The following is a 57,671-nucleotide window of genomic DNA, read 5'->3' on the forward strand; positions in this document are numbered from 1 at the left end:
CCCCCTTTTTTATGATTTTAATTATAGATGTAATACTCTGTCCGCAATCTCTTGAGTTCTACCCTGGTTCCAGAACTGTGTTCCTATATAACCGCAGGTTCTTCTTGCCACATTAAGCTTACTCTGATCCGTATTTCCGCATTTCGGGCACTTCCATACAAGCTTACCCGCATCTTTAACGATCTTTATCTCCCCGTCAAATCCACATTCCTGACAGTAATCGGACTTTGTATTAAGCTCGGCATACATTATATTGTCATAGATAAATCCAAGCAAACTCATTACAGCTTCAAGATTATCCTGCATATTCGGAACTTCTACATAACTGATGGCACCGCCCGGTGAAAGTTTTTGGAATTCACTCTCAAACTTAAGCTTTGTAAATGCATCAATATTCTCAGATACATGTACATGATAGCTGTTTGTAATATAGTTTTTATCTGTGATACCTTCTATAATACCGAATCTTTTTTGGAGTGCCTTGGCAAATTTATATGTTGTGGACTCAAGCGGTGTACCGTATAATGAATAATCAATATTCTCCGCCTGCTTCCATTCATTACATTTATCATTCATCTTCTGCATCACACTGAGTGCAAAAGGTTTTGCCACATCATCTGTATGGCTCTTTCCGGTCATATACTTTACACATTCATAAAGTCCGGCATATCCAAGGCTTATGGTTGAATATCCTCCATACAAAAGCTTGTCTATCGGCTCGCCCTTCTTTAATCTGGAAAGGGCCCCATGCTGCCAGAGTATAGGTGCAACATCTGAAGGTGTTCCCTTTAATCTCTCATGTCTTGCTCTGAGTGCACGATGGCAAAGTTCAAGTCTTTCCTCAAAGATATTCCAAAACTTTGTAGTATCTCCACCTGATGAAAGTGCCACATCTACAAGATTTATAGTAACAACACCTTGATTGAATCTGCCGTAGTATTTAGGCTTACCGTTCTCATCCACATAAGGTGTTAAGAAGCTTCTGCATCCCATAGGTGTGTAGCAATTTCCGTTGCCGTTTTTATCTATCTTGTACTCAAACATCTTCTTTTCCGAAACATAATCAGGTACAAGTCTCTTTGCGGTACATTTTGCCGCAAGCTTTGTAAGATGGTAATATCTGGTTCCCGGGCGAATATTGTCCTCTTCTAAAACATAGATAAGTTTTGGGAATGCAGGTGTTACCCATACACCATCCTCATTCTTCACACCCTGATATCTCTGCCTTATCATTTCTTCAACAATAAGTGCAAGATCTTCTTTTTCTCTTTCATTCTTTGCTTCATTTAAATACATAAATACTGTGATAAAAGGAGCCTGACCGTTTGTAGTCATCAAAGTCACTACCTGATACTGTATGGTCTGTACACCCTTTGTAATTTCTCTGCGAAGTCTTTTTTCAATAATCTCTTCTTTTCTTTCATTAGACACGTTTAATCCGTACATCTCAGCTTCCACTTCATCACGGATCTTCTGTCTGCTTATATCCACAAAAGGAGCAAGATGGGTAAGAGAAATACTCTGTCCGCCATACTGGCTTGAAGCAACCTGTGCAATTATCTGTGTGGCGATATTGCAGGCTGTTGAAAAACTATGTGGCTTCTCTATAAATGTGCCTGATATCACGGTTCCGTTTTGAAGCATATCCTCAAGATTTACAAGATCACAGTTGTGCATATGCTGTGCAAAATAATCCGCATCATGGAAGTGAAGAATACCTGTCTTATGAGCTTCCACTATCTCAGTATCAAGAAGTATTCTTTCTGTGAGATCCTTTGAAACCTCTCCGGCCATATAATCTCTTTGCACTGAGGCCACAGTAGGATTTTTATTGGAATTCTCCTGCTTTACTTCCTCATTGTCACATTCTATAAGTGCCAATATCTTATCATCTGTTGTATTTTGTTTTCTCTTTATGCTCTGGACATATCTGTATGTGATATATCTTCTGGCTACCTCATAAGCATTCTCTCTCATGATTCCGTCCTCTACCATGTCCTGTATCTCTTCCACGCTCATTGCACGGTTCATACTCATGCACTGATTCTCTACAGTATTGGCAATACGGTCAACCTGGGCTTTCTTTAATTTATCATCTTCACCTACTACAGCATTTGCTTTATAGATTGCAGCAATAATTTTTGAAATATCAAAATCAACTTCAGCGCCGCTTCTTTTAATGATCCTCATGTCGGTAACCTCTCTTTATTATTACATAGTATCTGCTTATTGTCGCAGTTCTTATAAGTACCTTTTTAAGAGTATATAACTCTCTTGAATTCATAGTATACACAATATATTGTGTTTGGTCAACGACTTTATTACCACATGGTGTAAGCAGCGGTATGAATATTAAACAGAAAAAATCAACGAAAATTTGCAAAAAAAATTTCAACTGTGGTATTATTGAGTTAAAAGCAATATAACTATTACATGATAATAATATATTTTTAGAAAGGATAATTATGTCGGAAAATGTAAAATGGCCGGGGCCTGCAGGACTTATTCCTGTAACAAGCGGTAAGGCTGAAGATGCAAATGTGCACAACAGAAACTATTTAAATAATATTCTTGTGGAGATGAGAATCATTGACGCAATACTTCCCGATAAACATAAAAAAATATTCGGGACTGAATTTGACTCTCCGATAATGATGCCTGCTTTTTCTCATTTGAATAAGGTCGGCAAGGACGGCAAAAAGCCTATGCTTGAATATGCAAAGGCTGCAAAGAGCTTAAATATACTCAATTGGGTAGGCATGGAGCCGGATGACGAATTTAAAGAAATAGCGGATATAGGAGCCAAAACTGTCAGAATTATAAAACCTTTTGCCGACCATGATATAATATTTGAGCAGATAGAGTTTGCAAAAAAATGCGGTGCCGTCGCTGTGGGTGTGGACATTGACCATGTTCCCGGAACGGACGGGAAATATGATATAGTTGACGGTATTGCAATGGGTCCGGTTACTCAAAGCGATTTGGAAGAATATGCAAAATTTGCAAAAATACCTTTTGTGGCTAAAGGAGTTTTATCGCTTCAAGATGCCGCAAAGGCAAAACAGGCGGGCTGCAGTGCTATAGTAGTATCTCACCACCACGGTCGCATTCCATTCGGTATACCTCCCGTTATGATACTTCCCGATATAAAAAATGAAATAAGCGGTATGGAGATATTTGTAGACTGTTCAATAGATACCGGCTATGATGCCTACAAGGCTTTGGCACTTGGTGCAGATTCCGTATCTGTCGGCAGGGGGATACTTTCTCCACTTTTAAAGGAGGGTGAAATCGGCGTCATTGAAAAAATAAACAAAATGAATGAAGAACTTTCAGAACTTATGATGTATACAGGCGTGAAAGATACAAACTCATTCGATCCTTCGGTTTTATATATAAGGTAAAAATACAGGCTTTATTTTTCAATATTTTATATTGTGAAATAAAGCCTTTTTAAATTTGAAACTCATTTTCATTTTCTCTTGACATATCCATTTCTCTTTTATATTCTATTATCATGTTTACAGCTTTGCTTAAACAAATAAATTTTACCTTTTCTTGGTGGAAAAATTGTTTAAATATATTTTAAAAAGATTATTATCATTAATTCCTATACTTATAGGTATAAGCTTTATATCATTTGCGCTTATCTATTTCACCGGTGGTGATGCGGTGGCGGTAAGATATGAAGCCATAGGTGGAGTACTTTCTCCGGAACTTATAAATCAAAAGAGAGAAGAACTTGGTTTAAACCGTCCTTTTATCGTTCAATATATCAGCTGGCTTTTGGGGGTGGTTCAAGGTGATATGGGTATCAGCTATGTATCGGGCAAGCCGGTATTTGGCTATATTTTCTCTAAATTATCGAATACTCTCTTACTGAGTATCAGCTCTTTACTTACTACCCTAATTATCTCCCTGCCGCTTGGTATATTTTCAGCGGTAAAGAAAAACTCAGTATTTGACAATATTATAAAAGCGCTGTCATTTGTAGGCAATTCTCTGCCCAACTTTTTTGTGGCGCTTGTGCTTTCATATATATTTGCATTACAGTTAAAGCTTCTTCCGGTAATCTCACAGGGAACAAGTATAAAAAGTCTGATACTTCCCACACTTACTCTTGCACTGGCAATGAGCGCAAAGTATATAAGACAGATTCGTGCACTTATTATATCGGAGCTCTCAAAACCTTATGTGACCGGAGCAAGAGCCAGAGGTATAAAAGAAAACACAATCATATTCTTTAATGTACTGAGGCTTACATCTCTCACTCTCATCACATTGATGTCACTGAGTTTCGGAAGTCTGCTTGGCGGAAGCTCCATTGTTGAGAGTATCTTCATGTGGGACGGAATCGGAAAGCTGGCTATTGAATCTATAAATTTACGTGACTATCCTGTAATTTTGGCTTATGTACTGTGGATGGCTTTTATATATGTATTTATAAATTTAATGTCGGATATTTCATATTATTTCTTGGATCCGAGACTTAGAATCGGAGGTGGAAAATATGCGAACTGAAAAATTAATCTTTCCGTCTTTTTTGGTGATTGCACTGCTTATATTTGCACTCTTTTCTCCAATGCTTACACCGTTTGATATCACAGCACAAAACCTGATGACGGCAAAATCTCCCCCGTCCTTTCCTCATATAATGGGAACGGATATATATGGCAGAGATATGTTTTCAAGAGTGATTGCCGCATCAAGAATCAGTATATTTTCAGCTTTGGCGGTAGTACTTTTGATGGCTGTTATCGGTGTGGTAATCGGAATCTTTTGCGGATATCTCGGAGGAATTGCAGATACTTTACTTATGCGTGTATCGGATATATTTTTGGCGTTTCCGGGACTTGTGCTTGCAATTGCCACTGCAGGACTTTTTAAAAACGGTGTATTCGGGGCGATAATAGCGCTTGCCTCCGTGGGATGGCCAAGATATGCAAGACTCTCAAGAGGTCTTGTACTGTCTACAAAAACCTCCACATATATAAATGCCGCAAAAATAAGCGGCAGTGATACTATACAAATAGTGTTTACGGAAATACTTCCAAATATTATCGGACCGATAGTAGTGACGGCAAGCCTTGATATAGGTACAAGCCTTATGGAAATGTCCGCCCTGTCATTTTTGGGACTTGGTGCCACCCCTCCCACTCCCGAATGGGGAAGCATGATAAGTGAAAGCAGGAGTTTGCTTCAGCTAACTCCATGGATCACACTTTCACCGGGAATTGCCATCTTTATCACAGTCTCTATATTCAATATATTCGGTGAATCACTTAGAGACTACTTCAACATATAAATTAATATACTTTTGAAATTATTAAACAGCAAATAAACGGTTAAACAGATGTTTATCCGTAAATATATAAAGGAGTTTTTACATACATGAAAAAACAAATAAAATTACTTTCTGTTGCCTTCAGTGCCGCTCTGCTTCTGGGTGCGTGCACCTCTTCTTCAAAGACTTTGTCTGAGAGCTCGGCAGGTTCCGAAACCTCGTCAGTTTCATCCGATACTTCCGATACTGCAAAGACTCTTGTATACGGCACCGGCAGTTACGGTGTAGGTATGTCCGATGCGGGTCTTAATCCACATGAGGACTACTCGGGATGGAGCTGTGTACGATATGGTGTCGGAGAGACATTGTTCAGATTAAATGAAGATATAGAGCTTGTACCATGGCTTGCGGATTCTTATAGGTTCGTAGATGATAATACTCTTGAAGTTGTGATCAAGGACGGAATCAATTTTTCATCAGGCAGAAAGCTTGATGCAACCGCCGCAAAAGAATGTTTTGAAGATTTGATAGCGGTACATGACAGAGCACCTAAGGATATGAAGATACAGGAAATAAAGGCTGACGGTCAAACACTCACATTTGTAACTACCGAACCGAATCCGGCTCTTTTAAACTTCCTTGCGGAGCCTTATACCGCAATTATAGATATGCAGGCAGGTGTGGATGCAAGTAAGAATGTTTCAGGTACAGGTCCTTACAAAGCAACCGCAGTGTCTGACAGTGAAATAAGCCTCGTATCAAGAGATGACTACTGGGGCGGTGAAGTATCAAAGAAAAACATCACCGTAAAGTCTATCACAGACGGTGACACATTGACTATGGGACTTCAGTCGGGAGAACTTGATGCAACCTCCGGACTTCCTTATGCAAGCTACCCGCTTTTTGAAAATGACAATTATAATATAAACTCTGTGGCTACAAGCAGAGCATTCTTCCTGCAGTTAAACTTTGACAATGCACTTCTCACAGATAAAAATATCAGATCTGCCATAGCTATGGCCATCGATAAGGAAGGCTTTGTAAATGTTTTGCTTGGCGGTCATGGAAAAGTTGCAAACGGACCGTTCCCTATGAAGGATAGCGAAAACCCGACATACAGTTTTTCTCCTGAAAAGTCAAAGGAGTTACTTGCAAACGCAGGATGGAGTGACAGTGATAATGACGGATATGTAGATAAGGACGGCAAAAATTTAGAACTTAACTACATCACATATCCTGGAAGAACCGAGCTTCCTATACTTGCACAAAGTATACAGGCAAACTTAAAGGATATCGGTATCAAGCTTAATATAAACAGTACGGAGAATTATCTTGAGGTGATGAAGGACAGTACTACATGGGATATATTCGGCAGTGCAATGGTTACAAATCCTACCGGAAACAAGGGATATTTCTTTGATATGACTTCTCTTACCGAGTCACCAAAGAACAGAGGACATTACTCAAATGCCGAACTTGACGAACTTGCCAAAACTCTTTCCACAACATTTGAAAATGAAAAACGTGAAGAGATTGCAAAAAAGATGAGCGATATTTTAGTGGATGATTGCGGTTTTATATTCGTTTCACACTTACAGATGAGTCTTGTAAGCAAGAAAAATATAAAAGGTCTTACTCCTATGCCAAGTGACTATTATGAATTCAGTAAGGATCTGGTAATCGAATAATGAAAGAACTTTTGAAATTTGAGAATATAAATATTTCATATGAAAAAAGACAAGTTTTATATGATCTGTCATTTTCTCTTAACTCCGGTGAAATTCTGGGTGTAGTCGGAAACAGCGGTTGTGGAAAATCCACATTGCTAAAGAGTATCTTGGGGCTTTCAGGCCCCAAAGTACTTTACGGTAATATTTTTTTTGAAAACGAAGATCTGTTATCACTTAATGCTTCTGAAATGAGGAGAATTCGCGGCAATCATATAAGTATGGTTTTTCAGGAATCCGGTATTCACACCAATCCTTTAAAAACTATAGGTGACACTGTTTTTGAAAGTATGAAAGCACATAAACAGATTTCAAAAGAAGAAGCTATTGATATTGCAACGGGCATCTTTGAAAACCTCTCATTACCTGACCCGAAAAGGATTCTAAGAGCTTACCCCTTTGAGCTTTCAGGAGGTATGAATCAAAGAGTGGGTATAGCGCTTGCCATGCTGAACAGACCTTCTTTAATTTTAGCCGATGAGCCTACAAGTGCACTTGACCCTATAGTTGCTGTGCAAATAGTAAATGAGCTGAAATCACTACGTGAAAAGTACAATACAGCTGTTATACTTGTAACCCATAATATAAAAATAGCAAAAAGTATCACAGATAGGATATTGGTATTAAATAACGGTAAAACGGTTGATTACGGAAAAACATGTGACGTACTCTCCTCTCCTAAAAATGATTTCACAAAGGAGCTGATACTTTCCGCCTTCGGTTAGGGTATCTCTTTATTTCGGAGTATATATGAATGATATTTTAATTATAAACAAACTTACAAAACAATTTGATGGCGAATCCAAGCCAAGTATTGAAAATATCGATCTTACATTAAAATCAGGACGATGCCTCGGTGTTGTAGGTGAAAGCGGTTCAGGGAAAAGCACACTTGCAAGAGCAATAACAGGTTTGATACCGGTAACATCCGGTGAAGTTATATTTGACGGCAAATGTATCAGTAAATTTTCAGCCTCACAGTACAGGAGAATATACAAAGATTTACAAATGATTTTTCAGCTTCCGAGGGAGAGCTTTAATCCTGTCAGAAGCCTTGGTGAGAGCATAGTTTTAAACCTAAAAAACTTCGGTTTTAGAGGTAATTATAAAAACAAAGCGATATCTCTTTTAAACCGCTGCGGTCTTGATTCTTCTTTCTATGGTAAATATCCCGGTGAAGTCAGCGGAGGTGAATGTCAAAGGGCTGCTATTGCCAGAGCCATTGCCTGCTCACCAAAACTTCTTATCTGTGATGAGGCTACATCAGCACTTGATATGATAGTTCAAAGAAAAATAATATCACTACTGGGTGAACTGAAGGATGAAATGGGAATGGCGATACTTTTTATCTGCCATGATATATCTTTGGTTCATTATATGTGTGATGATGTAGCCGTGATGAAGAACGGTCATATAGTGGAAAAAGATGTTACAAGCAGAATAATCCACCGCCCGCAAAATGAATATACCAAGGCACTTATAGAAGCATCCGATGTATACTGATTTATCGGATGCTGTTTTTATTAAACGTATGTAAAATCACCTTAATAAAAGTATAATATCGCTTAAAATATCCGGTATGAAACAGCTTGAATCCAAATAGAGCTTATGCTATAAATTACAAAGATTATTGAAAGGAGTGCAAGTATCATATGAATTTTTATACTCTGGATTATATTATAGAACACCAGTCTACCGATATGATTATCAGATCCGCCTCTATCATTTTTCTCTTAGCTATCGTTATAATTACAGGCTTTCGCTTTATGAAGGATAGAATGAAAACAAGGCTTAGAGACATTTCCATAGGTATTGCCGTTTTTACATTTATACTTTTGGGAATTCATGTGGAAAATTATACTAAAAACCACAAAGACTTTTCCCAGTCACATGTTCTGGTAAAATTTATAGAGAGTGTAGCTACGGATGCACATGTTTCACCTGAAGAAATACTGGTAAATTCCACCACTTTAAAAGACGGCATTATAGTCCGCTACAATGAAGAGGATTATACAGTACATCTGAACAATGACAATAATTCCTACACTTTGCAGCGTACACATGTAATAGATCATAATGTATATATAAACGGTGAGAGGTAATTTATGAATATATATTTATTAGTCGGTATCAAATTTATTCTCGGTATCATGGTAATGATTTTACAGATACATATACTTGGAAAGTATGAGTTCTCTATAAATACTCCGCTAAACCAGATACAAAACTATGTACTCGGTGGAATTATCGGAGGTGTGATTTATAATACTTCCATTTCCATCATAACATTCCTTATCTTTATATTGATCTGGTCTTTAGTTGTTATTATCGTAAAGCTACTGATCAATATAAAGGCCGTAAAGTCATTGGTAGTGGGAAATCCCGTTATCCTTATAAAAAACGGTAAGGTCAATGTTGCCAACTGTGCCAAGGTGGGTATATCTGCCGACCAACTTATGCTGCATATACGGATGGAAGGACTCTTTTCAACAAAAGAGGTAAAATCCGCAATTATGGAAACAAACGGTAAGCTTACCATAATTGATATGCAATCCGCCACACCTAAGTTCCCTATTATTTCAAACGGTAAAATAAACCGGGATATCCTTGAAGTTATAGGTCATGATGAAAAATGGTTACTTTCATCAATAAATGAACAGGGCATTGAAAACATACAGGATATTTTCTTAGGTGAATATGTAAACGGTGAATTAAATCTTACCACTTATCCGAAGATTGCATAAACTGTTATATAAAAAACGCATATCGGTACTGAGACGGCACAGATGCTTGTAGTTTTACTTCCGCCTTCACAAAACTGAATACTGAATTTAAAAGGACCCTCCGAAACTTGGAGGGTTCTTATTTTATCTGCCTGAAAACAAGGCTTTCAGATATCTTATACCGGTTTCCGTTTTGAAAACCTTTCTCATCATCTCTTCTATTGCTTCTTTTTTCAGCTTCATCTCATCTGCATTTACCAAAAAGTCGGCTTCCAATAAAATTTGTAAATCAATACCGTCAATGTCCGTATATGTATGATGATGTGCTATCATAAAGTCTACCCTGTCCAGCATAGATTTTGATATATCTGTATCTTCAAAAAATTTTCTAATCATCGGTGAAGATACCTCTTCCTGCTTTTTACCGTCCGCTTCACCATACTTTTCTCTGAGCGAAGGGCAGGAAATATCATGCACTATAGCGGCTATTTCAAGTGTTTTTTGAGTATTATCATCCAAATTCTCTCCCTTTCCTATATTTCTTGCATATCCCCATACCTTTAAAAAATGATTGATATCCCTAAAGCTGCCCTTGCTTTCCCTTATCATCTTCTCCATTACTTCACTGACAGTCATATAACACCTCTTACAAAAATATTTGCTTAATATTATATATTAATTTTTTACACTTATAAATAAAAAAACGGGCTTTTATCCAAAACCCGCTTTAATACTTATTCCGCTTTTCCGCCTTCTATTACAAGAGTATCTGCATATTCACTGCCATAAGTATCTGTAAGTGTCTCTGCATAATCCTTGTGGAAGAAGTTCTCTTTTCCAAGACTTTCAATCTCTGTATTGATCCATTCAAGTAATGTAGTATTTCCCTTTGTTACAGCCGGTGCGATGGTATCCTTAGCGCCAAGATTGTCAATACCTACAGTATATCCCGGATTGCTCTTTGCAAATGCGATAACCTCCGTATTGTCATTTACCCATGCCTTACCTGAACCGTTTAAAAGCGCATTCTTGGCATTTGCATATGTATCATACTTTTGAAGCTTAATATCAGGATAATTCTTAATCATATAAGTCTCGGCTGTTGTTCCTGAAATAACTATCATCTCATCCTCAGCCTTCCAATTGTCAAGGCTTGTTACAGGCTCTTTATCGGATGATATAACTCCAAGTCCTACATTCATATATGGAAGTGCAAAATCTACCGCCTCCGCTCTTTCAGGTGTTACTGTAAAGTTTGCAAGTATAATATCAACCTTACCTGTTTCAAGATATTCCACTCTGTTTGCGGCCTCTGTACTTACATAATTGATTTTAACACCAAGATCCTCTGCAAGTCTGTTTCCGAAGTAAATGTCATATCCCTGATACTCACCGTTCTCATCGACATATCCGAAAGGATGCTTATCTGAGAAAACACCTATATTTATAGTTCCCGCACTCTTTATCTCATCTAAAGTCCTGAATTTATTCTTAGCCGCACTCTTTGAAGATGAACCACATGCACTGAGTGCCAAAGCTCCTGCAGCAAAAATACCTAACAATCCTATTAATTTACCTTTTTTCATTTTATATTCCTCCTATATGAAAATCTATATATTATATTCTTCCTTATCATCCTTAATGGATTCAAATTCGAAAATATTCAAAAATTGTCTTGCTCTTTCAGTCTTCGGTGAAGTGAAAAAGCTCTTAGGTCTACCCGTTTCCACTATATTTCCTTTGTCAAGGAAATATACTCTGTCGGCAACCGCCTCCGCAAATTGCATCTCATGAGTTACAATAATCATCGTTGAACCCTGTTTAGCCAAATCAAGCATTACATCAAGCACTTCTCTTACCATCTCAGGGTCAAGAGCAGCTGTAACCTCATCAAATAATAAAATCTCAGGATGCATTGCCAAAGCTCTTACTATTGCCACTCTTTGCTTTTGTCCGCCTGAAAGCTCTCTAGGATAAGCATTTGATTTGTGTGCAAGACCTACTCTTTTAAGAAGCTCCATCGCTTCCTTCTTTGCACTCTCTTTATCTACTCCGGCTACCTTTGTAGGTGCCAGAATGATATTTTCAAGTATTGTCATATGTGGAAAAAGTTCATAGCTTTGAAAAACCATACCTATTTTTTGTCTGAGTTTTGTCAAATCATTTTGCTTATAGTCAATGACTTTTCCGTCAAGGCTTATACTTCCGCCCTGTATTTCTTCCAGACCGTTTATACATCGAAGTAATGTGGACTTACCGCAACCGCTTGGCCCTATAAGTACTATTACCTCTCCCTTGTTCAGTTCAAGGCTCACACCGTCAAGTACAGCATTTTTTCCGTCATAATTTTTTACAACATTGTTTATTTCCAATAATGCCGGCATATTCTCTCCTTCCTTTACACTAATTTCTTTTTTCCAGATATCTTGCAAGCATACTTATCGGGGTACAAGCGATAAAATACATCATAAACACCACCAGATATACTCCGAAAGCCGCATTTGGGCTTGAATTTCTGTTTGCCTCCGTTATCTGCTGTGCCACCTTTATTACCTCAACAACTCCTATCATAAGTACAAGTGATGTAGTCTTTATCATTCTGGTAATCAGGTTAATTGAAAGCGGAATAAGTCGCTTTATTGTCTGAGGTATAATGATGTAGATAAAAGTCTTTTTCTTATTCAGTCCCAGTGCCTCACTGCTCTCATACTGATGCTTTGGAATACTTGTAATAGCTCCCCTTACCAGATCTCCCATCTCCGCAGTTCCCCAAAGGCTGAATACTATGATTGCTGAAAGTTCGGCGGAGATATCTATTCCAAGTGCTCTTGTACTTCCGAAAAATACTATAAACAAAAGTACAAGCTGCGGCATTATTCTTATAATTTCAAGATATATCCTAAGCACCGCTTTTAATATCGGATTTTTAAAAGTCATCAAAATACCGACCAGGATACCCAGGGGGATACTGATAAGCACAGATATTAAACTGATTCTAAGTGCTATACCAAGTCCGCCAAGAAGTCTTATTGCATTCTTTCCTTTAAATATCACATCAAGACCCAAATCCGGCATATCGTACCCTCCTTTCTACATAGGAACCGAGTATTGATACCGGTAATAATATAATTAAATAGAAAAATACCAGCAGTACAAGGCTCTCAACAGTTTTATAATACAAGCCTATCAAATCTTTTGCGGTAAACATAAGATCCATTAAGCTGATAGCCGAGAACACAGATGTTTCTTTCAAAAGAAATATTATATTGGCTACAAATGCGGGTGTACTTATTGAAACAGCCTGTGGAAGTAAAATATAAAAGAGTGTCTGATTGTTGCTGAGTCCAAGACTTAATGCACTCTCTTCCTGTATCTTATCTATAGTTTCTATTCCGCTTCTGAAAGCCTCACACATATAGCTGCCTCCCAGAAATGCAAGTCCGAACACTCCGCATACAAAGGCGTCTACCTTTAACCCAAGCTTCGGCAAACCGTAGTATATAAAAAACAACTGTATGATAAGCGGTGTATTTCTGCTCATTTCAATATATACACTTACAAGTTGACTAAGTATCGGTATCTTCTTATGTAAAACAAGTGTACATAAGAGCCCTACAATTATTGCAAGTATGATTCCCAGTATACCTATTTTCAATGTCAGTATGGCTGCATGTATGTATAAAGGAAACACCTGTTTTATAAATTCAAAATCCATAATGTTACTCTCCAAGATACTCTTTGTATCTCTGCATTTATTTTATGGAGATGATAATATCACTATAAACCCTTTTTGTCTATAGGTTTATAGTATTTATTTTCATATCTGCATAATGCCAAAAAATCTTTACAAATATCGTACAGTCTTTAGCAAAAAAACCTATACCTCAAAGCAAAATAATGCTTTAAAGTATAGGTTTAATTTGGTACTTATAAAATATTTATCTTCTTGCACCGAAGTTTTGAACCCAATAAAGTGTGCTTCCGTCATTATAACAACCTACACCTATTAAGCTGAAATCGTCACTTAGTATATTTTCTCTATGCCCCTGTGAGTTCATCCATGAGTCCATAACACTTTCAGGGCTTCTTTGTCCCATTGCAACATTTTCTCCCCAGGTCATAAGTCCTGAAGGCATTAAAGTACGATAGCTTGAACCGTCAGGTCTTGTATGTGAGAACAATGTCACAAGTTCCTTTGCTCTTATATCCGCACTGTTCATAAGTGCACTGTCGGCTGAGAGTGGGGAAAGTCCGTATTTTGCTCTCTCCTCGTTTACAAGCTCAATAACTCTCTGTGCAAAGGCGGCTGTTGAAGTCTGATTTGAAGCCGATCCCGATGTTGTATTTGCACTGTTGTTTTGCCTGCCGTTTGTTTCGGTCATTCTTCCGTCCGGCTGATATGCTCCGCTTGCATCAACAAAGTATCCGTCAGGTGTATATGTGTTTGCATCCATTCTGCCGCCGTTGAAAGGATTCATATAATACCATGTATTATTTACATTGACCCAGCCTACTTTCATATCACCGTTGTTTGTATCCAGATAATACCAGTCTTTTCCGTCTTTTAACCAGCCTGTTTGCATATAGCCCGATCCGTTCATATAATACCGGACATTGTTTATACTAAGCCATGATGACCTTACATATGACCCGTCCGAAAACTGATACCACCATCCGTTATTATCTCTTTTCCAACCTCCTGTTGCCGCATATGTAGGTATAGCCATCAATAATGCACCTGCTAACAGTCCAAGAAAAACTTTTCTTTTCATACATTACTCCTTTCAGGTAATAAATATTACATATAGTTTAACCTAAATAGAAGTAAAATAAAATAACAATTTCCATACAAAAAAGCCGCGATTTTTCGCAGCTTCCAAAAAACATCTTATAAATTATATAAAACTTCCTTTACATTGTCAAAATGCAGGAATTCACCTCTTTTTGCTATCTCTTTTATCTTTGGAACACTTAATATCTTAAAATCCGATACTTCCTCTACCTGCATTTTTATATTTTGCACATCATCTTCCGATATAATATAAGAATACATATCCACAAAATAACTGTTGCTTTCAGTATTTATCCTCTTATAGGTATACAGCTTTTCATAGTCTCTGTCATAAAGATTTATACCTGTTTCTTCCAAAATTTCTCTACGTACGGCATCCTGTGAATTCTCTCCGGCTCTTACTCCACCTCCGGGTATCTCCCAGAGTCCTCCGGCATATCTCTTATCAGGTGAACGTTTTGTAATCAATACTTTTTTATCCTCTGTAAAGAGTATTCCTATTACAACCAAATGAAATTGTTTAGGGTTTAGAGAAAGATTATATCTGTCTACAGTCTCTCCTGTAGGCATCTTGTTTTCATCATATATGTCCCAAAGTTCTTTTTCTGCACTCATTCTTACTACCGTTGCTGCAAATTGTCAGCTCTTTCAAGGTCTATGCAACATCTCCCATTTCACTTAAAATTTTATTCAGCATGGTACGAAGCTGTGCCATCTCTTCATCATTTATATTCAAACAGCCTCTCATACCTACCGGTATGTCAAGCGCGCTTTCTCTAAGCTCTTCTCCGCTTTTTGTCAATGTAACTATAAGTGTTCTCTCATCTATCTTTGAACGCTCTCTTGTAACATAACCCTTTGATTCAAGCTTCTTTAATACAGGTGTAAGTGTACCTGAGTCAAGGAAGAGTTTATCTCCCAACTCTTTTACATTCAATTCCTTATCTTCCCACATTACCATCATTACAATATACTGTGTATATGTAAGATCAAGCTTATCAAGATATACTTTATATCTTCTTACTATTTCCTTTGAGCAGGCATACAGTGGAAAGCAAAGTTGATTTTCCAGTTTAAGTAAGTCGTACTTATCCGCCATTTTAATATTCCCTCTTTCTTTTAAAAGACTTCAAGGAGCCTTTATTTTCATAAACGCTCCCCTGTCTTTTCTATATTAGATTAATTTTTTTACAGCCTCTTCTACTACTTCAACACCTTCTGTAGGCTCAAATCTTCTTACAACATTTCCATTCTTGTCGATAAGGAATTTTGTAAAGTTCCACTTGATATCAGGCTTGCTTGCATAGTCAGGATCAGCCTCACCAAGCATCTTTGTAAGAAGCTTTGACATATCATTGTCTGCGCCCCAGCCTGCAAAACCTTTCTCGCTCTTAAGATACTTAAATACCTCACAAGCTCCGTCACCGTTTACTTCTATTTTTGAGAACAACGGGAAAGTTACACCGAATCTTGAGCTGCAGAACTTAGCAATCTCCTCATCACTTCCAGGTGCCTGATGTCCGAACTGATTACATGGGAAATCAAGTATCACGAAATCCTTATCCTGATAGTCTGCATAGAGCTTTTGTAACTGCTCATACTGTGGTGTAAATCCACACTCTGTTGCAGAGTTTATTATAAGTACTACCTTGTTCTTATAATCACTAAGGCTTACTTCCTCGCCCTTGTTGTTCTTTACTTTAAAATCATATATATTCATATCTTTTCTCCTAACTATATATTAAGTGTTTCCACATATTTTGCCGCTGCAATTCCTGCTACCGCACCGTCTCCCGCTGCAGTTACAAGCTGGCGTACTTCCTTTGTTCTGCCGTCTCCTGCCGCAAATACGCCTTCTGTCTTTGTCTTACAGTCTTCACCTGATACGATATAACCTGCCTTATCAAGCTCTACCACCTCGGCAAAGGCCGCATTATCAGGTACCTGACCTATTGCTACAAAGAGTCCGTCCACTGCAATCTCTCTTTTTTCACCGGTATTTTTATCTTCTACAACTACTCCTGTAACTGCAAAGGACTCTTCCTTTATCTCCACAATATTTGAGTTTAAAACAAACTCTACATTGTCTTTCTTCTTTAAAGCCGCAACTACAGCTTCCTCAGCTCTGAACTCGTCTCTACGATGTATCACATATACTTTCTTTGCAACATTGGCCAAGAATGTAGCATCCTCTATGGCTGTATTACCTCCACCGTTCACAGCAACAACTCTGTCTCTGTAAAACATTCCGTCACAGGTTGCACAGTATGATATGCCTGAACCAACCAATTTTTTCTCATTAGGAAGTCCTAGAGGTCTGTTCTTTGCGCCGGTAGCAAGTATTACCGACTTTGCATCATAAATTTCCTTTTCAGTCTTTACTTTCTTTATATTACCTTCAAGGCTGATGCCAGCCACCTTTTCATATTTTACTTCAGCACCCAGATCTTTTGCCTGATTAAATAAATCTGTGGCAAATTCAAATCCTGAAGTTTTCTTGATAGCAGGATAATTTTCTATCTCAGGAGTATTTATTATCTGTCCTCCATAAGATGCGCCCTCAAGTACAAGTACCGATTTTCCCGCTCTTACTCCGTATATTGCAGCTGACAATCCGGCTGTTCCAGCGCCCACTACTACTATATCGTACATATAATCACTTCTTTCTTTAATGTAAATGTATCTGAATATGCGATACCGCTCTTAATCAGCTACTATTATGCCAACAAAGCCTTTACTTCATCCTTTGTTATAAGACCTACCGACTTATTTACAACTTCACCGTTTTTGAATACCAAAAGTGTAGGTATTGACATAACATGGAACTTGTTTACCAAATCAGGATTCTCATCCGCATTGATCTTAGCTACCGAGAAACCGTCCGCCTCTTCAGCCACTTCATCAACTATAGGTGAAAGCATCTTACATGGACCGCACCATGGTGCCCAAATATCTACTAATACAGGTTCTTTTGCGTTTAAAACTTCCGCTTCAAAATTTTCACTTGTAATTGTCTTTACTGCCATAACTTTTTCTCCTCCGAATCTTTTCTTAAATAGCTTATGATTATATTTTACACAATTTTATTTTATTGTCAAGTGTTTTTTATTTTTCTTTTCCTTCCGTCTCAAAATATTCCTTTGTCAGCTTAACAACCACGTTTGAAAGGAGGAACAGTGCTATAAGGTTAGGTATTGCCATAAGTCCGTTAAAAGTCTCCGATATATCCCATAAAAGCCCGAGGTCCATCGTAGCACCTACTATTGCAGTCAAAGAATATACCACCATAAAAGGCTTTATAACCTTTTCACTTAATAAGAACTCTATGCATCTTGCGCCGTAAAGTCCCCATCCTATAATTGTTGAGAAAGCAAATGAACACATAGCTATTGCTGTAAATATTGATACTCCGTTACCGTATGTCTTTGTAAATCCGCCTATTGTAAGTTCGGCACCTGAAGGTGAACCGAAAGGAATAGTTACTCCCGAACAAAGTATTACCAAAGCTGTAAGTGTACATATAACTATTGTATCGGCAAACACTTCAAATATTCCGAAAAATCCCTGTTTTACCGGCTTTCCTGTATCTGCCGATGCATGTGCAATAGGGCCTGTTCCAAGTCCCGCCTCATTTGAGAATATACCTCTGGACACTCCCTTTTTCATGCTTAAAAAGAAGCTTCCTATAATACCTCCGGTGACCGCTCTCGGATTGAACGCTCCGTATATAATACTTCCAAAGACCTCAGGTACTCTGTTTATGTTTAGAAAAACAACTCCAAGTGCCAATATTACATATATAAGCGCCATGAAAGGTACAAGCTTTTCAGTCACCGATCCTATTCTTTTGATACCGCCAAGTAAAACCAGTCCCACAAGTAGGGTTACAATGATTCCTATGACCAAGTTTATCATCTCATGTCCACCCGGTTTCACTATTCCATATCCTTCAAGTGCTACATTTATAGCTGCCGTAATCGTATTTACCTGAGTGGCATTTCCTGTTCCGAATACCGTAAGAGTACCGAATGTTGCAAATAAGTAAGCCAAAAACAGCCATCTTTTTGAAAGACCGTTTTGAATATAATACATCGGTCCTCCTACAAGATCTCCATGCTTATTTGTTTTTCTGAAATATACGGCAAGAGTAACCTCCGCGAATTTTGTACACATTCCAAGTATTGCGGATATCCACATCCAGAATACACTTCCCGGACCGCCTATTGATATGGCACCTGCAACACCTGCGATATTTCCTGTTCCCACTGTGGCCGCAAGTGCCGTAGTAGCAGCTTGGAAAGGAGAAAGTGCACCGTCTGCTACATCTCTTTTCTTAAAAATTCTCCCGACAGTGGTCTTCATTATATATCTGAATTTTCTTATCTGTAAAAATCCTGTCCTGATACTTAAGAATATGCCTACACCCATAAGAGCTATCATTGCCGGCACACCCCATATGAACCCGCTTAGAGCCGCGTTCAGCTTCGTAATAGTTTCAATCATATTTCCCTCTCAAAATATTATTTAATTGATGATACTTATTCCGTAACATCCTTTATCAAATCCTTTATTACTTCTCCGGCTATTATAAGTCCCACAACAGAAGGGACAAAAGCAACGGAACCCGGAATCGATCTTCTGTCAGTACATTTTCTCTCAGTTCCCGGAGGACATACACAGTGAGAACTGCAACTTATACTTTCATCCTCAAAAGGTACTATAGGCGCTTCTTTTGAATATACCACCTTAAGCTTTTTTATATTTCTTTTCTTAAGCTCACGCCTCATAACCTTTGCAAGCGGGCAAACACTTGTCTTATATATATCGCTCACAATAAAGCCTGTAGGGTCGAGCTTATTTCCCGCACCCATACTGCTTATTATCTTTACATTACTTTCATTTGCCTGCATTACGAGGTTTATCTTGGCAGTGACCGTATCAACCGCATCTATCACATAATCATAATTTGAAAAATCAAATTCGGATGCATTCTCCGGCAAATAAAAGCATCTGTAAGTGGTAACCTTACACTTTGGGTTAATACTCAATATCCTCTCCTTTGCCACATCCACCTTATATTTTCCGATACTTTTTGTATCCGCTATTATCTGTCTGTTAATATTTGTAAGACATACCTTATCATCATCTATAATATCAATAGCTCCCACTCCTGACCTTGCCAGTGCCTCTACACTGTATCCTCCGACTCCTCCGACTCCAAATACGGCAACTCTTGAATTTTTCAGCTTTTCCATGGCTTTTTCTCCCAGCAAAAGCTGTGTTCTTGCAAACTGATCCATATATCTAATTTGGATAATAAATCCATCCTCTCATAATTTTACGCTATCATGCAAGTTTATATTTTATAATGATAATTGTCAATAAATATCAAATATGATTTTTACACAATATTTACAGACAAAAAACCCCTCAAATCCGAAAAACGAATCTGAGGGGTTAATAATTTTATTCCCAAATATCTCTGTCCACATCACTGTTTAAATTTTTCCTTTGCTTACAAATACCTGTAGTAAAAAATATTATTCCGGAAATCATAAATCCAAACCCAAATACAAGCAGTATCCAAAAAGGTGTATTCTTTTCATTAATATAGTTAAACATTTGAATAAATAAAAATACTCCGAAGATAAATTGTGATACACCAATACTTATAAAAAATGAATATCGCTTTTTCATTTGATTATCTACCTCCTTGCTCTCGGTATAAAGTTCCAATTCTCCATCTGCTTTATTTTTTCTCAAATACACTCTGCCGGCATATTCTGTAATCACACTGATACCGGTCTGCTCCAAAAACTTTAAATATTCCTTTCTGCTTTTACCCATATAATTCGGGATATCTATTTTATATTGAAATTTTGCCGGAGAAACATCTTCAAACTCATATATGCCGTTAGAGTATCCTATAAGCATCTTTCCCTGTTCACCCTGTTCATTCAGCCAATTCTCTTCCTCGCTTATATCCAAAAAAACTTTTTTAACTGTAGACTTCATCTTACGCCTCCTTTAACTTTCTTGCATTTGAGAGTAATTCCTCCAATCTTGAAATTTCTTTTTCAAAATATTCTCTACCCTCATCCGTTATAATATACTCAATCTTTCTATCCATTGACTGTTCATCAGTCTGTCTTATCCAGCCTTTTTTTTGTAATGTGTCGAGTGCTCCGTATAATGTTCCGGCTCCCAGATTTACACGCCCATTTGTCATCTCAACTATATCTTTCATAAGTGCATATCCATGTGCTTTCCTATGCAGCCTGAGTAAGATGTAATAAATGGACTCTGTCAACGCCCCGCTGTTTGATAACCTACCCATATTCCCTCCTTCTAAATTGTCCGGATTTTGAATATTACGTTTTATGTTATTACGCTTTTCTATATATCTTTAACTGTAATATATCATAATCCGTAATGGCTGTCAATGCTTTTCTAAAATATATTAAAATTAATTGTTAAAGTTACTCCTTATTTAAGCCTCGACACAAAAAAAAAATTGCAAAAACTATATTCATTTCGCAATCTTTTTTTAATATAAAAAAGCCGACATCTCTGTCGGCCTGTATTTTTTGGGAGGAGAGCCGAATGTATCGGCTCGAGTATTATGAAAAAAATCTTTTATTTTTATAGACTCGCTATCTCTCGTCTATGTTTTGTATTATAGAAAACAAAAGTGGCTAAAGTTTGTTTTTTATGTAAAAGGTTTTTGAATTAGATATGAACAATATATGAACTCTGCCCGGAGCCGGTATTCTTATAAAAAAAGCCGCCGTATATTCCGACTTTTGAAATATACGACAGCTCTTTTTTATTTTTTAGAGAAAATTATTTCCATGCAGGTAAATAAGCACCCTTATATACATCTTCAATGACTTTCTTCACATCATCACTCTGATATGCCTTTACAATCTTTTTGTAATTCTCATTGTCCTTGTCCTCAGTTCTTGCAACAATAACATTTACATACGGATTGTCTGTTCCCTCCTGTACCTTCTCAAGGAAGATAGAATCGTTCTCAGGATTTAAACCGTTGTCTACAGCATGTCCGCCGTTGATTACTGCGGCAGCCACATCAGGTAAAAGACTTGGTGTATTTGCAGCCTCTACTTCTGTAAACTTGATATTCTTAGGATTCTCTGTAATATCGCTGAGTGTAGGTGTATATCCGGCATCAGGATTTACTTTGATAACTCCTGCACTCTCAAGTACCTTTAAAGCTCTACCGCCGTTTGTAGCATCACTTGGGATTGCAATTGTGTCGCCGTCCTTTAACTCCGAAAGGTCGGTAATCTTCTTTGAATATACTCCAAGAGGTGCAACGATTGTATCACCGATTGCCTCAATCTTATATCCGTTATCCTTTATATCATTTGCAAGATATGCCTTGTGCTGGAAAGCGTTTAAATCGATCTCTCCGTCATTTAAAGCTCTGTTCGGCAATGAATAGTCTGCAAACTTTACAAGCTCTACAGTGATGCCTTCTTTTGCCATAGCATCTATTACAGGAGTCCACTGCTCGTTGTTCTCACCTACAACACCGATTTTGATTGTTGTATCGCCTTCTGTCTTAGCGCTCTCTCCCGCTTTAGTGCTTTCTTCCGCCTTCTGACTTGCATCCGCCTTTGTACTCTCTGCACTTGTATCCGCCTTCTGACTTGAACCGCATGCAGTAAGTCCCAAAGTTAAAATAGCGCCTACTGCCAATAATTTACTTAATTTTCTCATAATTAACCTCCTTATGATTATATATATTTTTTTTATCAGTGCTCCGAATATAATCAAATCACTGCATAAAATCCTGTTAATGTGTGTTTTTCTTTATTGCTCTGTTTCCAATGCCCTGTATCAAGCTTACCATTACAAGTATAATGATTACCGTTACATAGGTTACATCAGTCTGATTTCTTTGATGTCCGTATCTTATGGCAAAGTCTCCAAGACCTCCACCGCCTATCGCTCCGGCCATCGCTGTAAGTCCCAAAAGTGATATAAATGTAATCTGTACACCTCTGATAATTCCCGTCATACTTTCTCTTAAATATACTCTGAAAATAATCTCTATAGGTGATGAACCCATACTCTGTGCTGCTTCTATCAGACCGTTGTCCACTTCATGCAATGCACTTTCAATCTGTCTTGTAAAGAAAGGTACCGTACCGAATACCAAAGGAAGTATCGCTCCCTTTGTTCCTATTGCAGTTCCTACCACCATTCTTGTAAAAGGTATAAGAGCCGCAAGAAGTATTACAAAAGGTATTGATCTGAACACATTGATAAGCTTATCTAATATATTATAAATAAATGCATTCTTAAGTATACCCTTTGGTGCGGTTACAACTATCATGACTCCGAATATAAGACCGAATAAAAGTGAAATTGCACCTGATAATACCATCATATTCAAAGTTTGTAAAGTAGCTTCGATAAGTTCATTCGGTTTAGCCGATATGTTTGGTAAGAGAATGTGTAAAAATTCTTTCATCCTTTATCACCTCCACTCCTACTTCCTTATCATGCAAATGCTTGATAGCGGCATCTATATCGGCCTTTTCTCCGCTGACTATCGCCACGGTTCCGCCTATAGGTGCTCCTTTTACTATTTCAACATCTGCATATATTATATTAAGATTTATATTAAACTTTCTGGAAACTTCCGAAATCAGAGCCTCCGAAGTATTGGCTTTCTTATAACTGAGTCTAAGTATAACTTCTCCCGGACTTAACTTAACCACATCAGAGCCTGATGCTATAAGCCCCTCTATCTTTTGAAGATTTGAAGTCGTCTTTATAAAGTCCTTGGTAATCTGATGTTTAGGGTTTGCAAATATTGAGAATACATCTCCTTCTTCCACTACATTACCGTTTTCCATTACCGCCACTCTGTCACAGATTTGCTTTACAACAGCCATCTCATGTGTAATGACCACTATTGTAATTCCGAGCTTTTTATTAAGACTTTGCAAAAGTTCCAAAATGGAAGCCGTGGTCTGAGGATCGAGTGCCGATGTCGCCTCATCACATAAAAGTACCTTAGGATCGTTTGCAAGAGCTCTGGCTATCGCCACTCTTTGCTTTTGACCGCCTGAGAGCTGACTCGGATATGAATTCTCTTTATCCGCTATATCTACAAGTGCCAAGAGCTCTCTGACCTTAGCCTTTTTTTGAACCTTTGTAAGTCCGCTTCCAAAAAGTGAATATTCTACATTATCGGCTACCGTCCTTGACGGCATCAAATTAAAGTGCTGGAAAATCATTCCGATTTTTTTTCTTGCTTTTCTTAAATCTCTAGCTGAAAGGGCTGTCAGATCCTTGTCGTCTACAAATACTTTTCCCGAGTTCGGTCTTTCCAAAAGATTTATACATCTTACAAGTGTGGATTTTCCCGCGCCGGAAAATCCTATGATTCCGAATATCTCTCCCTTTTCTATCACTAAAGATACATCTTTCACCGCATGAACCGTATTACTTCCTGCACTGAAAGTCTTTGTAACATTTTTCAGTTCAATCATTGTATCTTTATTTCCTCTTTCCTATCATATTAGTAGGAATTATAAAGCACCTGCAAAGATTTTGCAAGTGCTTTAAAAATAAAATTATTTATCTTTTCCTATTCTCCATACTCCGGGGCTGAATAAAAGAAGCATCGGATATAACTCAAGTCTTCCCGCCAACATATCAAATGTAAGCACCAGCTTTGAAAAATATGAATATATATTGAAGTTTGCCATAGGTCCCACCTTTGCAAGTCCCGGACCTATATTGTTGAATGTAGCCGCTATGGCTGTAAAATTGGTTTCAAAGTCAAAATTATTGAGTGAGAGTAAAAACATTGATATTACATATATCATAATATATGTGAGCATAAATACTCTTATATTGTTAAGTACCGGCTTTTCAAGCACCTTACCGTCCATCTTTATAGTTTTTACACCTCTTGGATGAATATAGTAACCTATCTCCTGAAATACCGATTTTAACATAACTATAATTCTTGAAACCTTAATTCCACCACCTGTACTTCCGGCACAGGCACCGCACATCATAAGAAAGATTATTACATTTCTTGAAAGCTGCGGCCAAAGATCAAAATCTGTAGTTGAATATCCTGTGGTGGTAATAATCGATCCAACCTGGAATGCCGCATGATTTAATGCTATCAATATGTTATCAAAATATCCTCTGATATTTATTGTTATTATAATGATTGCGGCAAAAATTATTCCGAAATACCATCTCACCTCTTCTATCTTAAAGGCATCTTTTTTATGCTTTCCAAGCAGTAAGAAGTAAGCATTAAAGTTAACACCGAAAAGTATCATAAAGACGGTCACCACCACCTGCATCGCATAGGAATAACTTCCAAGGCTGTCCGCCTTTATACCGAAACCTCCCGTACCTGCCGTACCGAAGGTAATACAGAGAGCATCAAATACAGGCATCTTTACAACCAGTAAAATAACAAACTCTATAATTGTCATTACCAGATATATAAGATAAAGAATCTTTGCGGTATCTCTAAGTCTTGGAACAAGTTTTCCGACTACAGGTCCCGGGCTCTCCGCTTTCATAAGATGCATATTGTAGCCGCCCGCCATAGGAAGTATAGCAAGAAGTAACACAATAACACCCATACCGCCTACCCAGTGTGTAAAGCTTCTCCAGATAAGTGATGTATGACTTAGGCTCTCCACATCTTCAAGTATACTTGCACCCGTGGTGGTAAATCCTGATACCGTTTCAAATAAGGCATCTACCATATTCGGAATCTCACCGGTAAGTACAAAGGGAATTGCTCCCACCACACTGAGTACTATCCATGAGAGCGCAACCATTACAAAACCCTCTCTGGCAAAGAAAACATTTTCAAATTTTTTCTTACTTGAAATAAGGTATCCTATAATTGCAGACACCACACCCACAACCAAGTACGCCATGCCCTCGTGTTCACCGTATATAAGTGATGTTACCGCCGGTATCAAGAAACAGGCCGATTCCAGCATCATCACCTTTCCCACTATATATAATATAATTGAATAATTCATTACTTTAATATATCCTCTAAATTTTGCATACCTGTAATAGTTGTTATTATAATAACGGAATCATTTCTCTGTAATGTTGACTTACCGTTAGGTATCATCACTTTTCCGTCTCTGATAATACCGGCAACAAGTACACCTTCTTTTATAGGCAATGCCTCCAAGGTGGCATCCGTCATACCGGAATCTTCTTTTATATAAAATTCCAAAGCTTCAACCTTGCCATGTATAATCCTATAAAGTGCCTCAACATTATTGCTTCCCACACTGTTTTGCAATCCTCTTACATATCTTACAATATACTCCGCTGTGATATGCTTAGGATAGATCATACTTCCAAGATCGAATTTCTCTATAATATCATCAAATGCAATACGATTTATCTTTGTAACTATTTTGGCATTTGAAACACTCTTTGCATAAAGTGAAAGGAAGGCATTCTCCTCATCAATTCCCGTAAGTGAAACAAATGATGAACAATTCTCTATTCCCTCCTCCAATAATACGTCCTTATCCGCAGCATCACCATGTATGATGACAGCATTCGGAAGCATTGCGGAAAGCTCCTCGCATCTTTCATAGGATTTTTCAATTATTTTTACTTTTATTCCGAGAGGTAAGAGCTGCTTTGCCAGATAGTAGGCGATTGTTCCTCCACCGACTATCATTGTATCTCTTACACCGTTACTGCTGCATCCGACTTTCTTAAAGAAGTCCTTTGCATTTTCTGTGGAGGCTACAATACTTACAATATCTCCATTTTGCAGTACAAAGCCACCATTTGGTATAATTACCTCCTCTTCTCTTTCCACCGCACATATAAGTACATCCGACTTTATATTTCTTCCAACATCTATAAGGCTCTTTCCGACAAGTATATTGCCCTCAGGTATCTTATATTCCAAAAGTTCCACTCTTCCTCTTCCGAAAGTGTCTATTTCTATAGCTGAAGGGAACCTTAAAAGTCTTGCCATTTCTGTAGAAGCCGCATACTCAGGATTGATAGTCATAGCAAGTCCAAGTTCTTTTTTCATAAATCCGATGTCCTGACTGTACTCAGGATTTCTTACTCTGGCTATGGTATGTTCCGCTCCGGCCTTTTTTCCTACCATGCAGCACAGAAGGTTTAACTCATCCGATTCTGTAACTGCAATCAAAAGATCCGAATCTTCTATTCCGGCTTCCTCCAACACGCTATGTGTTGCTCCGTTTCCTGTAACACCCATTATATCGAGTCTGGCCGCCAAAGCCTTTACAACCGCTTCATCTGTATCAACTATTGTTATATCATGTCCTTCTGCACTAAGTTGTTCCGCAATTGTCGAACCGACCTTGCCGCAGCCTACAATTATTATCTGCATTTCCTTCTCCATTATTGAAATACTTATATTATGTTTCCTCGTAACATCTGCCTATTGTAGCACAATAAACTTATATTTGCCATATCTAAGAAATTCACTTCTTTACTCTGCATATCTATTTTGCTATACTGTAGAAAAATATATTTGTATGGAGGTTTATGTGAAAGTACAAAATATCAAAGACGTTGATGCTTTTTTCAAAGTAATCGATGAATGCAAAGGAACAGTTGAGCTTGTTTCCCCTGAAGGTGACAGAATCAACCTTAAGAGTAAGCTTACACAGTATCTTTCAATGGCAAACATCTTTTCAAACGGCTATATCAAGGAACTTGATCTTGTAGCACATGATAAAGAAGACGTTGAAAGAATAATAAAATTCATGTATCAGGGTGAATAAAATATATTTACCTAAAAAAGATCCGGCATTAAACTGCCGGACCTTTTTTATACCTTATAAGCATTTTCATTCTTATAATTTTCCACTATTCTGTATTTTCTACTTGGGCTTTCGGTATCATATCGCTTTTGATAAACACCGTCATCATCCACCCAATAATAAGTACCGTTTATAGCCGACTTGATATAGCATTTTACAAACAGATAGGAGTCCTTACCGAAGCAGTAATCCTTTCCTTCTATAGTTTTCCACTCCGCTTTGGCATATTTGTAGTCCTTATCCACATACCACCATCTGTTATTATCATTGTAATCCTTTATCCAGCCCCTTACAAAGTTTCCGCTTATATAGCCTTCGGATACATGAAACCATGGATTATATCTGCTTGCAATTCTGCCTACAGCCTTTAGCTTTTCCCCTTCACTTAAGTTTTTTACTATGGAAGATGAGGTATTCGGTGCCGTTCTGACTCTTACACCGCTGCCTGTAACGGTAAGTCTTGCGCTTACGGGAATTTCATTAACTCCTGTATCGGTAGAGCTTTGTTTAACTGCCTTTTTTTCATAGCCGGGCCTTGCAAACCCCACTATTGTATAGCCTTTCCCTTCAAAGCTTCTCTTTCTTGTCATTACCATACCGCCGTTTGCGATATTTCCGCTGCCGGTATTGCCCTCTATTGTTTCATATGTACCGTCTCTGTTTGCCGAAACTACAATTCCCGCATGATTTACTCTTCTTGATTTTGATGCCTCTGCAGTCAGAATAAGAATGATATCTCCTCTTTGTCCCTTATCAAAAAGCATATTTTTATTTTTGTAATAACTGTATACGCTTTCCGTGGAGGCTGTCTTCATTCCGTCACAAAAAACATGTTCCGCTCCGGCCATCCTGAAAATATCCCAAAGAAAAGTCACACACCATGGATATGTTGCCACACTGCCGTCATATACTTCCTGCCCGTAATAATCTGTGTTAAATACTACATTATTGCTTTCCGGCGGATCTTCAGTAACACCGACATATTCGTTTGCTTTGTTTATTACATCATCAATTAAAGACATTTGATGTCTCCGTCCGCTATTTCTATTTTGCCTTCTTTTAAAAGATGTCCTACCGCTCTTTTGAAAGCATTCTTGCTAAGCTTAAGCTCCGCCTTTATTCTATCGGGAGAAACGCTCTCATCAAAACCTAAGCTTCCGCCTCTACTCTCAATTATATTGTAAAGAATATCCGCATCGGTAAGCAGCTGTCTGTAAGCCTTTTTTCTCGGACTCAAATCAAGCTTTCCGTCTTCTCTTACTCTTATAACTCTCATATCAAGTCTGTCACCGATTTTGATATCCTCAAAACTCTCATTTGGCGGTATCATGCCGTTGTACTTGTCGTCTACCGCTACAAATATACCCATCTTTTTGATTTCAAATACCGTTCCGACAACTTCATCATCCTTTTTATACGGACTGTTCGGTGAAAGATGTGAATAAACCTTTGCACTGGCCGCAAGTCTGTTACTCTTATCCACATAAAGATATACAAGTATATCATCACCCTCTTTTACCTTATTCACCGTCTCCTTAAAAGGCAAAAGCACATCTCTTTCAAGTCCTATATCAAGAAACGCTCCTATTCCTGTTGTAGATTTTACCAAGAGTCTTCCGACTTCTCCAACTAAAATTTTAGGTCTTCTTGTAGTCGCAATAAGTCTGTCTTTACTGTCACGATATACAAATACTTCTATCTCACTTCCCACTTCACAGCCTTCCGGCACTTCCTTCATAGGCAGAAGTACGTCTTCACCGTTCCCGTCTGTAAGATATATACCGAAATCTTTTTTTCTGTCAACTTCCAGGCTCTGTATTTTTCCTAATTCCATAAATCCCCCTTAATATTCAAATCTGACGATAGCATATGTATCTCCCTTTGGATCTGCCAGATTTACAATATATGAATTTTCATTCTTTGTAATTCTAGGTAAAATCACATCATTCAATACGGCCGCCTTCTTGTATTGTACACTTATTTTTTTTACTTTGAAATCTTCTTCAATAATATTTTTTGCTTTACTTACATATACGGCATTATTCATATGATGATTTGTATCCAAATCATTCTTGCTTACCACAATTTCCTTGCCGAGTTTGTACTCTGTCGGTATATCAAATTTTCTGACAATCTCAGTCATATCGAGGCGTTTCTCATTACCTGCCAAATACTTTTTTAAAGCTTCATCTGTAGGTTTGGTAGGTCTTTTATTGTCCAAATCATAATGAAACCATATGGAATCCGCTTTTACCAAAAACTCACCGTTTTCATCTTTTAAAAAGAAATTTCTATAGCCGTAAAAGCTTTTAAAGTTATATGCAAATGTGCCTACTTCCACTTTCTGTGCAAGTCCCGGCAATCTGCTTATATCTATCTGCCAGGAATTCACCCACCAGGCTTCCTTTTTCCCTTGTAAATATTTTATTCCAAGTCCCAGGTCCTCAGATTGAAATGTTGAACAGTCCTGAAATAAATTCAAAAGTCCTACCAAAGACAGCTCTCCATTCTCCCCCAATTCACTGTATCTGATTCTTTCATTAAATGAATACATTTGACTACCTTACCTCACTGTCTCTTATTTTAAAAGAGATTTGAAATACTCAAAAATTTCCTCACCTACTACCGCATCATCTCTTCTTTGTTTATAAGACATTCTCTCAGGATGAAACTGTGTAGCTATAATCGGTAATTCTTCATGTATAACGGCTTCACATACTCCGTCCTCGGAGCGTAAAACCTCCTTCAGTCCTTCCCCGAGTTTTTTTGCGCCTTGGTGATGTGCGGAGTTTATATTGAAAGTTTTACCATAAAATTTTTCAAACAAATTTCCTTCTTCTACACTTTTTACACTGTGTATGCTGTCATTATCATTTTTTCTTGTATGAATATCTCTTGTTGCAAGATCCTGATGTAAACTTCCTCCAAAGTATATATTTATAAGCTGCATACCTCTGCAAATGCCTAAGATGGGCTTTTTTGCCTTTACAAATGCATCCAAAATATCTCTTTGTGCTTTATCAAGCTCTTTGTCAGGCTCATCCGAACCGTTCATTTCTTCACCATAGTAAACAGGATCTATATCTCCGCCACCGGGAAGAAGCAGACCGTCACATTTTATGGCTTCATCCACATCAAGAGTTGCGATAACTTCTATATCATTTTCTTTTAATGCATCGATATAATTTGTCAAGTTTTCAGTCCCTGCAAGTGCTACCTTCTTCATAAAAAATCCTCGTCTATATATACTAAAAAACTCCCACAAACATCATTGTTTGAATGGGAGTTGTAAAAGCTGGGCTACTAGGATTCGAACCTAGAAATGCTGGAGTCAGAGTCCAGTGCCTTACCATTTGGCGATAACCCAAAACTGACTTTAATAGGATACTCTATTAGGTCAGTTTTGTCAATAGTAAATTGAAAACTTACTTGATTTTTTTGTGAAAACTTAGCTTAAGCTCAATACGGCAATTGTCATCCTTAGTTTTGCAGTCAAACTGTATCTGCCATACTCTCTCTTCCACACCGTTGTGGTTGCTGAAGCATACTTCATTTATATTTATATTTCCTGCGTTTACTACATCTATACAAAGTAAAGCCCTTTTTCCCTGTAAAAGGATTCTGTTGTCTTTAATTTCAGGCTTTATATATGTCACCAGATTTTCAGTCAAACTATATTTATAAGACAGGCTTTCCGTTATATCCTCTATAACAATATATTTATCATGACTGTAGTATTCAACATTCCTGTAAAGTTTTATATTCTCAAAACCATAGGCCTTTGCATAAGACATTTTAACCTGTCCGACTTTTGGCGATTCAAAACTTGAACATTTATATTTTTCTCCTGCTTTTTGTTCCTCACCGTTTATAAGAGGTACATTATGCGAAAGACTTCTGTTATTAAATATTTTATACCTTGTATCATCCTTAAAATAATCCTTTGTATACTCGCCACATCCAAGATCTGCAAGGAATACTTCTCCGGCATAACTTAGTATAAAACTTCCTATATCATTATGGTTGTGAGGCTCATTATTATTACCGCCTTTGATTGCAAGTCCGGTATCACCACTATTCCATACAGCCCACTGTGCCTCTTTATAAAAAATAAATTTGTACTCTTCTTTTATAACTTGATTTTTATTTTTTTCATCTTCTAAAAATTCACTCACCCATAAATCGTCCTGCAGATTTGCCATAAATCTATAGCAACCGTCAGAGTCAAATTTCATAGCGAAATCTATAGGTGGAATTTCAAAGCCCTTAAATTTACTCTTTAAAAAACAACTAAGTCCAAGTCTGAATCTGTCATTGGCCAAGCCATCGGAAAAACTTATAGTGTTACCACCGGGTAAAAAGCAGTTTTGCTGAAACAATACAATATTTTCAAGCCTCTCATCGGTATATAAGTTTTTTTCTCCATCGGTATATTCATACAGCTGCCTTGCAAAACCGAAAAAATATTCCATACCATATGTAAAATAGCTCATCCCCTCAAGACATACACCGTCTTCACTGAAACCTCCGACATATTTGTCCAGACAAAGTTTTACTCTGTCAAGTATTTTATCTCTTACACCTTTATCATCCGGCAGATACAATACAGCGCTGCCTATACTTGATGCACATACCGATATCCAGTTATTATCCCAGTTTTCCCATCTGTGATATCCGAATTCACTTTCCGCATAAGGCTTTATTATCCTCCTCCATACATTTTCTTTTATAATGTCCAGACATTCCTCATATAATATCTTACCCAGATAATGGTATATACATGATAGAGCCTGTGCAGTTTCAGCCGCAAATAAATCTATAGTATACTTCCGGTCGTATTTACTCATATCAACATGTGCAGGCAAAGCCCATGTATCTTCTTTACATATTGTATATATTATCTCTTCAAGCTTTTTTATATATATCTTTTCCTTGTGCCATAATGTAACAAAAAAGAATACATTCAAAAATTTTCTTCTCTCAAAATATAGTTTTTCGTATATAAGTCTGTTTCCGGTCTGTTCATACAGTAAAAACTTCTCTTCACTAAGTACAGGTAACTCCTTATACAGTAATTCCCTACTATAGTTTTCTATATCTCTCTTAAATTCTTCCAGATGTATTCTTATTGCTTCAAAACATTTCATAATTTATTCTTTCACTGCACCTATCATAATACCTTTGGTAAAATACTTTTGTAAGAAAGGATATGCACACAGTATCGGCAAAGTTGCAACGATAACGGTCGCATATCTTATCGTTGCTCCTACCGCTTCCAAATCTCCTGAAGATACTCCCTGTGTCATAACCGAAGTGTCATTTGAAAGCAGAATTTCTCTAAGTATAACCTGAAGCGGATACATGGATCTGTCTGTAAGTATTGTGGAAGCCCAAAACCATCCGTTCCATACACCCACACCATAGTATAAAAGCATAACCGCAAGTACAGGCTTTGAAAGTGGCAATACTATTGAAAACAGTATTCTTATATGTCCCGCTCCGTCTATTCTTGCAGCCTCACTGAGTGACTTCGGTATACTTTCAAATGATGTCTTTAAAATAATCATATTGTAGGTACTTATCATAAAGGGAAGAATAAGCCCCCAATGACTATTCATCAAATGCAATGATCTCAGATTCTGATAAAAAGGTATCATTCCGCCGCTTATAAACATAGTCAAGGTTATCATAAACATCAAAGGCTTCTTAAATAGTACCCTCTCTCTTGAAAAGAAGTATGCTCCTATTGATGTCATGGTTATTTGCAATATCAAACTTATAATAAGAATTTTTATAGTATTCAAATAACCTGATAAAATCATTTTATTTTTAAATACTGCAATATATGCCGCTATATTCGGCTTTATCGGGAGCAAAAGTAAACCGCTGTGCTGCATTATCAGATTTCCGTTTGATAGAGAAGCCATCAGAACATACCATATGGGATATATACATAACAAAGCAAGTATGGATAAAATACATATATTAAACAGATTAAATATACTGAATGAATTAGAATTTTTCTTTTTCATTATCCCTCCTTACCACAGACTTGTTTCACTGACTTTTTTACTCAGTTTATTTGCCACAAGCAGGAATATAAAATTTATACCTGAGTTGAACAGACCTATTGCTGTTGAATAACTCCAGTTTCTCTCTAATATACCCACTCTGTAAATATATGAGGCAATAACATCTGCTGTTTCATAAGTTGCCTCATTATATAAAAGTATTGTCTTTTCATAGCTTGATCCAAGGATTTGACCAAGCCTTAATATAAGCATAATTATTATAGTTGTGCTTATTCCCGGCAAAGTAACATGTAAAAGTTTATCCCATCTGTTTGCACCGTCTATAGATGCCGCCTCATACAGCTGCTCATCAATACCTGACAATGCCGCCAGATATATTATTGAACCCCAGCCTATTTCCTGCCATATATCCGAAGTGATATATATTGTCCTGTACAGTGCAGGATTTTGAATAAGCGATGTTCTTGTACCGCCGAAAAACTCGATTATATCATTTATAAGTCCGGTGCTTTGTGTAAACTCTTTTATAATTCCGGTTACCACTACCAATGAAATAAAATGTGTCAAATATGTTGCAGTCTGAACAGTCTTCTTAAACTTCTTTTGTTTCAGTTCGTTTAAAAGCAGCGCAAGTATTATAGGTGCAGGGAATCCGAAGATAATTCCGTATACGCTCAATAAAACTGTATTCCTCAGTATTCTTACAAAATACGGACTGTTAAAAAACCTTATGAACTGCGCAAAACCTACCCATTCACTTCCCTTTATTCCAAGTCTCGGATTGTAATCCATAAATGCAATAACCGCACCATACATTGGTTTATAGTGAAATATAATATAAAATATTAAAACCGGTAGAACTAAAATATACAAACTTTTATTCAGTTTTAAATCTTTTTTTATTTTAGAAAATATCGTATTCTTCATATTATCACCTTTGCAAGCCGATGCAAAAGCACCGGCCTGTCAAATATCATATTTTACTATCTTGCATTATATCTTTCCAATGCCGCATTCTCCATTTCCAATACCTTGTCAATTCCCATTGACTTGATTGTACTTACATAATTGTCCCATTCAGACATATCCATAGTTCCAAGAATAAACTTTAATGTACATTCATCTCTATATGTATTTACTTCAGTCATTATTCTTGCTATCTCCTTACTCTCTTCCGCATTAGGAGTAATAGGCGGTATTGTATACTTCTTCATATTTGTATCCGACCAAAGCTTTAATGCCTCTTTTTGTTCATCCAGTGAGAAATACTGTAAAATGTATTCTTCATCCTGAACAAAAGGTCCGTTATAGTTTGCCCTTACATGTCCTGCCATAGAATGAGTTATAGACATATTCGGATTATTAAGTAAGAGGTCTGTATATGTATACTTGCCGTCTTTCATCTCATAGCTTACTCCCTCTTTACCGAAATTAAAAAGTACATGTCCGGCTTCACTGTATCCGTAATCCAAGAGTCTTGCTGCCACTTCCACATCCTTACAGCTTGTTGTAATTGCCGCACATCCAAGTCCGCCCGGATAGAAATTATCTCTTTGTCCCATTTCAGGTTTCTGTCCTGCTTCAAGTGTGGGATATGGTGCTCCGACAAGTCTGAAATCAGGATTTGTCTCTTTTCCGGCCTTAGTCCAGTTTCCCATACCGCTTCCGCCCCAGGCAAATGATGCGCCTGCCGCTCCGCTTGTTATCTTTGCCGCCACCTGATCGTTTGTAAGTGTTGCAAGATCCGGATCCAAAAGTCCCGCCTTCATCCACTCACTCATCTTTTGAAGATAATTTTTATATGAATCTTCTATAGCACCATATGCAATCTTACCGTCCTTTAAATAGAATGTTCTTCTTGCATTGTAAGCACAGGCAAAAGGATTGTTGTTTGTAAGATCCGGCACTGAATACCAGTAGGCAAATGCTCCTGTAGCCCCCTTTTTCTCTTTGAATGCTGTAAGCACAGTTTCCCATTCATCCACGGTCTTCGGTACTTCAAGGCCAAGTTCATCAAGCCAATCTCCTCTAAGCATAGGTCCCATACTTGTAAGCAGAAGGTCTCCTCCTCTTATAAACGGAAAGCAGTAATAATCACCATTGTCTGTTCTTATCATTTTGTCCACATCCGGATGATCCTTTAAATATGCCTTTATATTCGGGCAATACTTGTCAAATACATCATTCAAAGGAATTATTACACCGTCATCAATAGCCTTTTGCGGTCCGCCTTCATATCCGAACCACTCCCATTCTACGATATCGGGTAATTCCTCATCCAGTAACATAAGATTGAACTGCTCTTTTTCCTGACCGAGTGCAGGATGCTTGTACTCTACAGCAATTCCGGATTGTTCGTGGAGATTTTTATAAAAATCGGTCTCTCCAAGATTTCCGTAATTAGCCGAAACATTGACATTAAGTGGAATCCAATAAGTCAATGTCTTATCTGTTTTCATAGGATAAGAGAACTCTTTGTTCTCTGATACCGCCTCACTCGCAGTATCACTTGCCGTCTTTTCCTCCACTTTCTGTGAACAACCTGTCAAACTCATGCTGACCAAACTACATACCAATAACAAACTGCCTAAATTTCTTAAGCTCTTTCTCATATTCCCTCCTTAATTTTGTTACGATATTTAATTATTTATCTCCATTTTATATGAAAACATTATGTTTTTCAACCCATTTTTGATAAATATATATTTAATTTTAATAACTATTGTATAATTTTTATCAATGTTATTCCACTAAAAAAGTCACAAAAGCTTCAACTTTTGTGACTCCTCTTTATTCCCATCTTTCAAATAAATCTTCAAACTTTAGGGTATCATCTTTTTTTATAACCTTACTTCTGCCGTCTCCGTAATCATAGCAAAAAGTCGTCCATAGGTTTCTCTTTCCAAATCCTATTTTTACAAGTTTATCTAAAACGATACCGCCCTGTGGAAGCTCTTTTTTTAAAAAATCGCACAGCTCATCAAGAGTTTTTATATCGACAAAATCATTTATACCCTGTTTAAAGGTTATAGACTTATACTCATTGTCGTCTTTATCAAAAATTCTTATATGCTTCATATTTTGATTGAAGTTATTTATTCTCTCGGCTGTTTCATTGCCCTCTATAAGAGAAAAACCTCCCTGCATATAGGCTTTTTCTATCTTATAATCCTTTAATGTATCATCTTTTTCGGTTTCTCTTTCGATGTCCACATTTTTACCGTCATACTTCACATCATAAATATCGCCTTTAAAATCCATATATTTTAAACGGGAACATGTGGCATTTGCAACCATGCATTTTACACTTGCCTCTTCCTGAAATCCCTTTTTAAGGCTCGGCTTTGAAAACTCTTTTTTATCCTCTTTAGACTTTGAGTATTCAGCCATATCATCCTCGGAACTCTTAGGCCTTGATCTATTCATCATTAGAAGAACCGCCACTATCGCTACCGCAACCGCCGCTATAATAATTACATTCATACCTTCTTCTTTCTTACATCCGCCTTTTTATCTTCTTCGGCAATAAGTACCATACAACTTCTGCCTTCAACCGATATCTTTCTTTGGTCTTCTGTCTTAACAACATCTTTCTTAAACGGGGTATTTATATCATCCGTATTTACCAATACTTTCCATGAGCTTCCTCTCTTTATGGTAGGAAGCGAAAACTCATGTCTGTCCCAATGCATATTTAAGATAATATATATATCCTGTTTTCCTTCTATAAGTATTCCCATCTGCCTATTATAGTATTCAAAATCCGGTTTCCAAACCTGCATACCGTGAACAGAGGTTTTGGACTTTTCCACGCTCGAAATATACTCTCTTCTGAATCCAAGCATAGCCCTTACAAAGTCAAGAAAGTCCTTATTCTTGTCTACCAGTTTCCAATTGAAATAGCTTATCTCATTGTCCTGACAATATGTATTATTATTTCCGTTCTTTGACTGTAATATCTCATCGCCGCTGCATATACATGGAGCACCTTTTGATATCATCAAAAGGAATACGGCATTCAAATACATCCTCTTTCTTAGGTTAAGTACCTGCATCTTTTTGGTATCACCCTCAAATCCGCAGTTCCAGGAAAAGTTCATATTTGATCCGTCAGCATTGTCTTCACCATTATCTTCATTATGCTTATAATCATATCTGTATATATCGGCAAGTGCAAATCCGTTGATATCCGAAATAAAGTTTAAATAATTGCTCTTTTCCGCAATCACATTTGCAACGAAAGGAACCATTCCCTCATCACCTTTCAGATATTTTCTCATATTGTTCATATAATCATAATCCATAGAGATGATGTTTTTGCCCTTGTTTTCATATATCTTATTTGTAAATATGAATTTGCTGTCAAGAAGATAAGGATCTTTTACAATATCATCACAGTAATCAACTCCTGTGAGATGAAAACCGTCTATATGGTATTCAATTTTCCAGTATCTTAATACATCAATTATATAGCTGATATTTTTCTTGGCAAAGAAAAACTCCTGTATGACTCCGATACCTGCTTCATGCAGGGCCTTTACCATACTCTTATATTCATTTACAGGATTTCTGTTTTTTCTTGTAGAATAACTTGCCTTAGGTGCAAAGTTTAAACTGTCTGCATATCCCCAATAGTTTATTCTGATTTTTTCCTGCTTTTCTTTCTTCTCCTTATCAAAAAGGGAAATCCAACTTCCTCCGACTCTTATAAACTCATCAAATTCAGTTGCAGGCATTATATCAACAAAATCCACACCAATGTCTTTTAAATAGTCTATCTTACTTATAAGTCCTTTAAATGTACCCTTGTCCACAACCTTTGAGCTGTTTGATTTTGTAAAACCTCTTATATGAAGCCTGTAAATAAATGCTTCATCCAAAGTTTTATTGTCCAAGTTGTTTTCAAAATCATTACCCCAGTCAAATTCACTTATATACACAGGGCTTCTTCTCGGGTTATCTATAAGACTAGTTTTACCGAAACTGTCTCTACCCGAAAAGCATTTACCGTATTCATCCGGAAAAAGTCCTTTTTCATCTTCAAAAGCATACTCAAAAGTTTTCTTAAGGCGTGTATTTACCTGTAAAAACCACACATCTCCTATTCTTGATTCCTTTGGAAACTCTATTCTTTCTACAGGAGCTTCTTCATTTCTTTCATAAAGGTTTAAATAAAGTCGTTCACATTTTCTTATAACCTTTATAAAAAAACAAGAGGGCGTCACAGTCATACCAAGCGGATAAGAATAACTTCTACCTCTCTCTTTCTGAACTACCATAACGCACCTCCTTTAAGTCATATATTTATATTTCAATATCCAGTTCTACCGGACAATGGTCCGAACCCAAGATATCACTATGTATCTTAGCTTCCTTTATTCTATCTTTTAATTTATCAGATACTATAAAATAGTCAATACGCCAACCGACATTCTTTGCTCTGGCACCGCCCATATAGGACCACCATGAGTAAGCATCCGTTTTATCCGGATACAGTACTCTGAAGCTGTCGCAAAAGCCTGAGGTCAAAATAACATCCATCTTGCCTCTTTCCTCGTCTGTAAATCCGGCATTTTTCCTATTGGTCTTAGGATTCTTCAAATCTATCTCTTTATGAGCAACATTCAAGTCACCGCAAAATATCACCGGCTTTTTTTCTTCAAGTTTTAAGATATAGGAGAGGAAAGCATCTTCCCAAGTCATTCTGTAGTCAAGTCTTGTAAGACCTCTTTGAGAGTTTGGAGTATAGCAGGTTATCAGATAAAAATCTTCATACTCCGCCGTAATAACTCTACCCTCATTATCATGTTCCTCTATACCGATGCCATAGGTCACATTAAGAGGCTTATCTTTAGTAAATACAGCCACGCCTGAGTAGCCTTTTTTTTGCGCATAATTCCAATAGTCATAATATCCTGGAAGATCAAGTTCAATTTGACCTTCTGAGAGCTTTGACTCCTGTATACAGAAAATATCGGCATCAATATCTCTGAAAAAATCCAAAAATCCCTTTGTTACGGCAGCTCTAAGACCGTTGACATTCCATGAAATCATCTTCTTTGTACTTGCCATATCAATCATCACTCTCTTCATCTGCTGAAACAGTATATGTAAATCTCTTTCTTGCCATCTCGTCAGACTCAAGATATTCATCATATGTAGTAATCTTATCTATAAGACTTCCGTTAATGATTTCCATAATTCTGTTAGCTGTGGTCTGTACTACCTGATGGTCTCTTGATGAGAAGATAAGTACACCCTTGAACTTTACAAGTCCGGTGTTGAGTGCTGTAATAGACTCCATATCAAGGTGGTCTGTAGGCTCGTCAAGTATAAGTACATTTGCTCCGCTTATCATAAGCTTTGAGAGCATACAACGAACCTTCTCTCCTCCTGAGAGTACATTCACTTTCTTTACACCGTCTTCACCTGCAAAAAGCATTCTTCCAAGGAAGCCTCTTACATATGTAGCATCCTTGATTTCAGAATATTTTGTAAGCCAGTCAACTATTGTCTCATCACCTGAGAAATCCTTTGTATTGTCCTTAGGGAAATAGCTTTGTGTAGTGGTAAGACCCCATTTATAGCTTCCGCTGTCAGGCTCCATCTCTCCTGCAAGGATCTTGAAAAGTACGGTCTTTGCCTTTTCATTAGGTCCTACAAGTGCCACCTTGTCTTCTCTGTTTAACACAAAGCTGATATTATCAAGAATTTTCTCTCCGTCGATAGTCTTTGAAAGATTCTCCACTGTAAGAACTTCATTACCTATCTCTCTTGCAGGTCTGAAGTCGATGTATGGATATTTTCTCGAAGAAGGCTTGATATCATCAAGCTCGATTTTTTCCAAGGCTCTCTTTCTGGATGTAGCCTGCTTTGACTTTGAAGCATTAGCAGAGAATCTTTGAATAAACTCCTGCAACTCCTTGATCTTTTCTTCTTTCTTTCTGTTGGCTTCCTTCATCTGGCGAACCATAAGCTGACTTGACTCATACCAGAAATCATAGTTTCCAGCATAGAGCTGTATCTTGCCGTAGTCGATATCCGCAATCATTGTACAAACTTTATTAAGGAAATATCTGTCATGAGATACAACTATAATTGTGTTTTCAAAGTTTATAAGGAACTCTTCAAGCCAGGCAATAGCATCCAAGTCAAGGTGGTTTGTAGGCTCGTCAAGTAAGAGTATATCGGGATTACCGAAGAGCGCCTTTGCAAGAAGTACCTTTACCTTAAGGTTTGACGGCATATCACTCATCAATGTATAGTGATGTTCCGTATCTACTCCAAGTCCGTTTAGAAGTGCCGCAGCATCGGATTCGGCCTCCCAACCGTTCATATTTGCAAACTCACCTTCAAGGTCAGCCGCCTTTATACCGTCTTCTTCTGTAAAGTCAGGCTTTGCATATATTGCATCCTTTTCCTTCATTATCTCATAGAGTCTTGCATTTCCCATGATTACAGTATCCAAAACGGTGTATGTATCATATTTGAAATGGTCCTGCTCCAAGAATGAAAGTCTCTCTCCCGGTGTTATAACTATATCACCGTTTGTAGGTTCTATCTGACCTGAGAGTATCTTAAGGAATGTTGACTTTCCCGCACCGTTTGCACCTATAAGTCCATAACAGTTGCCCGGTGTAAATTTTATATTAACATCTTCAAAAAGGGCTTTCTTCCCCAATCTGAGGGTTATTCCATTTGCACTAATCATTATAATTCTCCTAAGAGTTTATCAACTGCCGCCATCTTTGTACATAGACACAGAAGGTTTGCGGCTATCTCCAAATCCGCTACAGGCGGGAATGAAGGAGCGATACGAATATTCTTATCATCCGGATCTTTTCCGCCCGGGAATGTAGCTCCTGCACCTGTCATTACAACACCTGCTTTTTTACATTTTGATACAACTTCTTTTGCGCATCCGTCCATAGTATCAAAAGAGATAAAGTATCCGCCCTTCGGCTTTGTCCAGCTTGCTATACCAAGACCGCCAAGCTCTTTTTCAAGTGTATCTATTACCATCTCAAACTTAGGTCTGAGTGAGTCGGCATGCTTTCTCATATGCTCTACCATACCGTGAATATCCTTGAAATATCTTACATGTCTAAGTTGATTTACCTTATCATGACCTATTGTCTGATTCTTCAACTGATTTTTAATATCCTCGAGGTTATTATGTGATGTGGCAAGTGCCGCAATACCTGAACCCGGGAATGTAACCTTTGATGTTGAAGCAAACTTATACACAAGATCAGGATTTCCCGCTCTCTTACACTCAGCCAAAATCTCTATAAGATGATCCTGATCAAGATCATAGAGATGATGAATTGTATATGCATTATCCCAATAAATTCTGAAATCCTTAGCTGCCGGCTTTAATCTTGCAAATCTTCTTACGACTTCGTCAGAGTATGAGTTTCCTGTAGGATTTGAATACTTCGGTACACACCAGATTCCCTTTATGGAATCATCATTTTGTACAAGCTCCTCTATCATATCCATATCGGGACCGCTCTCAAGCATAGGTACGCATACATTCTCAAATCCGAAATACTCCGTTATTGCAAAATGTCTGTCATATCCCGGTACTATACAAAGGAACTTTACTTTGTCAAGCTTACACCAAGGTGTAGAGCCCATTACTCCATGAGTATATGATCTGGAAATACAGTCATACATTACATTAAGACTTGAGTTTCCGTAGATAATAAGGTTATCTGCAGGAACCTCCATCATATCACCCATAAGCTCCTTTGCCTCAGGTATACCGTCAAGTACACCATAGTTTCTGCAATCTGAACCGTTCTCGCTCATAAGGTCCTTATCTGATGTAAGTACATCCATAAGTCCCATAGAAATATCAAGCTGCTCCTGTGAAGGCTTTCCTCTACTCATATCAAGCTTTAAGTCTCTGTTTTGCATAGCCTTATATTCAGCCTTCAGGCTTTTCTTAAGCTCCAAAAGTTCCTCTTTTGTCAATTCTGCGTATGGTTTCATTATATTCTCCTTATACCTGTTTATTGTTTTTGCTCATTTCTTCAAGCTTTGCATTCAACTCATCTAATTTCTTTTGGCATTCAAGTATCTTTGACCTCTGATCAAATACCAGCTCATCATCTGTTAAAAGATCATTGGCCGCTACATACTCTCCTATAACCATTTTGTAGGACTTTATAATATCCTCTTCTATTTTTATGTCTCTTTTGAGCTTTGTAATATCGGCAATTTCTCTGCCCTTATTTAAAGCATTCTGTGCTATTTTCTGTCCTTCTTCTTTAGCAATACTTCCATATATGCTTAACTTCTTGAAAAAATCTTCCATATAGCCTCCTTTATTCAAATATTAACAGTATAATTACTTTATCAACTTTTAGCAAGTCCAAGGTTACAGTTAGACAATAAATTATTTTAATGCCAAAAATGCGGCCATATTTCCTCTTATATCTCCCATTATTCTATGGGAATAAAGCAAATCCGGATTGCAGGCGGTACAAATATTTGATGTAAATATATTCTCAGGCAAAACTCCCGCCTCTTTTAATACTGTTTCATTGGCTTTCCAAAGTGAAAGTCTGAAATGATACTCTCCGTCTTCTCTGAAAATACTCTCTATATCTTCACTTTTAAAGTTTTTTGAAAACTCTTCGTATACATCTTCGCTTACCTGATAGCAGTCTTGACAAATACCTGGGCCTATACAGGCAATTACATCCTTTGCATCCGTGCCGAAATTTTTTGCCATCTCATTTATCATTACCGCACCCATTCTTTTACAGGTACCTCTCCACCCCGAATGTGCAAGTCCTATTACCTGTTTTTTTCTGTCATAAAAATAAAGCGGAATACAGTCTGCAAAAAAAGCCCCCAAGGTAATGCCTCTCTCATCAGTTATCAGTCCGTCAATATTTCTGTAGTCTCTTTCAACCGATACTCCCTTACCCATATCGCTCTTATTCACTACTCTTACATTGGTGGAATGCTCCTGATATGAGAGCACAAAACTGTCTTCCTTTACTCCCAGAGCTTTTGCCATTCTTTTATAATTCTCAAGCACACCCTCTTTATTATCAAGCTCTCTGCTGAAGCTTAAATTCATAGAGGCATAAGGGCCTTCACTTACCCCTCCTATTCTTGTGGAAAATCCCTGAACAAGCTCCTCATATTTTTCCAATGCTTCAAACGAAAAATATTCCACTCTGTTTTCAGCTTTTTTCAATCTCAAAATGTTTTTATCATTCTTTTTTAATATCTTTATACTCAATAAAATGCTCCTTTTATCCAATCTATCTTCTCACCCATTATTCCTATACAGTCAAATCTTATGCTGTGCATGAAATAATGCTTTTCATTAAGATAATACCTTGCCAGTTTTCGTATTTTCTGCTGCTTAAAATATCCTACAGACTCAAGCGGATATCCGAAGCTTTCATCTTTCCTGTATTTTACTTCTATAAATAATAATACATTGCCTTCTCTGGCGATAATATCTATCTCGCCAAATCTGTTTCGGTAGTTTCTTTCAAGTATTATAATTCCGTTATTTTCAAGAAAAGAGGCAGCAATTGCCTCCCCCTTGTTTCCGACTTCTCTTTTATTCACTTACAAAATTTCCTATAAATGATTTTCTGTGTATGGCACATGGCCCTATTTCCTTTAAAGCCGCTATATGTGTCGCCGTACCGTAGCCCTTATTTGATGCAAAGCCGTACTCAGGGTAGATTTTATCATACTCTGCCATAAGCCTGTCTCTGGTGACCTTTGCAAGTATACTTGCTGCGGCTATGTTTACACTCTTGGCATCTCCTTTTACTATACCCACCTGCTTTATATTTATATCAGGTATATGTACTGCATCCACCAGTAAAACATCAGGTGTTTTTTCCAGTGCATTTACGGCCTCTCTCATTGCCTCATAAGTAGCCTGTAATATATTTATCTCATCTATCAAAGTATTTGAAGCAATACCTATGCCGTACGCTATGGCGTTTTGCTTTATTTCATCAAATAAAACATCTCTTCTTTTTTCCGTAACCTTTTTGGAATCATTTAAAAAAGGAAGGAAGATGTCCTTTGGCAAAATTACCGCCGCCGCCACCACAGGACCTGCAAGCGGCCCTCTGCCTGCCTCGTCTATACCGGCAACATATGCCAAATCGCTGTATTTATTTTCAAATTCTCTCATGCCCTCAAGTCTTACTCTCTCAAGGGCAAGTTTTTCTTCACTTATTTTCCTCATCCTGTTTTCCTACGGCATTTGTAATGTGACTCTTCCAAGTTTCCCCGACCTGAACTCATTTACAAAGATACTTGCGGCCTTATCATAGTCAAGCTCATTGCCCTTCTTTGTACAACCTCTTAAGTTTGCTATTTTTATTAAAACGGCATTTTCATCATCACCGTCTTCCATCTCAAATCTTTCTGTAAGTATCTCAGGTCTGTTTTTAATAAACCATTTAATAAGTTCAAGCCCCAGCTCTCTGATATCTATAATCATATCGTTTATAGAGCCGATAAATGCAATCATCTCACCAATGTTTTCGTCTTCAAACTTTGGCCAAAGTATTCCCGGAGTATCTAAAAGTTCTATCTGACCTTTAAGTTTTATCCACTGATTCCCCTTTGTAACTCCCGGTTTATTTCCGGTCTTTGCCATTGCTCTTCCTGAAACCGAGTTTATAAGTGTGGACTTGCCGACATTCGGAATACCTGCCACCATTGCTCTTACAGGTCTGTTTTTAATTCCTCTTTTAGCGTCTCTTTCTCTCTTTTCCTTTGAAACATTCTCTATAGCCTTTATCAGTGCATTCACTCCGTTTTTCTTTCTGGAGTCCATAAACATGCACTCATAACCCTGCTCCTTATAATGGCTTGCCCATCTGTTGTTTGCACTCTCATCGGAGAGATCAGCCTTATTTAATATAATAATTCTGGACTTATTGGAGCCCAGTTCCATGATTTCCGGATTTCTTGTAGCCTCAGGTGCTCTGGCATCCGTCATCTCTATAATAATATCCACAAGCTTTATGGCATCTGACATCGCTCTTTTTGCCTTAGTCATATGACCCGGGTACCATTGTATCTTCATAAACTATCCTTTCATCAGGCTCTATTTTATAAAACCTATCCTTTTTACAGGCAATACTCTGATCCATGCATTACCTATAATCATATCTTCCGTCACATTTCCTATTGTAGAGATTCTGGAATCTTCACTTCCGACTCTGTTATCACCCAATACAAAATATTCATTGCTTGCCAACTTAATCTCGTCCGCCGCCAAACCGCCCGATGAAGCCTCAAAAAATTTATCCAACGCTTCACCGTCTATATAAACCAAACCTTCTCTTATATTAACACTTTCACCCGGAAGCCCTATTACTCTTCTGATACATACTCTTCCGTCTGTATTTTTAAATGCTATCAAATCATATCTTTTAGGTTTTAAAAAAGTATATGCGGCTTTATTTATAAGTACAGCCTCTCCCTGCTCTATCTGCGGTGACATGGACTGACCGACCATAAATGTTTTTGCTCCGAATATATACACCACAAACCATGCAAGTGAAAGTATCACTGCCAATTGCATCAATATGTCCAGTATTATTAAAAATCTTGACTCTTGTTTTTTTATTTTCATTTATTGACCTGTTTTTTTATTTTGTTTTTTGTTAAACTGATTATAGCATAAATGATGTTAGGAGAAAACTATGGAATATCGTATAGAGCATGACTCTATGGGCAGTATCAAAGTACCTGTGGACAAATATTACGGCGCTCAAACAGCAAGAAGTCTTTCAAACTTTAAAATCGGTACCGAAAAAATTCCGATGGAGGTGATAAGAGCATTTGCATATCTGAAGTCAGCCTGTGCCGCTACAAATCTTGAGCTTGGAAAACTGACAGAGGAAAAGTCGAATATTATAAGTACAGTTTGCAATGAAATACTTGAAGGTAAACTGGACGAGCACTTCCCGCTCTCCGTATGGCAGACCGGCAGCGGTACTCAAAGCAATATGAATGTAAATGAGGTAATTACCAATAGAGGCAATGAGATCTTGGGTAAAAAACTTTTGCATCCGAATGATGATGTAAATATGTCACAAAGCTCAAACGACACCTTCCCCGCCGCAATGCATATAGCCGCAGTTTTGGAAGTACAGGATAAACTCCTGCCTTCTTTAAACAAGCTTATACTTGCATTTAAAAAGCTTGAAGAGGAAAATAAAGGAATTGTAAAATCCGGAAGAACACATTTACAGGATGCCACTCCTATCGCCTTTTCACAGGAGATAAGCGGATGGAGGGCTTCCCTTGAAAATGATTATAAGCAAATAGAAAGTGCGCTTCCCTTTATAAAAAAGCTTGCTCTCGGTGCCACTGCTGTAGGTACGGGACTGAATGCTCCTAAGGGATTTGATACTCTGGTTGCAAAGAATATCTCAAAACTTACAGGTAAAGATTTTGTCACAGACAGCAATAAATTCCATGCTTTAACTTCAAAATCCGAACTTGCCTTTGTACATGGAGCACTTTCATCTCTTTCAGGCGATTTGATGAAAACAGCAAATGATATAAGATGGCTTTCAAGCGGACCAAGATGCGGTTTGGGTGAAATATTTATCCCTGAAAACGAACCGGGAAGCTCAATAATGCCGGGAAAAGTAAATCCTACACAGTGTGAGTCAATGACTATGGTATGCGTACAGGTAATGTCAAATAATACGGCTGTAAATATGGCATCAAGCCAGGGTAATTTTGAGCTGAATGTGTTTATGCCTGTGCTTATCCATAACTTTCTTCAGTCTGTCAGAATTTTATCTGAAGGAATGGACTCATTCAGAGTTCACTGTGTGTGCGGTATCAAGGCAAACAAACAAAAAATGCATGAAAATCTGCATAATTCACTGATGCTTGTAACCGCAATCAGTCCATATATCGGATATGAAAACGCTGCAAAAGTTGCCAAGCTTGCACATGAGAAAAATATTTCTCTAAAAGAGGCGACTCTTGTCATGAATCTTATGACAGAGAAAAAATTTGATGAGGTTTTTAAACCTGAAGAAATGATATAAAAGAAAGGATATTTATGCAACAAACCAAGAAGCAGGATATGACCAAGGGGAATATTACCTTCGGGCTTTTATTATTCTTCTTCCCCATACTCCTTGGAACTTTCTTCCAACAGCTGTATAACACTGCAGATGCGGTTATCGTAGGTCAAAATGTAGGAAAGCTCGGACTTGCAGCCGTAGGTGGAACCACAAGTACAATAATCAATCTTTTTATAGGCGTTTTTGTAGGATTATCCTCCGGTTTCAGTGTAATCGTCTCACAACACTATGGTGCCAAAAACGATAGGCTTGTAAGTATATGCGTTCATACTTCAATTGCGTTTTCACTTATAGTGGGAATCATAGTCAGTATATTAGGTATAATATTTTCAAAGACAATGCTTGCAAATATGAATATTCCGGATGACATGATGTCTATGGCATTACCCTATCTTCAAATATACTTTCTGGGACTTGCACCTAATCTTATCTACAATATGGGAGCCGGACTCCTTCGTGCTGTAGGTGATTCCAAAACTCCGCTTATATTCCTTGTTATAAGCTGTTTTGTGAATATAGTTTTAGACATTATATTGATACGCTATATGAATATGGGCGTAACAGGTGCAGCAATTGCAACCGTTACATCACAAATAATCAGTGCCGTATTGGTTATTATAGTGCTCTATAACAGAAATGATGCATTAAAATTAAGATTAAAAAATTTACAAATAAATTTTTCGGAGCTCAGTAAAATGATAAGTATAGGTACTGCCGCAGGAATGCAGTCTGCCATGTACACCATTGCAAATATACTTATTCAGGCCTCTATAAACATTCTCGGTACCGACACAATTGCCGCTTTTACCGCCTACGGTAAAATAGACACTCTCTTTTGGATGACTATACAGTCTCTCGGAATCTCCGTTACCACCTTCACCGGACAAAACTTCGGCTACGGTAATAAAGAAAGAGTAAAAAAAGGAATAATATACGGAATGATTTTATCTGTCGTAGTTACCGGAATAGTAATGATAATGTTAAAGCTCTTTGGAAGAAGTATTTATACCCTGTTTACCAAGGACGAGAATGTGTTAAAGATAGGTACGGATATGCTGAATTTTATGGTTGTTGCCTTCCCGGCATACATCATTATTGAGATCTTCTCAGGGTCTCTCAGAGGAATCGGTGACAGCTGGATACCTATGATAATGACCGCCGGAGGTGTATGCGTACTTCGAATAGTCTGGATAATTGTAATGGTACCGAAATTCCCGAATTTCTATACAATACTCTGGGCTTATCCGATTTCATGGATCATCACCAGCACACTGTTTTTGATATACATGTTCGGCTTCAGCAAGATGAAGCTTTGGTTAAAATCCAATATATATACTATTGATTAACAAAAAGGCTGTAACTTAATTTTTCATAAGTTACAGCCCCACTTTTTATCTCGGTTTTCTTACTTCTATACCTCTTGACTCTATGCTTTGTCTTATATTAAGCATTTGCTGGTCCGTATTTGCTATCACATCGGCACATTCCTTAAGCTGTCTTTCAACATCGTCGGAATCAATAAAATCCTTTTTGTATTTCAGCTGATGATCAAGGCTAGCCCAAAAATCCATGGCAATAGTCCTTATCTGTACCTCAACCCTCATAGGCTGCTTTTTCTCCGAGAAAAATACCGGTATCTCGATAATAAGATGGTAAGAGCGATATCCGTTTTCCTTAGGCTTTTTTATATAATCCTTTACGGCAATCAGATTTACATCGTCCTGTCTTGTAAGCATATCGGCCACTTCATAAATATCATCAAGGAATGAGCAGATAACTCTTATACCTGCCACATCATCCAGATTATTGACTATTGAATCAAGTGTAAGCGGAAGTCCGCGCCTTTTTAACTTTTCCACAATGCTTTTCGGCTTTTTTACTCTTGATTTTATCACCTCTATAGGGTTTCTTCTGTTTTTAACCGAAAGTTCATCATTTAACACTTCCAGCTTTGTCTTTACTTCCCTGATTGCACAGGTATACATCATCATGGCCTCCTGAAATTTCTGTGCCATTTCATGTATTTCTTCAGGTATCTGTACCAAATCGGGAACTTGTACAATGGACTGCTCCAATTCGTTATTCGGGTTATTTGATATATACATAAGCTCTCCACTTCTTTTGCATACTCTTTCCGGTATATTCCCCGGTCAAAATAATTATTTTAAAATATAATCTGCCGCTTCATCAAACCAAGGTGCCTTAACATACTCTACAAGACCTGCGTCCACCTGTCTCGCCACTTCAGGATCTATAGGAAGCTTTGCAAGTACCTTCAATCCTTCTTTTTTTGCTATCTCATCAATATGACTCTTTCCGAATATCTCATGCTTGCTTCCACAATCAGGACACTCAAAATAGCTCATATTCTCAACAAGACCGAGTATAGGAACATTCATCTTTTTAGCCATGTTTACAGCCTTTGCAACTATCATTGAAACAAGCTCCTGAGGACTGGTAACTATGATAATTCCGTCAACAGGTATTGACTGGAAAACTGTAAGCGGAACATCTCCTGTACCCGGAGGCATATCAACAAACATATAGTCGATATTGTTCCATACTGTATCCTTCCAAAACTGCTTTACAACACCTGCTATTACAGGGCCTCTCCATATAACCGGATCTGTCTCATTCTCTAAGATAAGATTTGTACTTACCACATTGATTCCTGTATTTGTAACAGCCGGAACCATAAGCTGATCATATGTAACCCCAAGCTTTCCGCTAAGCCCGAATGCCTTAGGTATGGAAGGTCCTGTGATATCGGCATCTATAATACCGACTCTAAAGCCCTTTGACATTGCCTTTACCGCCATAAGAGATGTTACAAGGCTCTTACCGACGCCTCCCTTTCCGGAGACAATTCCTATAACTTTATTTACACTGCTTTGAGGGTCAAGCTCTTCCCTGAATTCATTATTTGCCATATTAAAAACCGTATAGACTGATGTCTATAATTTCCTTTCTTACTTAGTATAATACTCTATTGAGCACAAAGTAATTATACTAAAATAATCAATATTTTTCTATGCGTTTTGTTACATATCTGACTTTTATATTTTAAATCTTCTCCACTACCTTTACATTGTCGCTGCCAAGTCTTTCGCCAAGTATTCTGACAGCCTCATCTGCGGGCACTCCCCACTCACCTCCAAGGTCCTTTTTTGCTCTTTCTTTTTTCAGATATATGATAACACTGTCATTTCCGCTCATCATGCCTATATCTGTAAGGAGATTTCCAAGATCCTCTTCATAACTTTCCTTATCGGCATACTGTATCCAAAGTTCTTTTTTCACTCTTCCAAACTCACTTACAGTATCTACTATTAGTTTGCCTTCCTCTTCTCCCGAGGTGTCAACTCTTCCCTTAACAAATACTTTTCCACCCTCTACCAGCTCATTGCCGTAGTTTTCAAATGCCTTCGGGAATACCACAAGTTCTATTCTTCCATACAGATCTTCAAGAGTGCATATAGCCATCATATCGCCTTTTTTGGTGAATCTTTTATTTACCTCCACCAGCAATCCGCCAATGGTCAATTTAATTCCCGACTCCAACGGAATCTCTCCGTTTTCATCCGGATAAAAGTCAATGCTTCTTGCATCGGAGTGTTTTTCCAAAAGGGGAATATATTCTTCCAAAGGATGTCCGCTCACATACATCCCCATAACTTCCATCTCATATTTTAGAAGTTCTTCTTTAGGATACTCCTCTATATGAATAAGTTCAGACACAAAGCTATCCTTATCCTCTTCACTTACCACATCAAAAAATGACATCTGACCGGGAATCACAGCCTTACTCTCCTTGGACTTCTTATCTATGAAAAGTTCCGCATTAAGGATTTTTTCATGTCTGTTTCCTTCCATACCGTCAAGTGCTCCCGACTTTATAAAGCCTTCAATGCTTCTCTTATTCAAATCCTTTTGCGGAAGTCTGTTTATAAAGTTTTCAAGCGAAAGAAATTTTCCGTTTAAAGTCCTCTCTCTTACAATCGCATCGGATACCGCTTTTCCGACACCCTTTATGGTGGAAAGCCCGAATCTTATGCCGTCCTCATCCACACTGAATGCTCCCTCACCAAGGTTTACATCCGGAGGCAATATCTTTATACCCATATCGGAAAGGCCACCCATATATTCAATAAGCTTGGTCGGATTATCGCTTACTGAAGTGAGTGAAGCCGCCATAAACTCTTTCGGATAATAATATTTCAGATATGCGGTCTGATATGAAACCACTGCATAACATGCCGCATGTGATTTGTTGAAAGCATAGCTTGCAAAGTCGATCATTTCATCAAAGATCTTGTTTGCCACATCTTCCCCTATACCGTTATTTATACAACCATTGATACCCTTTTCTTCATTTCCGTATACGAAGTTCTTTCGCTCCATCTCCATAATATGTGCCTTTTTCTTACTCATGGCACGGCGAACCTCATCACTTCCACCCATGGTATATCCTGCCAGATCTCGCACAATCTGCATTACCTGCTCTTGATATACTATACAGCCATAGGTCGGTTCAAGTATGGAAATAAGTTGTGGCGTATCATAGCTTACTTTGTCTTTGTTATTCTTACCTGCAATATATTTCGGTATAAAATCCATAGGACCCGGACGATAAAGTGAAATACCGGCAATTATATCCTCAAGATTTTCAGGTTTTAATCGCTTCATAAAGCTTTGCATTCCGCCGCTCTCCAACTGGAATACCGCATCTGTCCTTCCTGTGGATATGAATTCATATACCTTTTTATCATCATAGTCGATATTTTTTAAGTCGATATCTATATCATGATTTTTCTTTATCATTGCCAGAGCATTTTGAAGTACTGTAAGTGTGCGAAGTCCCAAAAAGTCCATCTTTAAAAGACCGAGCTCCTCCAAGGTCGTCATGGTAAACTGTGTTGTAACCGCATTATCCACTCCAAGTGCAAGCGGTACATATTCTTCAACAGCTTTTTTTGAGATTACAACGCCTGCCGCATGAATACTGGCATGTCTTGGGAGTCCCTCAAGCTTCAAACTGTAATTTATAAGTTCATGAACCACTTCATCACTGTCATACAGTTCTTTAAGTTCCTTATTTCTCTCAAGTGCAAGCCCCAAAGTAATATCCTTATCCATTGGTATCATCTTTGCAATACTGTCACATCTTGCATATGGAATCTCCATAGCTCTTCCGACATCTCTGATAACACCTCTTGCCTGCAATGTACCGAAGGTTATTATCTGGCATACTCTTTCACTGCCGTATTTGTTTACCACATATTCAATAACTTCACCACGTCTTTCATCCGCAAAATCCACGTCTATATCCGGCATGGAAACTCTCTCAGGATTTAAAAATCTCTCAAAGATAAGATTATATTTTATCGGATCGATATCGGTGATTCCAAGACAGTATGATACTACACTTCCTGCTGCAGAACCTCTTCCCGGTCCTACAGAGATACCCTTGCTTCTTGCATAATTTATATAGTCCCAAACTATCAAAAAATAGTCTATATAACCCATTTTTTCTATTACGCCAAGCTCATAGTACATTCTGCTCTTTATTTCTTCTCTGTTTGGATAATCGTCCGTGTAATTTCTTTCAAAACCGCTTTGACACAAACTTTCCAAATATTCCTTTGCCGACATTTGATTCGGCACAGGATATTCAGGCAATTTGGTCTCACCGAATTTTATTTCCACATCACACATATCCGCTATCTTACCGGTATTTTCAACAGCATCTATTGCATATGGAAATAGTGCCTTCATCTCATCTTCTGACTTTAAGAAAAATTGTCCGCCCTCATATCTCATTCTGTCCGGATCCGACACTGTCTTACCGGTCTGTATACATAAGAGTATATCATGTGCCTTAGCGTCCTCGGCATTTATATAGTGTATATCATTGGTTGCCACAAGCGGAATATCAAGCTCTTTTCCGATTTTTACCAGAACCTGATTCACATACTTTTGCTCGGGAATTCCATGGTTTTGAAGCTCCAAATAAAAAGAATCCTCACCAAACAGATCCTTATATTTTTGTGCAGCCTTTCTTGCATCATCCTCTCTTCCCCTTGATATAAGCTTTGGGATTTCACCTGCCAAACAAGCTGAAAGCGCTATTATACCCTCATGATACTCCTGTAACAGTTCAAAGTCTATTCTCGGTTTATAATAAAAACCTTCGGTAAAACCTTTTGAAACTATCTTTGTCAGATTCTCATAGCCCTTATTATTTTTTGCCAGTAAAATAAGGTGATAGTATCTGTCTCCCTGCTTTGCCTGCTTTTCAAATCTTGATGAAGGACTTACATACACTTCACAACCAAGTATCGGTTTGATACCCTGTGCCTTTGCCTCTTTATAAAAATCTATGACTCCATACATCACTCCATGATCTGTAATGGCAAGTGATGTCATATTGAGTTCTTTTGCTCTACTTATTATCTCTTTTATCTTACAGGATCCGTCCAATAATGAATATCCTGTATGTACATGTAGATGTGTAAAAGACATATTTCTCCTCTTTTTTCATTCAATACTTATTATATTATATCATATTTTGGGAAATTGGAGAGTATCTGTAAAAATCAATATTGATTATATTATGTAAATATATTTTATATAACTTTTCTTGTATTTTTCTTTACAAATGCTATAATAAATTCATCAATATAAGAAAGGAGAAGTTTTATGGCACAGACCGTTAATGTAAACTTTCGTCTGGATGAGGCGGATAAAAAGAGAATGGAAAATGTTTGTAATGAGCTTGGACTTTCTATGAGTGCGGCCTTTACTATATTTGCCAAGAAAGTTGGCAGAGAGCATCGTATACCTTTTGAAGTCTCTATGGATCCGTTTTATTCGGAGAATAATGTAGCTCATTTACGCCGAGGAGTGACTGCCCTTAATGCCGGACTTGGTGTAGAGCATGATATTATAGAGGAGTAAAACTTATGCATAAAATATGGTTTGATGAAGCCATGGGAAGACTACCTTTATTGGCAAAGTCAGGACAATCCTATCCTGTCGTGGACACTATAATTAAAATAATGGGAGATATCACAAAATATAAAAATTTTATGATATCTCCCTTTTAAACAATGGATCGCTTATAGATAATCTATTTGCAACAGTCATGCTTTCCGTTAAGATTCCTGTACGCATATAAAAGTACATCATTATCTACGCTGTTAAATTCTATAAAGCATATATCTCCTACATTAATTTTTATTTTATCATAAACTTTTGCATTTGATATATCTACACATTCCATAGCTACAGATACAGCATCTAATTCTGAAATAAAACCTGTATACATTTCATCATCCGAATCTATCATAACAGTTGATATTCGTTTACTCGAAATTATATATTCGAGGATATTTTCAATAGATATTTCACCGTCCAAGTCATTCATAGATACCGTTTTTATTTCTTTACCCTTCCAGTAATCTATATATAATTTCATTTTGGCTAAATATTCCGTACCCTCAAAACATGAGCTTATTATTTTCTTTTTAAAAGCATAAATTCCTGCTTCTCTCCCCTGATCATCATACGCTTTAAATATACAGATATCATCATTTTGATACAGCAGATATCCTACGCTAAAGCTTTCATCATCGGTTGAGTATATCTCATATAGTTTTCCTATTTCCATACTCGCCACTATATTCTCGCTCCAAATCTTCAATCAAATATTCATCACTCATACAATGCATATCGGAAATCCCTTTACTCATCAGTTCATATGTAAATGAGTGATAAAAAAAATCTAAAGATTCCTCAATTGAAATGTTTTTTTTTCGTGCAAAATTTTCTATAATGCGTGCATATTTCTTTTGTAATAACACAGGATTTGCATTCATATTGTCTCACTTCCCTCATACAATAAACTGTAGTCCAACGCTTTTTGTGTCCTGAAACATATCTGTAGATTAGGCTTTTCATATTTTAATCGACTTATAGCCTCTTTCTTGTCAATCAGTCCATCGAAAAATAATTCAATAGTGTTAAATACTTTATCATTAGCAACACCACCTATTACCACATCATAATCTGATACATCCTTACCTGCTCTACAATTTAAAATAAAGTCCAACCATCCATCTGAATATTTATCAAAGTTTAATACCTTTAATTTATGAAGAACCTTTTCATCAAATCTATAATATGATATTATCCCATTGCCTCCATTTCTTTTGAACTTTCTTGCCCAATTTACAGCCTGTTCATACAATGGCGTTGTGTAAAATCCCAATCCGAAATCAACATTTTTTCTTGAATGTAATAAATCCGGTGATTTAATTTCTGTATATGAACCATGATATAATCTCATACCGTCAGACCTCTTTTCTTCATCACATCCAAAATATCTTCAATAATATAGTCCTTACCCTGTGTATGTAATACATCATATGACGGTACTATATAACTGTTTAATATATCGCTGTCCTCTGTCAGTATTTGATATACTTCTCTTCCGTCTTTTCCCAGCTTTTTTGCAAGACCTTCTATACAAAATAACACATATTCCAAAACAGAAATATCATATATTATTTCTCTCTCCATAAATACCCTAGTACCTGTTCATTCTCCCCTTATTCATCACATATCCAAGCAGGGCACCTACTATACCTCCGAGGATATGAGTAAGATTTGAAATATTGTCCTGTACAAAGAATCCTTGATATATCTGCTCTCCGATATATAAAAGCGCTACAAGAATAAAAGTAAAAGGAATTTTTCCTTCTTTAAATCCTGCAAATGATGAAAGGAGTATAAATGCAAACACTACACCGCTTGCTCCAAGCAATCCTGAAGACGGGAATACAAAGAAATGTACCAATCCTGTTACAAGTGCAGTTGCAAGAATTACAAAGAGTATATTCGCCGAGCCGTACTTTTCTTCAAGCATCGGTCCGATTACAAGTATCAGCATTATATTACCAAGGAAATGATCAAGATTTGCATGACCAAGTACATGTCCGAAAAATCTGATATATGTAAGAGGATTTATAAAAGACGATCTGTATACACTGAAGAAAAGTCTTGTGGAAAGTCCTCCCGTAATAACATCCATTACAAATACTATAAAGCTCAAAATAACAAATCCCAATATAACCGGTGAATTGAATGAAATTTTTAATTTATTGTCCATATTTTCTCCTTGACTTAGGTTTAACTAACCTGTTCTAAAAAAGGGCGGATCAACCACCCTTTTTATCTACTCTATCAACAGCTTCAACTATGTGAATGCGCATCTTTGAATTTGATGCCCTATCTCCCTCTATGTAGAGTATATATTCAACATAGACATTTATCTCTTCCTCGTTCATATCTATGAGCAGAAGCTTTGTCTCTGTTTCCATATCCAATCTTCCAAAGGGAGTGTCATATATTGTTTTGTACCTACTGTTATTGGCAAATACCATCTTGGAATTTACCACACCCTCTTTGATAATTTCAACCCTGTTCTTCTTTACTATTATTGTATTAAGGATAATTTCATCAAAACCTTGGGCTTCTTCCACGTAAGTTATTTTGTGTATATCACCATCAATATAGTGATTTCCTGAAATATTCACGGCAATAGGATCGTTCTCATCATACCTCAAATGAGAGCCGCTAATCTCAATATCTACAAATTCTTTCATAATCTTCTACCTTAAAACCATAGTAGAAGCCGCAATGCGGTCTCTACCCAACCCTAAGCTACCACTGGTTGTTATGCAAATATCAAGTTTAAAATAAAAGAATGATAGTTTACTAGAAAAATGTATCTCCCCACTATTCTATATAAAATAACCTTAAATAAAAAACTGATAACTATGCTCAACAAAGAATGCCTGTCTGCTTTATGTACACTCTTGTCTAGCCAATCCAATTTGTATGCATTCTGCAAAGCTTTAAATGTTTTTTAATCGTAACAATATTTTATTGTCACTAAAATTCCTCTATATTGACTATACCGGCCTTCTTTACTATGCCGGGCATAATAGAAGATGCAAAATCACTAAATCTTTCCGCCATATCACTGACATAAAAGTCATGAAAAACTTCGCCGTCATCCACGGCACAAAGATTCTCACGCTCCAACAAAGATTTCAATTCCTTCGCGGTCTCATATGCAGGATTTA

Annotated in this window: 63 protein-coding genes and 1 tRNA gene (1 of these 64 running past the window's edge); 13 read left to right on the top strand and 51 right to left on the bottom strand. The window is 37.4% G+C overall.

Translation table 11 applies throughout. The annotated features are described in order from the left end of the window. Positions 1–21 precede the first annotated feature (21 nt). On the bottom strand, positions 22–2,190 hold the full coding sequence (nrdD, locus tag HMPREF1495_RS01290) for an anaerobic ribonucleoside-triphosphate reductase (RefSeq protein WP_034211389.1): 2,169 nt from the start codon (positions 2,188–2,190) through the stop codon (positions 22–24). A gap of 275 nt (positions 2,191–2,465) precedes the next feature. Here nrdD and HMPREF1495_RS01295 point away from each other — a divergent pair, with 275 nt between their 5' ends. The 8 genes from HMPREF1495_RS01295 (at position 2,466) to HMPREF1495_RS01330 (ending at position 9,755) form a co-directional block, all read left to right on the top strand. Then, positions 2,466–3,404 (top strand): alpha-hydroxy-acid oxidizing protein, encoded by a 939-nt coding sequence (locus tag HMPREF1495_RS01295; RefSeq protein WP_034211391.1) that lies wholly within the window; start codon positions 2,466–2,468, stop codon positions 3,402–3,404. 166 nt (positions 3,405–3,570) lie between these two features. Next, complete coding sequence (locus tag HMPREF1495_RS01300; RefSeq protein WP_034211394.1) at positions 3,571–4,521, top strand: ABC transporter permease; 951 nt, start codon at positions 3,571–3,573, stop codon at positions 4,519–4,521. Then, a complete protein-coding gene (locus HMPREF1495_RS01305; protein ID WP_034211396.1) occupies positions 4,511–5,305 on the top strand; it encodes an ABC transporter permease in 795 nt (264 codons plus the stop codon). Before HMPREF1495_RS01300 ends, HMPREF1495_RS01305 begins: the two co-directional genes overlap by 11 nt. A gap of 86 nt (positions 5,306–5,391) precedes the next feature. After that, complete coding sequence (locus HMPREF1495_RS01310) at positions 5,392–6,972, top strand: ABC transporter substrate-binding protein (protein ID WP_034211398.1); 1,581 nt, start codon at positions 5,392–5,394, stop codon at positions 6,970–6,972. Then, complete coding sequence (locus HMPREF1495_RS01315; RefSeq protein ID WP_034211400.1) at positions 6,972–7,736, top strand: ABC transporter ATP-binding protein; 765 nt, start codon at positions 6,972–6,974, stop codon at positions 7,734–7,736. The genes HMPREF1495_RS01310 and HMPREF1495_RS01315 overlap by 1 nt, the downstream gene beginning before the upstream one ends. Positions 7,737–7,761: 25 nt before the next feature. Next, positions 7,762–8,514 (top strand): ABC transporter ATP-binding protein, encoded by a 753-nt coding sequence (locus HMPREF1495_RS01320; RefSeq protein ID WP_034211402.1) that lies wholly within the window; start codon positions 7,762–7,764, stop codon positions 8,512–8,514. A gap of 149 nt (positions 8,515–8,663) precedes the next feature. Continuing rightward, positions 8,664–9,113, top strand: coding sequence for a DUF3290 domain-containing protein (locus tag HMPREF1495_RS01325; RefSeq protein ID WP_034211404.1), 450 nt, complete (start codon positions 8,664–8,666; stop codon positions 9,111–9,113). A 3-nt stretch (positions 9,114–9,116) separates the two neighbouring features. Further along, positions 9,117–9,755 (top strand): DUF421 domain-containing protein, encoded by a 639-nt coding sequence (locus HMPREF1495_RS01330; protein WP_034211407.1) that lies wholly within the window; start codon positions 9,117–9,119, stop codon positions 9,753–9,755. Positions 9,756–9,878: 123 nt separating this feature from the next. Here the strand turns inward: HMPREF1495_RS01330 and HMPREF1495_RS01335 are convergent, their stop codons facing one another. The 20 genes from HMPREF1495_RS01335 to trkA all read right to left on the bottom strand — a co-directional run bounded on the left by HMPREF1495_RS01335 (position 9,879) and on the right by trkA (position 26,944). Next, positions 9,879–10,370, bottom strand: a complete 492-nt coding sequence (locus tag HMPREF1495_RS01335) for an HD domain-containing protein (protein ID WP_034211410.1) — start codon at positions 10,368–10,370, stop codon at positions 9,879–9,881. A gap of 98 nt (positions 10,371–10,468) precedes the next feature. Continuing rightward, positions 10,469–11,320, bottom strand: coding sequence for a transporter substrate-binding domain-containing protein (locus tag HMPREF1495_RS01340; protein ID WP_034211412.1), 852 nt, complete (start codon positions 11,318–11,320; stop codon positions 10,469–10,471). A gap of 24 nt (positions 11,321–11,344) precedes the next feature. Then, on the bottom strand, positions 11,345–12,118 hold the full coding sequence (locus tag HMPREF1495_RS01345; RefSeq protein ID WP_034211414.1) for an amino acid ABC transporter ATP-binding protein: 774 nt from the start codon (positions 12,116–12,118) through the stop codon (positions 11,345–11,347). A 19-nt stretch (positions 12,119–12,137) separates the two neighbouring features. Beyond that, a complete protein-coding gene (locus tag HMPREF1495_RS01350; protein ID WP_034211416.1) occupies positions 12,138–12,809 on the bottom strand; it encodes an amino acid ABC transporter permease in 672 nt (223 codons plus the stop codon). After that, positions 12,790–13,449, bottom strand: coding sequence for an amino acid ABC transporter permease (locus tag HMPREF1495_RS01355; protein WP_034211418.1), 660 nt, complete (start codon positions 13,447–13,449; stop codon positions 12,790–12,792). The genes HMPREF1495_RS01350 and HMPREF1495_RS01355 overlap by 20 nt, the downstream gene beginning before the upstream one ends. 223 nt (positions 13,450–13,672) lie before the next feature. After that, positions 13,673–14,506 carry a CAP domain-containing protein gene (locus tag HMPREF1495_RS01360; protein WP_034211420.1) on the bottom strand — a complete coding sequence of 278 codons (834 nt, stop codon included), beginning with the start codon at positions 14,504–14,506 and terminating at the stop codon, positions 13,673–13,675. A gap of 116 nt (positions 14,507–14,622) precedes the next feature. After that, positions 14,623–15,141, bottom strand: coding sequence for an NUDIX hydrolase (locus HMPREF1495_RS01365; RefSeq protein ID WP_034211422.1), 519 nt, complete (start codon positions 15,139–15,141; stop codon positions 14,623–14,625). A 40-nt stretch (positions 15,142–15,181) separates the two neighbouring features. Beyond that, positions 15,182–15,625, bottom strand: a complete 444-nt coding sequence (locus tag HMPREF1495_RS01370) for a MarR family winged helix-turn-helix transcriptional regulator (protein WP_034211424.1) — start codon at positions 15,623–15,625, stop codon at positions 15,182–15,184. Between the two features lie 75 nt (positions 15,626–15,700). Then, positions 15,701–16,246: a glutathione peroxidase gene (locus tag HMPREF1495_RS01375; RefSeq protein WP_034211426.1), complete on the bottom strand. Its 546-nt coding sequence runs from the start codon at positions 16,244–16,246 to the stop codon at positions 15,701–15,703. 14 nt (positions 16,247–16,260) lie between these two features. Next, positions 16,261–17,178, bottom strand: coding sequence for an NAD(P)/FAD-dependent oxidoreductase (locus tag HMPREF1495_RS01380; protein ID WP_034211428.1), 918 nt, complete (start codon positions 17,176–17,178; stop codon positions 16,261–16,263). Between the two features lie 65 nt (positions 17,179–17,243). Continuing rightward, positions 17,244–17,552 (bottom strand): thioredoxin, encoded by a 309-nt coding sequence (gene trxA, locus HMPREF1495_RS01385; RefSeq protein ID WP_034211430.1) that lies wholly within the window; start codon positions 17,550–17,552, stop codon positions 17,244–17,246. Between the two features lie 79 nt (positions 17,553–17,631). Continuing rightward, positions 17,632–19,029 carry an alanine/glycine:cation symporter family protein gene (locus HMPREF1495_RS01390; RefSeq protein WP_034211432.1) on the bottom strand — a complete coding sequence of 466 codons (1,398 nt, stop codon included), beginning with the start codon at positions 19,027–19,029 and terminating at the stop codon, positions 17,632–17,634. 35 nt (positions 19,030–19,064) lie between these two features. After that, positions 19,065–19,826 (bottom strand): tRNA threonylcarbamoyladenosine dehydratase, encoded by a 762-nt coding sequence (locus tag HMPREF1495_RS01395; RefSeq protein ID WP_007595328.1) that lies wholly within the window; start codon positions 19,824–19,826, stop codon positions 19,065–19,067. A 166-nt stretch (positions 19,827–19,992) separates the two neighbouring features. Beyond that, complete coding sequence (locus HMPREF1495_RS01400) at positions 19,993–20,541, bottom strand: DUF2812 domain-containing protein (RefSeq protein ID WP_034211434.1); 549 nt, start codon at positions 20,539–20,541, stop codon at positions 19,993–19,995. Position 20,542: 1 nt separating this feature from the next. After that, complete coding sequence (locus HMPREF1495_RS01405; RefSeq protein ID WP_034211436.1) at positions 20,543–20,863, bottom strand: PadR family transcriptional regulator; 321 nt, start codon at positions 20,861–20,863, stop codon at positions 20,543–20,545. 506 nt (positions 20,864–21,369) lie between these two features. Beyond that, on the bottom strand, positions 21,370–22,269 hold the full coding sequence (locus HMPREF1495_RS01410; protein WP_034211438.1) for a MetQ/NlpA family ABC transporter substrate-binding protein: 900 nt from the start codon (positions 22,267–22,269) through the stop codon (positions 21,370–21,372). Between the two features lie 76 nt (positions 22,270–22,345). Further along, a complete protein-coding gene (locus tag HMPREF1495_RS01415) occupies positions 22,346–23,026 on the bottom strand; it encodes a methionine ABC transporter permease (RefSeq protein ID WP_007595319.1) in 681 nt (226 codons plus the stop codon). Next, a complete protein-coding gene (locus HMPREF1495_RS01420; protein WP_034211441.1) occupies positions 22,983–24,053 on the bottom strand; it encodes a methionine ABC transporter ATP-binding protein in 1,071 nt (356 codons plus the stop codon). The genes HMPREF1495_RS01415 and HMPREF1495_RS01420 overlap by 44 nt, the downstream gene beginning before the upstream one ends. Before the next feature lie 84 nt (positions 24,054–24,137). Beyond that, entirely contained in the window at positions 24,138–25,586 is a 1,449-nt protein-coding gene (locus HMPREF1495_RS01425) for a TrkH family potassium uptake protein (RefSeq protein ID WP_034211443.1), read from the bottom strand. Next, positions 25,586–26,944, bottom strand: a complete 1,359-nt coding sequence (trkA, locus tag HMPREF1495_RS01430) for a Trk system potassium transporter TrkA (RefSeq protein WP_034211445.1) — start codon at positions 26,942–26,944, stop codon at positions 25,586–25,588. Before trkA ends, HMPREF1495_RS01425 begins: the two co-directional genes overlap by 1 nt. Before the next feature lie 160 nt (positions 26,945–27,104). Between trkA and HMPREF1495_RS01435 the strand changes: the two genes are divergently transcribed. Further along, positions 27,105–27,341 carry a hypothetical protein gene (locus HMPREF1495_RS01435; RefSeq protein WP_007595311.1) on the top strand — a complete coding sequence of 79 codons (237 nt, stop codon included), beginning with the start codon at positions 27,105–27,107 and terminating at the stop codon, positions 27,339–27,341. Positions 27,342–27,388: 47 nt separating this feature from the next. Here the strand turns inward: HMPREF1495_RS01435 and HMPREF1495_RS01440 are convergent, their stop codons facing one another. The 20 genes from HMPREF1495_RS01440 to lepB all read right to left on the bottom strand — a co-directional run bounded on the left by HMPREF1495_RS01440 (position 27,389) and on the right by lepB (position 46,049). Further along, positions 27,389–28,402, bottom strand: a complete 1,014-nt coding sequence (locus HMPREF1495_RS01440) for an SH3 domain-containing protein (RefSeq protein WP_034211447.1) — start codon at positions 28,400–28,402, stop codon at positions 27,389–27,391. Next, a complete protein-coding gene (locus HMPREF1495_RS01445) occupies positions 28,393–29,214 on the bottom strand; it encodes a CvfB family protein (RefSeq protein ID WP_034211449.1) in 822 nt (273 codons plus the stop codon). The genes HMPREF1495_RS01440 and HMPREF1495_RS01445 overlap by 10 nt, the downstream gene beginning before the upstream one ends. A 9-nt stretch (positions 29,215–29,223) precedes the next feature. Next, entirely contained in the window at positions 29,224–29,934 is a 711-nt protein-coding gene (locus HMPREF1495_RS01450; RefSeq protein WP_034211451.1) for an acyl-[acyl-carrier-protein] thioesterase, read from the bottom strand. Positions 29,935–29,958: 24 nt separating this feature from the next. Then, on the bottom strand, positions 29,959–30,606 hold the full coding sequence (locus HMPREF1495_RS01455; protein ID WP_034211453.1) for a gamma-glutamyl-gamma-aminobutyrate hydrolase family protein: 648 nt from the start codon (positions 30,604–30,606) through the stop codon (positions 29,959–29,961). Between the two features lie 69 nt (positions 30,607–30,675). Then, a tRNA-Gln gene (locus HMPREF1495_RS01460) sits at positions 30,676–30,747 on the bottom strand. Between the two features lie 58 nt (positions 30,748–30,805). Beyond that, positions 30,806–32,527 (bottom strand): heparinase II/III domain-containing protein, encoded by a 1,722-nt coding sequence (locus HMPREF1495_RS01465; RefSeq protein WP_034211454.1) that lies wholly within the window; start codon positions 32,525–32,527, stop codon positions 30,806–30,808. A gap of 3 nt (positions 32,528–32,530) precedes the next feature. Beyond that, positions 32,531–33,412, bottom strand: coding sequence for a carbohydrate ABC transporter permease (locus HMPREF1495_RS01470; protein WP_034211455.1), 882 nt, complete (start codon positions 33,410–33,412; stop codon positions 32,531–32,533). Positions 33,413–33,421: 9 nt separating this feature from the next. Further along, positions 33,422–34,339, bottom strand: coding sequence for an ABC transporter permease (locus tag HMPREF1495_RS01475; RefSeq protein WP_034211456.1), 918 nt, complete (start codon positions 34,337–34,339; stop codon positions 33,422–33,424). A gap of 56 nt (positions 34,340–34,395) precedes the next feature. Next, positions 34,396–36,024 carry an extracellular solute-binding protein gene (locus tag HMPREF1495_RS01480; protein ID WP_034211457.1) on the bottom strand — a complete coding sequence of 543 codons (1,629 nt, stop codon included), beginning with the start codon at positions 36,022–36,024 and terminating at the stop codon, positions 34,396–34,398. Between the two features lie 178 nt (positions 36,025–36,202). Further along, positions 36,203–36,895 (bottom strand): hypothetical protein, encoded by a 693-nt coding sequence (locus HMPREF1495_RS01485; protein WP_034211458.1) that lies wholly within the window; start codon positions 36,893–36,895, stop codon positions 36,203–36,205. Next, positions 36,892–38,691, bottom strand: a complete 1,800-nt coding sequence (locus tag HMPREF1495_RS01490) for a glycosidase (RefSeq protein ID WP_034211459.1) — start codon at positions 38,689–38,691, stop codon at positions 36,892–36,894. Before HMPREF1495_RS01490 ends, HMPREF1495_RS01485 begins: the two co-directional genes overlap by 4 nt. A gap of 25 nt (positions 38,692–38,716) precedes the next feature. Further along, a complete protein-coding gene (locus tag HMPREF1495_RS01495) occupies positions 38,717–39,505 on the bottom strand; it encodes an exodeoxyribonuclease III (protein ID WP_034211461.1) in 789 nt (262 codons plus the stop codon). Continuing rightward, on the bottom strand, positions 39,486–41,123 hold the full coding sequence (locus HMPREF1495_RS01500) for an ABC-F family ATP-binding cassette domain-containing protein (RefSeq protein WP_034211464.1): 1,638 nt from the start codon (positions 41,121–41,123) through the stop codon (positions 39,486–39,488). Before HMPREF1495_RS01500 ends, HMPREF1495_RS01495 begins: the two co-directional genes overlap by 20 nt. After that, a complete protein-coding gene (locus tag HMPREF1495_RS01505; protein WP_034211465.1) occupies positions 41,123–42,409 on the bottom strand; it encodes an aminotransferase in 1,287 nt (428 codons plus the stop codon). Before HMPREF1495_RS01505 ends, HMPREF1495_RS01500 begins: the two co-directional genes overlap by 1 nt. 10 nt (positions 42,410–42,419) lie before the next feature. Then, complete coding sequence (locus HMPREF1495_RS01510; RefSeq protein WP_034211467.1) at positions 42,420–42,734, bottom strand: hypothetical protein; 315 nt, start codon at positions 42,732–42,734, stop codon at positions 42,420–42,422. Between the two features lie 81 nt (positions 42,735–42,815). Then, positions 42,816–43,673: a peptidoglycan editing factor PgeF gene (pgeF, locus tag HMPREF1495_RS01515; protein ID WP_034211468.1), complete on the bottom strand. Its 858-nt coding sequence runs from the start codon at positions 43,671–43,673 to the stop codon at positions 42,816–42,818. After that, positions 43,670–44,011 (bottom strand): YraN family protein, encoded by a 342-nt coding sequence (locus tag HMPREF1495_RS01520; protein WP_034211470.1) that lies wholly within the window; start codon positions 44,009–44,011, stop codon positions 43,670–43,672. Before HMPREF1495_RS01520 ends, pgeF begins: the two co-directional genes overlap by 4 nt. Then, on the bottom strand, positions 44,004–44,648 hold the full coding sequence (locus HMPREF1495_RS01525; protein ID WP_034211472.1) for a ribonuclease HII: 645 nt from the start codon (positions 44,646–44,648) through the stop codon (positions 44,004–44,006). The genes HMPREF1495_RS01520 and HMPREF1495_RS01525 overlap by 8 nt, the downstream gene beginning before the upstream one ends. A 9-nt stretch (positions 44,649–44,657) precedes the next feature. Next, positions 44,658–45,497, bottom strand: coding sequence for a ribosome biogenesis GTPase YlqF (gene ylqF, locus HMPREF1495_RS01530; RefSeq protein WP_007595285.1), 840 nt, complete (start codon positions 45,495–45,497; stop codon positions 44,658–44,660). Positions 45,498–45,518: 21 nt separating this feature from the next. Then, complete coding sequence (lepB, locus tag HMPREF1495_RS01535; protein ID WP_034211474.1) at positions 45,519–46,049, bottom strand: signal peptidase I; 531 nt, start codon at positions 46,047–46,049, stop codon at positions 45,519–45,521. Between the two features lie 70 nt (positions 46,050–46,119). Here lepB and fumC point away from each other — a divergent pair, with 70 nt between their 5' ends. Both fumC and HMPREF1495_RS01545 read left to right on the top strand, forming a co-directional pair. Continuing rightward, a complete protein-coding gene (gene fumC, locus HMPREF1495_RS01540; RefSeq protein ID WP_034211476.1) occupies positions 46,120–47,484 on the top strand; it encodes a class II fumarate hydratase in 1,365 nt (454 codons plus the stop codon). A 14-nt stretch (positions 47,485–47,498) separates the two neighbouring features. Next, complete coding sequence (locus HMPREF1495_RS01545) at positions 47,499–48,869, top strand: MATE family efflux transporter (RefSeq protein WP_034211478.1); 1,371 nt, start codon at positions 47,499–47,501, stop codon at positions 48,867–48,869. A 45-nt stretch (positions 48,870–48,914) separates the two neighbouring features. Here HMPREF1495_RS01545 and HMPREF1495_RS01550 read toward each other — a convergent pair whose 3' ends face one another. The 3 genes from HMPREF1495_RS01550 to HMPREF1495_RS01560 form a co-directional block, all read right to left on the bottom strand. Further along, entirely contained in the window at positions 48,915–49,628 is a 714-nt protein-coding gene (locus tag HMPREF1495_RS01550) for a GTP pyrophosphokinase (protein WP_007595280.1), read from the bottom strand. 54 nt (positions 49,629–49,682) lie between these two features. After that, the gene (locus tag HMPREF1495_RS01555; RefSeq protein ID WP_007595279.1) at positions 49,683–50,453 is read right to left on the bottom strand and encodes an Mrp/NBP35 family ATP-binding protein; all 771 of its coding nucleotides are present in this window, start codon (positions 50,451–50,453) and stop codon (positions 49,683–49,685) included. 133 nt (positions 50,454–50,586) lie between these two features. Beyond that, positions 50,587–54,045 (bottom strand): DNA polymerase III subunit alpha, encoded by a 3,459-nt coding sequence (locus tag HMPREF1495_RS01560; protein ID WP_034211481.1) that lies wholly within the window; start codon positions 54,043–54,045, stop codon positions 50,587–50,589. 177 nt (positions 54,046–54,222) lie between these two features. Between HMPREF1495_RS01560 and HMPREF1495_RS01565 the strand changes: the two genes are divergently transcribed. Both HMPREF1495_RS01565 and HMPREF1495_RS13735 read left to right on the top strand, forming a co-directional pair. Continuing rightward, positions 54,223–54,480, top strand: coding sequence for a type II toxin-antitoxin system RelB/DinJ family antitoxin (locus tag HMPREF1495_RS01565; RefSeq protein WP_007595268.1), 258 nt, complete (start codon positions 54,223–54,225; stop codon positions 54,478–54,480). A 5-nt stretch (positions 54,481–54,485) separates the two neighbouring features. Further along, complete coding sequence (locus HMPREF1495_RS13735; RefSeq protein WP_156912970.1) at positions 54,486–54,629, top strand: hypothetical protein; 144 nt, start codon at positions 54,486–54,488, stop codon at positions 54,627–54,629. A gap of 23 nt (positions 54,630–54,652) precedes the next feature. Here HMPREF1495_RS13735 and HMPREF1495_RS01570 read toward each other — a convergent pair whose 3' ends face one another. The 7 genes from HMPREF1495_RS01570 to murI all read right to left on the bottom strand — a co-directional run. After that, the gene (locus HMPREF1495_RS01570) at positions 54,653–55,192 is read right to left on the bottom strand and encodes a hypothetical protein (protein WP_242832825.1); all 540 of its coding nucleotides are present in this window, start codon (positions 55,190–55,192) and stop codon (positions 54,653–54,655) included. After that, entirely contained in the window at positions 55,170–55,400 is a 231-nt protein-coding gene (locus tag HMPREF1495_RS01575; RefSeq protein ID WP_034211484.1) for a DUF3791 domain-containing protein, read from the bottom strand. The genes HMPREF1495_RS01570 and HMPREF1495_RS01575 overlap by 23 nt, the downstream gene beginning before the upstream one ends. Continuing rightward, positions 55,397–55,870 (bottom strand): DUF3990 domain-containing protein, encoded by a 474-nt coding sequence (locus HMPREF1495_RS01580; protein ID WP_034211485.1) that lies wholly within the window; start codon positions 55,868–55,870, stop codon positions 55,397–55,399. The genes HMPREF1495_RS01575 and HMPREF1495_RS01580 overlap by 4 nt, the downstream gene beginning before the upstream one ends. After that, a complete protein-coding gene (locus HMPREF1495_RS01585; protein ID WP_007595265.1) occupies positions 55,867–56,103 on the bottom strand; it encodes a DUF3791 domain-containing protein in 237 nt (78 codons plus the stop codon). Before HMPREF1495_RS01585 ends, HMPREF1495_RS01580 begins: the two co-directional genes overlap by 4 nt. Positions 56,104–56,110: 7 nt before the next feature. Next, positions 56,111–56,692 carry a rhomboid family intramembrane serine protease gene (locus HMPREF1495_RS01590; RefSeq protein WP_007595251.1) on the bottom strand — a complete coding sequence of 194 codons (582 nt, stop codon included), beginning with the start codon at positions 56,690–56,692 and terminating at the stop codon, positions 56,111–56,113. Positions 56,693–56,741: 49 nt separating this feature from the next. Continuing rightward, positions 56,742–57,188, bottom strand: a complete 447-nt coding sequence (locus HMPREF1495_RS01595; protein ID WP_007595250.1) for a DUF1934 domain-containing protein — start codon at positions 57,186–57,188, stop codon at positions 56,742–56,744. A gap of 289 nt (positions 57,189–57,477) precedes the next feature. Further along, a protein-coding gene (gene murI / locus HMPREF1495_RS01600; RefSeq protein ID WP_034211487.1) for a glutamate racemase crosses the window boundary here: on the bottom strand, positions 57,478–57,671 show its end. Its footprint extends 610 nt past the window's final position; 194 of the gene's 804 nt are visible here — the last part of the coding sequence; its start codon lies off the right edge, out of view; its stop codon occupies positions 57,478–57,480.

It is taken from the genome of Lachnoanaerobaculum sp. MSX33, assembly GCF_000512995.1.
Lineage (GTDB): Bacteria > Bacillota > Clostridia > Lachnospirales > Lachnospiraceae > Lachnoanaerobaculum.

Coding starts and splice junctions, on each gene's coding strand:
- HMPREF1495_RS01350 (WP_034211416.1), bottom strand. CDS start 12,809: ATGCCGGATTTGGGTCTTGATGTGATATTTAAAGGAAAGAATGCAATA.
- HMPREF1495_RS01310 (WP_034211398.1), top strand. CDS start 5,392: ATGAAAAAACAAATAAAATTACTTTCTGTTGCCTTCAGTGCCGCTCTG.
- HMPREF1495_RS01365 (WP_034211422.1), bottom strand. CDS start 15,141: ATGAGTGCAGAAAAAGAACTTTGGGACATATATGATGAAAACAAGATG.
- HMPREF1495_RS01455 (WP_034211453.1), bottom strand. CDS start 30,606: ATGAAGAAGGTAGCACTTGCAGGGACTGAAAACTTGACAAATTATATC.
- nrdD (WP_034211389.1), bottom strand. CDS start 2,190: ATGAGGATCATTAAAAGAAGCGGCGCTGAAGTTGATTTTGATATTTCA.
- HMPREF1495_RS01315 (WP_034211400.1), top strand. CDS start 6,972: ATGAAAGAACTTTTGAAATTTGAGAATATAAATATTTCATATGAAAAA.
- HMPREF1495_RS01340 (WP_034211412.1), bottom strand. CDS start 11,320: ATGAAAAAAGGTAAATTAATAGGATTGTTAGGTATTTTTGCTGCAGGA.
- ylqF (WP_007595285.1), bottom strand. CDS start 45,497: ATGAAGATACAATGGTACCCGGGTCATATGACTAAGGCAAAAAGAGCG.
- HMPREF1495_RS01305 (WP_034211396.1), top strand. CDS start 4,511: ATGCGAACTGAAAAATTAATCTTTCCGTCTTTTTTGGTGATTGCACTG.
- HMPREF1495_RS01555 (WP_007595279.1), bottom strand. CDS start 50,453: ATGGCAAATAATGAATTCAGGGAAGAGCTTGACCCTCAAAGCAGTGTA.
- HMPREF1495_RS01360 (WP_034211420.1), bottom strand. CDS start 14,506: ATGAAAAGAAAAGTTTTTCTTGGACTGTTAGCAGGTGCATTATTGATG.
- HMPREF1495_RS01375 (WP_034211426.1), bottom strand. CDS start 16,246: ATGAATATATATGATTTTAAAGTAAAGAACAACAAGGGCGAGGAAGTA.
- HMPREF1495_RS01505 (WP_034211465.1), bottom strand. CDS start 42,409: ATGAAACCATACGCAGAATTGACAAAAGAGGAACTTTTGGAGCTTAAG.
- HMPREF1495_RS01585 (WP_007595265.1), bottom strand. CDS start 56,103: ATGGAGAGAGAAATAATATATGATATTTCTGTTTTGGAATATGTGTTA.
- HMPREF1495_RS01450 (WP_034211451.1), bottom strand. CDS start 29,934: ATGTATTCATTTAATGAAAGAATCAGATACAGTGAATTGGGGGAGAAT.
- fumC (WP_034211476.1), top strand. CDS start 46,120: ATGGAATATCGTATAGAGCATGACTCTATGGGCAGTATCAAAGTACCT.
- HMPREF1495_RS01485 (WP_034211458.1), bottom strand. CDS start 36,895: ATGAATGTAATTATTATAGCGGCGGTTGCGGTAGCGATAGTGGCGGTT.
- HMPREF1495_RS01370 (WP_034211424.1), bottom strand. CDS start 15,625: ATGGCGGATAAGTACGACTTACTTAAACTGGAAAATCAACTTTGCTTT.
- HMPREF1495_RS01570 (WP_242832825.1), bottom strand. CDS start 55,192: ATGGAAATAGGAAAACTATATGAGATATACTCAACCGATGATGAAAGC.
- HMPREF1495_RS01400 (WP_034211434.1), bottom strand. CDS start 20,541: ATGAAGTCTACAGTTAAAAAAGTTTTTTTGGATATAAGCGAGGAAGAG.
- HMPREF1495_RS01415 (WP_007595319.1), bottom strand. CDS start 23,026: ATGAAAGAATTTTTACACATTCTCTTACCAAACATATCGGCTAAACCG.
- HMPREF1495_RS01405 (WP_034211436.1), bottom strand. CDS start 20,863: ATGGGTAGGTTATCAAACAGCGGGGCGTTGACAGAGTCCATTTATTAC.
- lepB (WP_034211474.1), bottom strand. CDS start 46,049: ATGAAAATAAAAAAACAAGAGTCAAGATTTTTAATAATACTGGACATA.
- HMPREF1495_RS01420 (WP_034211441.1), bottom strand. CDS start 24,053: ATGATTGAACTGAAAAATGTTACAAAGACTTTCAGTGCAGGAAGTAAT.
- HMPREF1495_RS01490 (WP_034211459.1), bottom strand. CDS start 38,691: ATGGTAGTTCAGAAAGAGAGAGGTAGAAGTTATTCTTATCCGCTTGGT.
- HMPREF1495_RS01470 (WP_034211455.1), bottom strand. CDS start 33,412: ATGAAAAAGAAAAATTCTAATTCATTCAGTATATTTAATCTGTTTAAT.
- HMPREF1495_RS01495 (WP_034211461.1), bottom strand. CDS start 39,505: ATGAAGAGAGTGATGATTGATATGGCAAGTACAAAGAAGATGATTTCA.
- HMPREF1495_RS01355 (WP_034211418.1), bottom strand. CDS start 13,449: ATGGATTTTGAATTTATAAAACAGGTGTTTCCTTTATACATACATGCA.
- HMPREF1495_RS01325 (WP_034211404.1), top strand. CDS start 8,664: ATGAATTTTTATACTCTGGATTATATTATAGAACACCAGTCTACCGAT.
- HMPREF1495_RS13735 (WP_156912970.1), top strand. CDS start 54,486: ATGCATAAAATATGGTTTGATGAAGCCATGGGAAGACTACCTTTATTG.
- HMPREF1495_RS01390 (WP_034211432.1), bottom strand. CDS start 19,029: ATGATTGAAACTATTACGAAGCTGAACGCGGCTCTAAGCGGGTTCATA.
- HMPREF1495_RS01335 (WP_034211410.1), bottom strand. CDS start 10,370: ATGACTGTCAGTGAAGTAATGGAGAAGATGATAAGGGAAAGCAAGGGC.
- HMPREF1495_RS01345 (WP_034211414.1), bottom strand. CDS start 12,118: ATGCCGGCATTATTGGAAATAAACAATGTTGTAAAAAATTATGACGGA.
- HMPREF1495_RS01560 (WP_034211481.1), bottom strand. CDS start 54,045: ATGTCTTTTACACATCTACATGTACATACAGGATATTCATTATTGGAC.
- HMPREF1495_RS01440 (WP_034211447.1), bottom strand. CDS start 28,402: ATGTCTTTAATTGATGATGTAATAAACAAAGCAAACGAATATGTCGGT.
- HMPREF1495_RS01465 (WP_034211454.1), bottom strand. CDS start 32,527: ATGAAATGTTTTGAAGCAATAAGAATACATCTGGAAGAATTTAAGAGA.
- HMPREF1495_RS01480 (WP_034211457.1), bottom strand. CDS start 36,024: ATGAGAAAGAGCTTAAGAAATTTAGGCAGTTTGTTATTGGTATGTAGT.
- HMPREF1495_RS01580 (WP_034211485.1), bottom strand. CDS start 55,870: ATGAGATTATATCATGGTTCATATACAGAAATTAAATCACCGGATTTA.
- HMPREF1495_RS01380 (WP_034211428.1), bottom strand. CDS start 17,178: ATGTACGATATAGTAGTAGTGGGCGCTGGAACAGCCGGATTGTCAGCT.
- HMPREF1495_RS01510 (WP_034211467.1), bottom strand. CDS start 42,734: ATGGAAGATTTTTTCAAGAAGTTAAGCATATATGGAAGTATTGCTAAA.
- HMPREF1495_RS01545 (WP_034211478.1), top strand. CDS start 47,499: ATGCAACAAACCAAGAAGCAGGATATGACCAAGGGGAATATTACCTTC.
- HMPREF1495_RS01330 (WP_034211407.1), top strand. CDS start 9,117: ATGAATATATATTTATTAGTCGGTATCAAATTTATTCTCGGTATCATG.
- HMPREF1495_RS01295 (WP_034211391.1), top strand. CDS start 2,466: ATGTCGGAAAATGTAAAATGGCCGGGGCCTGCAGGACTTATTCCTGTA.
- HMPREF1495_RS01395 (WP_007595328.1), bottom strand. CDS start 19,826: ATGGATCAGTTTGCAAGAACACAGCTTTTGCTGGGAGAAAAAGCCATG.
- HMPREF1495_RS01590 (WP_007595251.1), bottom strand. CDS start 56,692: ATGGACAATAAATTAAAAATTTCATTCAATTCACCGGTTATATTGGGA.
- HMPREF1495_RS01475 (WP_034211456.1), bottom strand. CDS start 34,339: ATGAAGAATACGATATTTTCTAAAATAAAAAAAGATTTAAAACTGAAT.
- trkA (WP_034211445.1), bottom strand. CDS start 26,944: ATGCAGATAATAATTGTAGGCTGCGGCAAGGTCGGTTCGACAATTGCG.
- HMPREF1495_RS01425 (WP_034211443.1), bottom strand. CDS start 25,586: ATGAATTATTCAATTATATTATATATAGTGGGAAAGGTGATGATGCTG.
- HMPREF1495_RS01320 (WP_034211402.1), top strand. CDS start 7,762: ATGAATGATATTTTAATTATAAACAAACTTACAAAACAATTTGATGGC.
- HMPREF1495_RS01500 (WP_034211464.1), bottom strand. CDS start 41,123: ATGATTAGTGCAAATGGAATAACCCTCAGATTGGGGAAGAAAGCCCTT.
- trxA (WP_034211430.1), bottom strand. CDS start 17,552: ATGGCAGTAAAGACAATTACAAGTGAAAATTTTGAAGCGGAAGTTTTA.
- HMPREF1495_RS01525 (WP_034211472.1), bottom strand. CDS start 44,648: ATGAGGAAAATAAGTGAAGAAAAACTTGCCCTTGAGAGAGTAAGACTT.
- HMPREF1495_RS01575 (WP_034211484.1), bottom strand. CDS start 55,400: ATGAATGCAAATCCTGTGTTATTACAAAAGAAATATGCACGCATTATA.
- HMPREF1495_RS01445 (WP_034211449.1), bottom strand. CDS start 29,214: ATGGAATTAGGAAAAATACAGAGCCTGGAAGTTGACAGAAAAAAAGAT.
- HMPREF1495_RS01595 (WP_007595250.1), bottom strand. CDS start 57,188: ATGAAAGAATTTGTAGATATTGAGATTAGCGGCTCTCATTTGAGGTAT.
- HMPREF1495_RS01410 (WP_034211438.1), bottom strand. CDS start 22,269: ATGAGAAAATTAAGTAAATTATTGGCAGTAGGCGCTATTTTAACTTTG.
- HMPREF1495_RS01565 (WP_007595268.1), top strand. CDS start 54,223: ATGGCACAGACCGTTAATGTAAACTTTCGTCTGGATGAGGCGGATAAA.
- HMPREF1495_RS01550 (WP_007595280.1), bottom strand. CDS start 49,628: ATGTATATATCAAATAACCCGAATAACGAATTGGAGCAGTCCATTGTA.